This window comes from Paenarthrobacter sp. 4246 (genome assembly GCF_040546855.1).
Classification (GTDB): domain Bacteria; phylum Actinomycetota; class Actinomycetes; order Actinomycetales; family Micrococcaceae; genus Arthrobacter.
Map to the genome: position 1 here is coordinate 57,672 of NZ_JBEPOP010000005.1, position 57,671 is coordinate 115,342.

The 57,671-nt window shown below is 63.1% G+C and carries 46 protein-coding genes and 5 tRNA genes (2 of these 51 cut by a window edge); 21 read left to right on the forward strand and 30 right to left on the reverse strand.

Going from position 1 to position 57,671, the window contains the following annotated elements; genetic code table 11:
• Positions 1 to 534: the 5' portion of a 3-isopropylmalate dehydratase small subunit gene (leuD, locus tag ABIE35_RS10655; protein ID WP_089595454.1), read on the reverse strand. 75 nt of this gene lie to the left of the window's left edge; only the first 534 of its 609 coding nucleotides appear in the window; the start codon lies at positions 532 to 534; its stop codon lies beyond the left edge, outside the window.
• Positions 535 to 544: 10 nt separating this feature from the next.
• Positions 545 to 1,996: a 3-isopropylmalate dehydratase large subunit gene (gene leuC / locus ABIE35_RS10660; RefSeq protein ID WP_354515212.1), complete on the reverse strand. Its 1,452-nt coding sequence runs from the start codon at positions 1,994 to 1,996 to the stop codon at positions 545 to 547.
• 122 nt (positions 1,997 to 2,118) lie between these two features.
• On the opposite strand from leuC, the gene ABIE35_RS10665 reads away from it, so the two are divergent.
• Together ABIE35_RS10665 and ABIE35_RS10670 are read left to right on the forward strand one after the other, a co-directional pair.
• Positions 2,119 to 2,838: an IclR family transcriptional regulator gene (locus ABIE35_RS10665; protein ID WP_014922101.1), complete on the forward strand. Its 720-nt coding sequence runs from the start codon at positions 2,119 to 2,121 to the stop codon at positions 2,836 to 2,838.
• A 7-nt stretch (positions 2,839 to 2,845) separates the two neighbouring features.
• Complete coding sequence (locus ABIE35_RS10670) at positions 2,846 to 3,382, forward strand: DUF1697 domain-containing protein (protein WP_354514772.1); 537 nt, start codon at positions 2,846 to 2,848, stop codon at positions 3,380 to 3,382.
• A gap of 11 nt (positions 3,383 to 3,393) precedes the next feature.
• Here ABIE35_RS10670 and ABIE35_RS10675 read toward each other — a convergent pair whose 3' ends face one another.
• The 10 genes from ABIE35_RS10675 to ABIE35_RS10720 all read right to left on the reverse strand — a co-directional run bounded on the left by ABIE35_RS10675 (position 3,394) and on the right by ABIE35_RS10720 (position 14,126).
• Positions 3,394 to 5,013: a GTPase gene (locus ABIE35_RS10675; RefSeq protein WP_354514774.1), complete on the reverse strand. Its 1,620-nt coding sequence runs from the start codon at positions 5,011 to 5,013 to the stop codon at positions 3,394 to 3,396.
• Entirely contained in the window at positions 5,010 to 6,791 is a 1,782-nt protein-coding gene (locus ABIE35_RS10680; protein ID WP_354514776.1) for a dynamin family protein, read from the reverse strand. Before ABIE35_RS10680 ends, ABIE35_RS10675 begins: the two co-directional genes overlap by 4 nt.
• Positions 6,792 to 6,897: 106 nt before the next feature.
• A tRNA-Glu gene (locus tag ABIE35_RS10685) sits at positions 6,898 to 6,973 on the reverse strand.
• A 127-nt stretch (positions 6,974 to 7,100) separates the two neighbouring features.
• Positions 7,101 to 7,172: transfer RNA gene (locus tag ABIE35_RS10690), tRNA-Gln, on the reverse strand.
• 126 nt (positions 7,173 to 7,298) lie between these two features.
• The gene (locus ABIE35_RS10695; RefSeq protein WP_354514778.1) at positions 7,299 to 8,057 is read right to left on the reverse strand and encodes an HAD family hydrolase; all 759 of its coding nucleotides are present in this window, start codon (positions 8,055 to 8,057) and stop codon (positions 7,299 to 7,301) included.
• A 14-nt stretch (positions 8,058 to 8,071) separates the two neighbouring features.
• Positions 8,072 to 9,592, reverse strand: a complete 1,521-nt coding sequence (gene gltX / locus ABIE35_RS10700; RefSeq protein ID WP_354514780.1) for a glutamate--tRNA ligase — start codon at positions 9,590 to 9,592, stop codon at positions 8,072 to 8,074.
• Positions 9,593 to 9,723: 131 nt separating this feature from the next.
• A complete protein-coding gene (locus tag ABIE35_RS10705; protein ID WP_011775161.1) occupies positions 9,724 to 10,500 on the reverse strand; it encodes a fumarylacetoacetate hydrolase family protein in 777 nt (258 codons plus the stop codon).
• Positions 10,501 to 10,523: 23 nt separating this feature from the next.
• On the reverse strand, positions 10,524 to 11,324 hold the full coding sequence (locus ABIE35_RS10710) for an MBL fold metallo-hydrolase (RefSeq protein WP_354515213.1): 801 nt from the start codon (positions 11,322 to 11,324) through the stop codon (positions 10,524 to 10,526).
• Positions 11,325 to 11,840: 516 nt separating this feature from the next.
• Complete coding sequence (locus ABIE35_RS10715) at positions 11,841 to 12,953, reverse strand: branched-chain amino acid aminotransferase (protein WP_354514782.1); 1,113 nt, start codon at positions 12,951 to 12,953, stop codon at positions 11,841 to 11,843.
• 120 nt (positions 12,954 to 13,073) lie between these two features.
• Positions 13,074 to 14,126, reverse strand: a complete 1,053-nt coding sequence (locus ABIE35_RS10720) for a 3-isopropylmalate dehydrogenase (protein WP_354514783.1) — start codon at positions 14,124 to 14,126, stop codon at positions 13,074 to 13,076.
• Positions 14,127 to 14,251: 125 nt separating this feature from the next.
• Between ABIE35_RS10720 and ABIE35_RS10725 the strand changes: the two genes are divergently transcribed.
• The 4 genes from ABIE35_RS10725 (at position 14,252) to ABIE35_RS10740 (ending at position 19,507) form a co-directional block, all read left to right on the forward strand.
• On the forward strand, positions 14,252 to 15,436 hold the full coding sequence (locus tag ABIE35_RS10725; protein ID WP_354514785.1) for a sensor histidine kinase: 1,185 nt from the start codon (positions 14,252 to 14,254) through the stop codon (positions 15,434 to 15,436).
• 3 nt (positions 15,437 to 15,439) lie between these two features.
• Positions 15,440 to 16,153, forward strand: coding sequence for a response regulator (locus tag ABIE35_RS10730; RefSeq protein WP_354514787.1), 714 nt, complete (start codon positions 15,440 to 15,442; stop codon positions 16,151 to 16,153).
• An 88-nt stretch (positions 16,154 to 16,241) separates the two neighbouring features.
• The gene (locus ABIE35_RS10735) at positions 16,242 to 17,036 is read left to right on the forward strand and encodes an ABC transporter ATP-binding protein (protein WP_354514789.1); all 795 of its coding nucleotides are present in this window, start codon (positions 16,242 to 16,244) and stop codon (positions 17,034 to 17,036) included.
• Between the two features lie 2 nt (positions 17,037 to 17,038).
• On the forward strand, positions 17,039 to 19,507 hold the full coding sequence (locus tag ABIE35_RS10740) for an ABC transporter permease (RefSeq protein WP_354514791.1): 2,469 nt from the start codon (positions 17,039 to 17,041) through the stop codon (positions 19,505 to 19,507).
• Between the two features lie 120 nt (positions 19,508 to 19,627).
• On the opposite strand, the gene metG is transcribed toward ABIE35_RS10740, so the two are convergent.
• From metG to ABIE35_RS10785, 9 genes are all read right to left on the reverse strand, one after another.
• Positions 19,628 to 21,187, reverse strand: coding sequence for a methionine--tRNA ligase (gene metG / locus ABIE35_RS10745; RefSeq protein WP_354514793.1), 1,560 nt, complete (start codon positions 21,185 to 21,187; stop codon positions 19,628 to 19,630).
• A gap of 34 nt (positions 21,188 to 21,221) precedes the next feature.
• Positions 21,222 to 21,977 carry an ABC transporter ATP-binding protein gene (locus ABIE35_RS10750; protein ID WP_089595468.1) on the reverse strand — a complete coding sequence of 252 codons (756 nt, stop codon included), beginning with the start codon at positions 21,975 to 21,977 and terminating at the stop codon, positions 21,222 to 21,224.
• A complete protein-coding gene (locus ABIE35_RS10755; protein ID WP_354514795.1) occupies positions 21,974 to 24,784 on the reverse strand; it encodes an FtsX-like permease family protein in 2,811 nt (936 codons plus the stop codon). The genes ABIE35_RS10750 and ABIE35_RS10755 overlap by 4 nt, the downstream gene beginning before the upstream one ends.
• 215 nt (positions 24,785 to 24,999) lie before the next feature.
• Positions 25,000 to 26,595, reverse strand: coding sequence for a phosphoglycerate dehydrogenase (serA, locus tag ABIE35_RS10760; RefSeq protein WP_089595470.1), 1,596 nt, complete (start codon positions 26,593 to 26,595; stop codon positions 25,000 to 25,002).
• A gap of 287 nt (positions 26,596 to 26,882) precedes the next feature.
• Positions 26,883 to 27,908, reverse strand: coding sequence for a ketol-acid reductoisomerase (ilvC, locus tag ABIE35_RS10765; protein WP_354514797.1), 1,026 nt, complete (start codon positions 27,906 to 27,908; stop codon positions 26,883 to 26,885).
• A gap of 76 nt (positions 27,909 to 27,984) precedes the next feature.
• The gene (gene ilvN, locus ABIE35_RS10770) at positions 27,985 to 28,497 is read right to left on the reverse strand and encodes an acetolactate synthase small subunit (protein WP_021470923.1); all 513 of its coding nucleotides are present in this window, start codon (positions 28,495 to 28,497) and stop codon (positions 27,985 to 27,987) included.
• Positions 28,498 to 28,499: 2 nt separating this feature from the next.
• Positions 28,500 to 30,404: an acetolactate synthase large subunit gene (locus ABIE35_RS10775; RefSeq protein ID WP_354514799.1), complete on the reverse strand. Its 1,905-nt coding sequence runs from the start codon at positions 30,402 to 30,404 to the stop codon at positions 28,500 to 28,502.
• A 292-nt stretch (positions 30,405 to 30,696) separates the two neighbouring features.
• Positions 30,697 to 32,415 carry a dihydroxy-acid dehydratase gene (gene ilvD, locus ABIE35_RS10780; RefSeq protein WP_207593838.1) on the reverse strand — a complete coding sequence of 573 codons (1,719 nt, stop codon included), beginning with the start codon at positions 32,413 to 32,415 and terminating at the stop codon, positions 30,697 to 30,699.
• Positions 32,416 to 32,535: 120 nt separating this feature from the next.
• On the reverse strand, positions 32,536 to 33,468 hold the full coding sequence (locus ABIE35_RS10785) for a LysR family transcriptional regulator (RefSeq protein ID WP_354514801.1): 933 nt from the start codon (positions 33,466 to 33,468) through the stop codon (positions 32,536 to 32,538).
• A 188-nt stretch (positions 33,469 to 33,656) separates the two neighbouring features.
• On the opposite strand from ABIE35_RS10785, the gene ABIE35_RS10790 reads away from it, so the two are divergent.
• The 4 genes from ABIE35_RS10790 (at position 33,657) to ABIE35_RS10805 (ending at position 36,341) form a co-directional block, all read left to right on the forward strand.
• Entirely contained in the window at positions 33,657 to 34,658 is a 1,002-nt protein-coding gene (locus tag ABIE35_RS10790) for a sunset domain-containing protein (protein WP_354514803.1), read from the forward strand.
• 54 nt (positions 34,659 to 34,712) lie between these two features.
• Positions 34,713 to 35,879 carry a PQQ-dependent sugar dehydrogenase gene (locus ABIE35_RS10795; protein WP_354514805.1) on the forward strand — a complete coding sequence of 389 codons (1,167 nt, stop codon included), beginning with the start codon at positions 34,713 to 34,715 and terminating at the stop codon, positions 35,877 to 35,879.
• Between the two features lie 117 nt (positions 35,880 to 35,996).
• Positions 35,997 to 36,072 (forward strand) — tRNA-Lys (locus ABIE35_RS10800).
• Positions 36,073 to 36,265: 193 nt separating this feature from the next.
• Positions 36,266 to 36,341 (forward strand) — tRNA-Lys (locus ABIE35_RS10805).
• Between the two features lie 100 nt (positions 36,342 to 36,441).
• On the opposite strand, the gene ABIE35_RS10810 is transcribed toward ABIE35_RS10805, so the two are convergent.
• Positions 36,442 to 36,909: a MarR family winged helix-turn-helix transcriptional regulator gene (locus ABIE35_RS10810; RefSeq protein ID WP_354514806.1), complete on the reverse strand. Its 468-nt coding sequence runs from the start codon at positions 36,907 to 36,909 to the stop codon at positions 36,442 to 36,444.
• 86 nt (positions 36,910 to 36,995) lie between these two features.
• On the opposite strand from ABIE35_RS10810, the gene bcp reads away from it, so the two are divergent.
• The 7 genes from bcp to ABIE35_RS10845 all read left to right on the forward strand — a co-directional run bounded on the left by bcp (position 36,996) and on the right by ABIE35_RS10845 (position 46,108).
• Positions 36,996 to 37,469 (forward strand): thioredoxin-dependent thiol peroxidase, encoded by a 474-nt coding sequence (gene bcp, locus ABIE35_RS10815; protein WP_354514808.1) that lies wholly within the window; start codon positions 36,996 to 36,998, stop codon positions 37,467 to 37,469.
• A gap of 55 nt (positions 37,470 to 37,524) precedes the next feature.
• Positions 37,525 to 37,606, forward strand: a tRNA-Leu gene (locus ABIE35_RS10820).
• Positions 37,607 to 37,809: 203 nt separating this feature from the next.
• Entirely contained in the window at positions 37,810 to 39,477 is a 1,668-nt protein-coding gene (locus ABIE35_RS10825) for an ABC transporter substrate-binding protein (protein ID WP_242703329.1), read from the forward strand.
• A gap of 79 nt (positions 39,478 to 39,556) precedes the next feature.
• Complete coding sequence (locus tag ABIE35_RS10830; protein WP_354514811.1) at positions 39,557 to 41,062, forward strand: malate:quinone oxidoreductase; 1,506 nt, start codon at positions 39,557 to 39,559, stop codon at positions 41,060 to 41,062.
• Positions 41,063 to 41,129: 67 nt separating this feature from the next.
• The gene (locus ABIE35_RS10835) at positions 41,130 to 44,366 is read left to right on the forward strand and encodes an efflux RND transporter permease subunit (RefSeq protein ID WP_354514813.1); all 3,237 of its coding nucleotides are present in this window, start codon (positions 41,130 to 41,132) and stop codon (positions 44,364 to 44,366) included.
• Positions 44,367 to 44,516: 150 nt separating this feature from the next.
• Positions 44,517 to 45,641 carry an LLM class flavin-dependent oxidoreductase gene (locus tag ABIE35_RS10840; RefSeq protein WP_354514815.1) on the forward strand — a complete coding sequence of 375 codons (1,125 nt, stop codon included), beginning with the start codon at positions 44,517 to 44,519 and terminating at the stop codon, positions 45,639 to 45,641.
• A complete protein-coding gene (locus ABIE35_RS10845; RefSeq protein WP_207593845.1) occupies positions 45,641 to 46,108 on the forward strand; it encodes a MarR family winged helix-turn-helix transcriptional regulator in 468 nt (155 codons plus the stop codon). Before ABIE35_RS10840 ends, ABIE35_RS10845 begins: the two co-directional genes overlap by 1 nt.
• Here the strand turns inward: ABIE35_RS10845 and ABIE35_RS10850 are convergent.
• Together ABIE35_RS10850 and ABIE35_RS10855 are read right to left on the reverse strand one after the other, a co-directional pair.
• Positions 46,105 to 46,911 (reverse strand): transglutaminase-like domain-containing protein, encoded by an 807-nt coding sequence (locus tag ABIE35_RS10850; RefSeq protein ID WP_354514817.1) that lies wholly within the window; start codon positions 46,909 to 46,911, stop codon positions 46,105 to 46,107. The genes ABIE35_RS10845 and ABIE35_RS10850 overlap by 4 nt on opposite strands.
• 69 nt (positions 46,912 to 46,980) lie before the next feature.
• Complete coding sequence (locus ABIE35_RS10855; protein WP_354514818.1) at positions 46,981 to 47,802, reverse strand: hypothetical protein; 822 nt, start codon at positions 47,800 to 47,802, stop codon at positions 46,981 to 46,983.
• Between the two features lie 54 nt (positions 47,803 to 47,856).
• On the opposite strand from ABIE35_RS10855, the gene ABIE35_RS10860 reads away from it, so the two are divergent.
• Positions 47,857 to 48,525, forward strand: coding sequence for a DUF1684 domain-containing protein (locus ABIE35_RS10860; protein WP_354514820.1), 669 nt, complete (start codon positions 47,857 to 47,859; stop codon positions 48,523 to 48,525).
• Here the strand turns inward: ABIE35_RS10860 and ABIE35_RS10865 are convergent.
• Complete coding sequence (locus ABIE35_RS10865) at positions 48,522 to 49,718, reverse strand: SLC13 family permease (protein WP_354514822.1); 1,197 nt, start codon at positions 49,716 to 49,718, stop codon at positions 48,522 to 48,524. The genes ABIE35_RS10860 and ABIE35_RS10865 overlap by 4 nt on opposite strands.
• A gap of 132 nt (positions 49,719 to 49,850) precedes the next feature.
• On the opposite strand from ABIE35_RS10865, the gene ABIE35_RS10870 reads away from it, so the two are divergent.
• From ABIE35_RS10870 to ABIE35_RS10880, 3 genes are all read left to right on the forward strand, one after another.
• Complete coding sequence (locus ABIE35_RS10870) at positions 49,851 to 50,426, forward strand: DM13 domain-containing protein (protein ID WP_354514824.1); 576 nt, start codon at positions 49,851 to 49,853, stop codon at positions 50,424 to 50,426.
• 101 nt (positions 50,427 to 50,527) lie between these two features.
• Entirely contained in the window at positions 50,528 to 51,406 is an 879-nt protein-coding gene (locus tag ABIE35_RS10875; RefSeq protein ID WP_354514826.1) for a fumarylacetoacetate hydrolase family protein, read from the forward strand.
• Between the two features lie 17 nt (positions 51,407 to 51,423).
• Entirely contained in the window at positions 51,424 to 51,912 is a 489-nt protein-coding gene (locus ABIE35_RS10880) for a GtrA family protein (RefSeq protein WP_354514828.1), read from the forward strand.
• A gap of 32 nt (positions 51,913 to 51,944) precedes the next feature.
• Here ABIE35_RS10880 and ABIE35_RS10885 read toward each other — a convergent pair whose 3' ends face one another.
• The 5 genes in view from ABIE35_RS10885 to ABIE35_RS10905 are tightly spaced (at most 42 nt apart) and all read right to left on the reverse strand, a layout consistent with a single transcriptional unit that may run on beyond the window.
• Positions 51,945 to 53,111, reverse strand: a complete 1,167-nt coding sequence (locus tag ABIE35_RS10885) for a cysteine desulfurase family protein (RefSeq protein ID WP_354514830.1) — start codon at positions 53,109 to 53,111, stop codon at positions 51,945 to 51,947.
• A gap of 7 nt (positions 53,112 to 53,118) precedes the next feature.
• Positions 53,119 to 53,991, reverse strand: coding sequence for a carboxylating nicotinate-nucleotide diphosphorylase (nadC, locus tag ABIE35_RS10890; protein ID WP_354514832.1), 873 nt, complete (start codon positions 53,989 to 53,991; stop codon positions 53,119 to 53,121).
• The gene (locus ABIE35_RS10895; protein WP_354514834.1) at positions 53,984 to 55,762 is read right to left on the reverse strand and encodes an L-aspartate oxidase; all 1,779 of its coding nucleotides are present in this window, start codon (positions 55,760 to 55,762) and stop codon (positions 53,984 to 53,986) included. Before ABIE35_RS10895 ends, nadC begins: the two co-directional genes overlap by 8 nt.
• A 42-nt stretch (positions 55,763 to 55,804) precedes the next feature.
• The gene (gene nadA, locus ABIE35_RS10900) at positions 55,805 to 57,112 is read right to left on the reverse strand and encodes a quinolinate synthase NadA (protein ID WP_354514836.1); all 1,308 of its coding nucleotides are present in this window, start codon (positions 57,110 to 57,112) and stop codon (positions 55,805 to 55,807) included.
• On the reverse strand, positions 57,109 to 57,671 hold the 3' portion of the coding sequence (locus ABIE35_RS10905) for an NUDIX hydrolase (RefSeq protein WP_280623057.1). It continues 157 nt past the right edge of the window; 563 of the gene's 720 nt are visible here — the last part of the coding sequence; the start codon falls outside the window, past its right edge; its stop codon occupies positions 57,109 to 57,111. The genes nadA and ABIE35_RS10905 overlap by 4 nt, the downstream gene beginning before the upstream one ends.

Here is a 57,671-nt window from a genome sequence, read left to right on the forward strand (position 1 = left end):
TTCTTCATGCTGAAGTGTCAGGCCGATGTCATCGAGGCCCTCCAGGAGGCGCCAACGGGTGTAGTCGTCAATGTCGAACGGAGCCACGATGTTGCCGCACTCCACGGTCTTGCTGACAAGGTCAACCTTGACTTCGGTACCGGGAGCGTTCTCCAGCACTTTCCAGATGAGCTCAATGTCATCCTGCGCGACCTGCGCGGCGAGCAGACCCTGTTTACCGGAGTTTCCCCGGAAAATATCGGCAAAGCGGGAAGACAATACGGCTTTGAAACCGTAATCTTTCAGCGCCCAGACGGCGTGCTCGCGGGATGAACCCGTGCCGAAGTCCGGTCCGGCCACCAGGACCGAACCGGCGTTGAACGGGGCCTGGTTGAGGATAAAGGAATCATCCTTCCGCCAGGCGGCGAAGAGTGCGTCTTCGAAGCCTGTTCGCGTGATGCGCTTGAGGTAGACAGCAGGGATGATCTGGTCGGTGTCCACGTTGCTTTGGCGCAGCGGCACGCCGATGCCGGTGTGGGTAGTGAATGCTTCCATGGTGATCCTCCTAGACTGCGGTTCCGGTCAGGCTGCCGGCCGTGACGGACTCCAGGTCCGACGGCGAGCTCAGCGTGCCGCGCACAGCCGTGGCTGCGGCAACGACAGGTGAGACCAGGTGCGTGCGGCCCCCCTTGCCCTGGCGGCCTTCAAAGTTGCGGTTGGACGTTGACGCGCAGCGCTCCCCCGGCTCCAACTGGTCCGGGTTCATGCCCAGGCACATGGAGCAGCCGGCGAAACGCCATTCGGCACCGAATTCCTTGAAAACCTTGTCCAGGCCTTCAGCTTCGGCCTCCAGCCGGACCCGGGCCGATCCGGGGACAACCAGCATACGGACGTTGGGGTCCTTCTCACGGCCGCGGATGATGTCGGCGGCAACGCGGAGGTCCTCAATCCGGGAGTTGGTGCAGGATCCCAGGAAGACGGTATCCACACGGATGTCCTTCATGGGCGTGCCGGCTTCCAGGCCCATGTACTGGAGCGCCCGCTCGGCCGCGGCCTTCGCGTTCTCGTCACCGAAGTCCTCCGGGGAGGGCACCTTCGCCGAGAGGGAAACGCCCTGGCCGGGATTGGTACCCCAGGTCACGAACGGCTCCAGGGTGTCCGCGTCCAGGTCAACCTCAACATCAAAGGTGGCGTCGGCGTCGGTGTTGAGCGTATTCCAGTACTCGACGGCCGCATCCCAGTCGGCACCTTCCGGTGCGTGGGGGCGGCCCTGCATGTAGTCATAGGTGGTCTGGTCCGGAGCCACCATGCCCGCCCGGGCGCCTGCCTCGATGGACATGTTGCAGATGGTCATGCGGGCGTCCATGGACAGGGCCCGAATAGCCGAACCGCGGTATTCCAGGACATATCCCTGGCCGCCGCCTGTGCCGATCTTGGCAATGACCGCGAGGATGATGTCCTTGGCCGTCACGCCCGGACGCAAGGTGCCTTCGACGTTGATGGCCATGGTCTTGAACGGCTTCAGGGACAGCGTCTGCGTTGCCATGACGTGCTCAACCTCGGACGTACCAATACCCATGGCCAAGGCGCCGAAGGCCCCGTGGGTTGAAGTGTGGGAATCGCCGCAGACGACGGTCATGCCCGGCTGGGTCAGGCCCAGCTGCGGGCCGACCACGTGCACGATCCCCTGCTCCTTGTCACCCAGGGAGTGCAGGCGGACGCCGAATTCCTTGCAGTTGGCACGCAGGGTTTCAATCTGGGTGCGGCTGGTGAGGTCGGCAATTGGCTTGTCGATGTCCAGCGTGGGGGTGTTGTGGTCCTCCGTGGCAATGGTGAGGTCAACGCGGCGCAGCTGCCGGCCAGCCAAACGCAGGCCCTCAAAGGCTTGCGGTGAGGTCACTTCGTGAACCAGGTGAAGATCGATGAAGAGAAGATCGGGCTGGGCGTTGGCTCCTTCGCCTTCACCTTTGCGCACTACGTGCGCGTCCCAGACTTTCTCGGCCAGTGTCTTTCCCACGGCCTTACTCCCTTCACTGCGTTGGCTTGTTGCGTTGTTCTTGGTCCACTGAAGCAGCATCGCTGCGAAATAGGCCAGCGAAAGAACTTGCATCTCAGATATTGAGACGGCAATATCATTACATGGACAATTCTAGTGGAGTCGGTGTCATTGATAAAGCGGCCCAAGTACTTGATGCACTCGAAGCCGGGCCCACGACACTCGCGCAACTTGTAGCCGCTACGGGCCTTGCCCGGCCTACGGTTCACCGCCTCGCGCTGGCGCTGGTCCACCACCGGCTGGTGAGCCGCGACATCCAAGGACGCTTCGTCCTGGGAAGCAGGCTCGTGGAGTTGGCCTCGGCTGCAGGCGAAGACCGGCTGATCGCTTCCGCGGGACCGGTCCTGATCCAGTTACGCGACGCCACAGGTGAGAGTGCCCAGATTTTCCGCAGGCAGGGCGATTGGCGCGTCTGCGTCGCATCAGCCGAACGTCCCATCGGCCTGCGCGACACCATCCCGGTGGGCACGCAACTGTCCATGAAGGCCGGCTCCGCCGCCCAGGTCCTGCTGGCGTGGGAGGACCACGACCGCCTTCTTGAAGGGCTGCAAAACGCCCGCTTTACGCCCACCGTACTGGCAGGAGTACGACGTCGGGGCTGGGGTCAGAGCCTCGGGGAACGCGAGCCTGGGGTCGCCTCGGTCTCTGCCCCCGTTCGTGGACCGTCCGGCCGGGTTATTGCGGCTGTGTCGATTTCGGGTCCCATTGAGCGGCTTACCCGCCAGCCGGGCCGCCTGCACGCCGAAGTAGTCTGCAACGCCGCCCGGGTGCTGACGGAAGCCCTGCGAAAGAACAACGACTAGGTACGGTATGGACAACTACGCCGTCTTCCTCCGCGGTATCAATGTTGGTGGCATCAACATCAAGATGGCCGACCTCAAGGCTGCACTCAAGGACTACCCGTTCGGCAAGGTCAAAACCCTCCTGGCCAGTGGAAACGTGGTGCTGCAGAGCGAGCTCAAGGCCCAAGAGGTCAAGGCGCAGTTCGAGCAGTGCCTGCGGAAGACCTTCGGCTACGACGCCTGGGTGGTGGTCCTCACGGCAGCAAGGGTGGCCGAACTCGTGGAGGCTTGCCCCTACCCGGCAGATGACAAATCCACCCACAGCTACATCACTCTTGCCTCCGATACTGCGATGCTAGATGAACTCTTCGAAGCAGGTGCTGCCCTGGGCGGCGTCGAGCAGGCACGCCTGGGCCCCGAAGCGTCCGCGTGGCTGGCACCCGCCGGCGGCACCCTGGACAGCCCGTTCAGCAATCTCTCCGCCAAAGCCCGCTACAAAGCCGGCACCACCACCAGGAACCTGCGCACCCTCATCAAGGTCCGGGACGCCGCAGCGGCCCTCTAAGCTGCACTCCACTACTTGGAGCGCGCCGCCTTCAGTGCCGCATTGAACGCTTTCAAGCGCGTAATTTCCACCTCAACAGGCTCCACGACTCTCTGCTCGGCTACTGATGCCACAGCGGCCTTCAAGCGCTTCGCTGCCCCCGACGCCCTGACTCGCGCAGCCCAGCCTCCAAGAATCCTGCCTGTGATGGCAAGGACGATCCCCAGCCCCACTCCCCCAGCGACCATGAGGGTTGGCCACGGCCACCCTTCCGTTCGGGGAACCTCCGGCACCGGCATTTGGAAGTATCCGAGAACGGCCAACACCCCCAGCCACCCCAGGCCTCCCACGGCAAGGACGAATGCCAGCCATTGGAGCGTGTTGAACAACGACCACCACAGTGGCCGCTGCGCGGCCTTCAGGTCAGTGCCGGCGATGGCTTGATCCAAAGCGTCGGGCAACTGCTCCCGGCCGTCCCGAGCCACGGCGCGAATGGCTGCCCGCCACGGTCCCGGAGCGCCGGCGGATGCTTCGTCCGCAAAGTCCCGTACAGCAGCATCGGTCCGTGCGCGCTCCGGTGCACCGGCGGGCGGCAACGATGTCCGGCTGAGTTCGGGCCTGGTGTCCTCCCGCCGCAGGTTCAGCCTCCGCAAGGGGTCCGGACGGAAGCGCAACAGCCAGCGCGTCACAGGCCATCCAGTCCTTCGAGCCGATTCCCTCTTGAAGGACCGCTGGACGGCGTCCACCACCACCGGCACGTTGGCCGCCGTCGCCAGTTCTGATGCAAGCCGCGATTTGGCGCCTGCAGTAATGCCATGGGCTTCACCTTCGCCGGACGCGTGGGCGAGTTCGGCGCCGGCCTTGACGACGTCGGCCGCCAGCCTCCGCGTTGTTGCCTCGCGTTGGACCACGACGTTCCTGATGGCAGCACGGACGGCGGGGACGCCGTCGCCGGTTATTGCTGACGCACCCACTACGCGGACTGCCCCCAGTCCGTCACGCTCCAGGATGCCCTCCAGCGATTGCATCACCGCAGAAGCATCTGTTGCGTTGAGCTTGTCCATTTGGTTCAGAACCACCAGGGTGACGGCGCCATGGGAGGCCATGGGCCGAAGGAAGTCATTATGCACGGCGGCATCAGCGTACTTTTGCGGGTCCAGTACCCAGACGAGGACATCCACCATGCCCACCATGCGCTGGGCGACCTCCCGGTTTTCCACCCTGGTGGAGTCGAAGTCCGGCAGGTCAAGGAGCACCAGGCCTGTGTCTGCATCGGCCAGTCCCGGGACAGGGGGCAGCGGATGCCGTTCCTTGACGTCCAGCCAGTCGAGCAACGGGCCGCTGCCGTCCTCACCCCAAATTCCCGCCAACGGGGCTGAGGTGGTGGGGCGTCGCGCCGTCGCGGTGGCGAGCCCGCTGCCGGAAACGGCATTGAAAAGTGAAGACTTACCGCTGCCCGTCGCCCCAAAGAAACCCACCACGGTGTGCCCGGCCGACAATGAGCGCCTGGAGGTGGCACGCTCCAGGACGTCATAGACCGATTGCAGGTTTTCGTCCGGAAGCACGCCTTCAGCGAGTTCGCGGGCCGTGTTCAGCGCCTCGAGCCGGCGCTGCAGTTGGGATGCCTCGCGGACCTGGCCGTGGCGGCTCATACGGCCCCCGCCAGGCGGCGAAGGGTCTTGGCATGCCGGGCCAACTGGGTCCCTGAGCTTGGGTGCGCCGCTTCAAGGCGGTCGAGGAAACGCAGCCGTTCATCGTCCAACAGCCGTTGGCACTGCGTATGCAGGTCATCCCGCGCCTGCTGCGCCAGGCGACGCACGGCGTCCTCACCGAACACGGCTTCCAAAAGCTTCTGGCCGACTACTGCCGTGCCGCCGGCGATGCCGATCTCCAGCCCACTTAAGCCTGCGGTCATGGAAAACACCACCACCATGAGCGCTGCACCCAGGCCGTTGACGCCAAAGGACAGCCAGCGGGCCTGGGTCCGTTTCCCTTGCCCCTGGGTGCGGATCATCTCCATCAGGCCTTCCTGCCAGGTCCGGATGGCAGCGGCGGATTTCGCATCGAAGCCCTCGCTTGTCCCCGACAGATCATCGGCGCCAAGGAGGTGGCGGCCCGCAGAGTCAGCACGCCAGCGCCGGTCCACGTTTTCTGCTGCGGTGGCGGCCTCGTCCAGGATTACTGCCTGCAGCCCGGTCTCGATGGCGGTCTCCACCTTCACCGCGGGAGCCGGCTCCCCGCGGAAGAAAGCGCCCACCCGGTCCCGCATCCGCCCAATGTTTTGCTCCAATGCCCGGAAGAATTCTCCAGTGCCCACAAAGTCCTGCCACCGCGCCAGTACCTCTCCGCGGAGCAGTGCACCGTCCTTGGTGGCCTCAAGAATGCGGGAGAGGGCCAGCTCATACTCCTGAACGCAGGTGGTCTGGAGTTCGTGCGCAGCGGCATCCTGGGCTGAAGCCGCATCAGCGATGCCCTCCAATCGGACGCTGACGGCTTTGACAGCTCCATTAAGAGTTCGCCGTGCGACGTCCGCTCTTCCGGCCGCATTCGCTGCCAAGGCTCCCAGCCATTGACGCAGCGCTGACACCGATTCCGCCGGCAGCATTCCCAGCCCGTCCAAGGCACTTTCAGGAACGACGAAAAGCTCCGCCCCACTGAGCCCTTGCCGGTCCAGCATGGCTTTAAGGTCAGTCCTGACTTCTTCTTCCGCGGCCGGGGGCACGCGGTCCAGCACCACGGCTACGGTGATGTCACGAGACGCCGCGTCCAGGAGCAGCCGCCAGGGGACGGCGTCGGCGTAGCGGTTAGCCGTGGTGACAAACACCCAAAGGTCCGCGGCCGCGAGCAGCTGTCCAGCGAGCCTGCGATTGTCATCTGAGATCGAGTCGACGTCCGGCGCGTCCAGGAGCGCTATGCCCTGCGGCACAGCGTCATGCCCCACCAACACCAAGGATGTGATCGCGTGGGCGTCCGGCGCGGCACCTGTCTGGTTGGCGGGCATCGGATTTGTTGACACGGTGCCTCGGATGCGGTCCAAACTGGGAAGTATCCTGTGGCCTTCAAACCATCCGGCGTCGTTGGGGTGATGCAGGAGGATGGGTTGGCGAGTGGTGGGCCTGATGGCTCCGGCCCTGGTCACCGGATAGCCCACCAGCGCGTTGACCAGCGTTGACTTCCCCGCACCTGTGGAACCCCCAACGACGGCGAGCAGCGGCGCGTCCAGGCTGCGGTAGCGGGGGATGACGTAGTCGTCGAGTTGCGCAAGAGAATCGCGAATCCATTGACGGGCTTCCGGGGCCTCCGGCACGGCGAGGGGAAGGGTGGTGGCCGCAAGCTCCGCGCGGGCAGCTTCCAAGGCCTCGACGGCGGCGGCCGCACCTTGAGCTACGGGGGTTTGCCGGATAGCTGCCGGGTCTTCGTTTGCGGTCACAGCATCATCATGCCAGCCCGATCCATGTGCCGGGCGCTCGGCAGGCGCTATGGGCACAACGAAGGCAAAAAGAAATCCCCCGGAACCGTAGTTCCGGGGGATTCAGTGGTGACCCCAGCGGGATTCGAACCCGCGTTACCGCCGTGAGAGGGCGGCGTACTAGGCCGCTATACGATGGGGCCTTGCACTTTTTATCACCGTTTCCGGCGATCAAGCTGAATGAGTATTTCATACTTTCAGCTTCGCTCCAAATCGCTTCAGCGACCTGAAGGTTCCAAATTTCCGGCGTATTCACGCGGATTTTCAGAGCTGGGATACCAGGACTCGAACCTAGAATGACGGTACCAGAAACCGTAGTGTTGCCAATTACACCATATCCCAAAGTGACTTTCAGGCCGGAGTTCCGCGCTTCGGTTTCCCTCTGCTTTTCCCTCCGTGCCCCTCAGCACGAGTAATGACTCTACCGGAGTCTTGCCACCTGCACAAATCGGGAAGCCGTTACCTGCATCACATGATTCGCAAGGCCGGATGCGTGCCCTCAACGGTGCTTGGGGCTGTGGCCAGCAACTGCGTCAGGGAGTCCACTTGGCGTCCGGTGAACTCCTCCACTACTTCTCCGGTCCTGTTAAGCCACACGCCAATCAACCCGGCCGCCGTGGCGCCATCAGCGTCGAGCAGCCTGTTATCCCCGACATAGAGAGTCTCGCCCGCCGCCGTGCCCAGAAGGCGCACGCCCTCAAGGTAAATGGCAGGATCCGGTTTTGGCACGCCAACAGTATCTGTGCCAACCAAAACCTTGATCCTGGAAAGACCTGCACCGTCCAGCTTGGCGCGCTGGTAATCGTGCACGTTATTGCTCACGGCCCCATAGGGAATGCCGGCGGCGTCGAGCGCATCCAGCACGTCTCCGACGTCGCCGAAGGCCCTCACGTACGCCGTCTGGCGCTGGTGGTACTCAGAGACCCAGGCCTGGGACTCGTCGCCTTCACCAAGTTCCACACCGAAGTGACCCAACGCGGCCCTGCCGCGAAGTAGCCGCTGTTCATTGAACGTCAACTCGCCGGCCAGGTACCGGTCATAGAAATGCGTGGTCTCGTGCGTAAAAATGCGGCCGAACTTCACCCACCCGGCCTGGTCCAGGCCGGGCAGGAGATGTTCGCTGACGTCACGCAAGGCTGTGGTCATGGCGTACTCAAGGTCCACCAGGGTGTCATCGATGTCGAAGAGGACACCGCGGATAGTGCCGAAGGAGCTTGCGATTGCCATGACTGAAGCCGTCCTTAGCCGCGGAAAGCGCGAACGCGGGCCAGGGATGAATCCTTACCAAGGATCACCATGGATTCGAACAGCGGCGGAGAGATGCGGCGGCCGGAGATGGCCGTGCGCACAGGCCCGAAGGCGGCCCGGGGCTTGATGCCCAAGTCCTCCACAAGAGCCTGCTTCAGCGCCGTCTGGATGTTCTCAGCCGTCCACTCCTCGATGGGCTCCAGCGCTGCCAGGGCGGCGTCGAGGACCTCGTCCAGGTCGGCAGGGAGTCCCTTCCGGGCGTCATCTGCTACGTCAATGGCGTCGTCTGCCTTGAAGAGGAACGCCAGCATCTCAGGAGCCTCACCCAGGAGGGTAATGCGTTCCTGAACCAGCGGGGCGGCCTCGGCAAGAATCTCTTCCTGCCGCGGTGTGAGGATCTCCCCTACGAACCCGGCAGCGCGGAGGTAAGGGACCAAACGCTCTTTGAAGTCCTCCGGCGCCAGCAAACGGACATGCGTTCCGTTGATGGCCTCGGCCTTCTTGATATCGAAGCGGGCCGGGTTGCCCAGGACATCGTGGATGTCGAAGTTGGCCACGAGCTGTTCCACGGTGAAGATGTCCTCATCTGCGCTCAGCGACCAGCCCAGCAGGGAGAGGTAGTTCAGCAGGCCTTCGGGAATGAAGCCTCGCTCCCGGTGCAGGAACAAGCTGGACTCGGGATCACGCTTGGAGAGCTTCTTGTTGCCCTGGCCCATGACGTAGGGCAGATGCCCGAACTCCGGCATGTACTCGGCCACACCAATGGCGTAGAGCGCGCGGTACAGTGCAATCTGGCGCGGAGTGGAGCTCAGGAGGTCCTCGCCGCGAAGGACATGGGTGATTCCCATAAGCGCGTCATCCACCGGGTTCACCAGGGTGTACAACGGGGCGCCGTTGGCGCGGACCACTGCGAAGTCGGGCACGGAGCCGGCCTTGAAAGTGATCTCGCCGCGGACGAGGTCGTTGAAGGTCAGGTCCTCGTCCGGCATGCGGAGGCGCAGGACAGCCTCGCGGCCTTCTGCCTTGAACTGGGCCAGCTGTTCCTCTGTCAGGTGACGGTCAAATCCGTCATAGCCAAGCTTCGGGTCGCGGCCTGCGGCTTTGTGGCGGGCCTCGATTTCATCCGGAGTGGAGTAGGACTCATAGACGTGGCCGCCGGCCTTGAGCTTGCCTATGACGTCCTGGTAAATGTCGCCGCGCTGGGACTGGCGGTACGGTTCGTGCGGGCCGCCAACCTCTACGCCTTCATCCCAGTTGATCCCGAGCCACTTGAGGGCATCCAGCAACTGGTGATAGCTCTCCTCGCTGTCACGGGCAGAGTCCGTGTCCTCGATGCGGAAGATCAGCTTGCCGCCGGTGTGGCGCGCATACGCCCAGTTGAACAGGGCGGTGCGGATCAAGCCAACGTGCGGAGTTCCCGTAGGCGACGGGCAAAAGCGGACGCGGACCGGAGTCTCGGCGTTGACGGCAGGGATGGCGCTGGAGGCAGCGTTCGACGCAGAAGCAGTAGTCATAGTAGTTCCAACTTTACCGCTTGGCACCGCCCCGGTTTCCCGGCTGGAAGCGCTCGACGGCGGCACTGACCTTTCGCGCGAAAGGTCAGTGCCGCCGTCGGGCCTTGGCTTTTTGAGGTTTCGCTGGGAGCCTAGCGGCGAACCACTGGGTTGGACAGCCGGCCGATGCCTTCGATCTCCACCTCGAAACGGTCGCCCTCGCTGACCAAGCCGACGCCTGCCGGGGTACCGGTCATGATGACGTCGCCCGGGAGCAGGGTGAACGCGTGCGAAACGATCGAGACGAGTTCGCGGACGCCGCGGATCATCTGGTTGGTGCTGCCGTCCTGGCGGAGTTCACCGTTAAGGCGTCCTTGGATGGACAGGTCTTCGTGGTCGAGCTCGGTTTCGATCCAAGGGCCCAGCGGCGCGGAGGTGTCGAAACCCTTGGCGCGGGCCCACTGGAGGTCCGTCTTCTGGACGTCGCGGGCGGTGAGGTCGTTGCCGCAGGTGTAGCCAAAAATGACGTCGTCCGCCCGGTCCTCCGGGACGTCCTTGCAGATGCGGCCGATGACCACGCACAGCTCCGCTTCGAAGGAGACCTCCTCCGAGAACTCAGGAAGGATGATGGGATCGTTCGGGCCGATGACCGAGGTGTTGGGCTTCAGGAACAACAAGGGCTGCTGGGGAACTTCGTTGCCGAGTTCCGCTGCGTGCTCGGCAAAGTTCCGGCCGACGCCAATGACCTTGCTGCGGGGAATGATGGGCGCCAGGAGCCGCACGTCCTCGAGCTTGTGCTTCACATGGGTACGTTCGACGCCGTTGAAGAAGGGGTCGCCGTTAATGACAGTGATTTCCTCACTGCCGGGCTCACCTTCGACAACACCGTAAAGGGGATCAGAATCAACTACAAACCGGGCGATACGCATGGGCTCAAGCCTACCGTCCGGCCTTAGCTCCGGAGGTAATCCAGCTGCGCTGCCACGGAAGTCTCCGCCGCCCATCTGACGGAAGGGTCGACGTCGGGATACACGGCGTCGGTGACGGCGGGTATCGAAGCGTCCTGTCCGAGGCTTTTCAGCGCTGTCCTGATCTGGTCGAGGCGCTGTTCCCGGTGGTCGCGGTACTCCCGGCACTTCTCGTCCAGGGCCGGCAGCACGGGGCCGTGCGCGGGCAGGAGCGTTGCCGGGCCGAGGGCTTCCAACCGGTCCAGACTCGCAAGGTAGTCCCCCAGCCTGCCATCCGGGTAGTCCAAAACAGTGGTGCCGCGTCCCAGAATGGTGTCCCCTGTGAGGACTGAGCCGTGCGGGCCGTCATCGGGGAGATGGAAGCATACGGAATCGGAGGTGTGGCCCGGCGTCGCAACGACGCGGATTTCAACGCCGCCGGCCGTCAGGGCTTCGCCGTCCGAGAGTGGCTCGCCCCCGTGACAATGCTCAGGGGATGCTGCCCGGACCGGGGCCCCTGTCAGCTGATGGAAACGGGCCGAAGCCTCAGTGTGGTCCGCGTGGCGGTGGGTGATCAGCACCACATCTACCGCGCCCGCCGCCGCGAGTTCGGCCAGATGCCGTTCATCGGCCGGTCCCGGGTCCACCACAGCCACGTGGCCTGAGCCCGGCGCAGCAATGATGTACGAGTTAGTGCCGTCCAGACTCATGGGTCCGGGGTTTGGGGCCAACCGGAAGCGGGTAAGTGCACTGCTTCGCTGCAGGGAAGAGGTTCCATCGCTTGGAGTGTTGCCTGCAGCCGCCATTGATTCTGAAGTCACTCCCCCATCTTGACACCTCCGCCGACCCTCTCTCACATCCCCAGCCCTCCCCGCCGACCCTCTCTCACATCCCCAGCCCTCCCCGCCGATCCTCTCTCACATCCCACGCCCTTCCCGCCGACCCTCTCTCACATCCCCAGCCCTCCCCGCCGACCCCCTCTCTCACATCCCACGCCCTCCCCGCCGACCCTCTCTCACAGAGTCTCAAGAGTGGATCGATTCGAAGAGACAACACAGCAGCAGGCCTCAACCCGTGAGCGAGCGCCACCCCAAACCCTTGGAACCTGAGAGAGCGTCCGCCCCAAACCCTTGGAACCTGAGAGAGCGTCCGCCCCAAACCCGCGGAACCTGAGAGAGCGTCCGCCTCAAACCCTAGGAACCTGATAGAGCGTCCGCCCTAAACCCGAGGGACCTGAGAGAGCGTCCGGGGAGCAGAACGGCGGCCCTTCCGCTTGATAACCAAGGGAAGGGCCGCCGTCGGGCGTTGTGGGTTGTTACCTGCTAGACCAGGCGGGTCAGCCAGCCGTGGGTGTCCTCGACGGTTCCGGTCTGAATGCCCAGAAGCTGCTGGCGGATGGCCATGGTGGTGTCGCCGGCCTTTGCGTCTTCGGAGCCGATGAATTCCGTGGCGTCCTTGAGCACACCGATCGGTGTGATCACGGCTGCGGTGCCGCAGGCGAAGACCTCGGTGATTTCCCCGGAGGCCACGCCGTCGCGCCACTCATCGAGGGTGATCTTGCGTTCGGAGACCTCGCGGCCCATGTCCTTGGCCACCTGGATGACGGACATGCGCGTTACGCCCTCGAGGATCGTGCCGCTGAGGGCGGGAGTCACCAGTGAGCCGTCCTTCATGACGAAGAAGACGTTCATGCCACCGAGTTCTTCCACGGCGTCGTCGTTGAAGTGGTCCAGGAACAGTACCTGCTTGCAACCATTCGCTTCGGCTTCCTGCTGCGCAATCAGGGAGGCAGCGTAGTTGCCTCCGCACTTGGCCGCACCGGTTCCACCGCGGCCCGCACGGGCGTATTCGCGGGAGATCCAAATGGAGACAGGCTTGAGCTCGCCGCCAAAATAGTTGCCGGCAGGAGAAGCGATGACGCGGAAGGACACTTCACGGGCAGCACGAACACCCAGGAAGGCCTCCGTTGCGATCATGAACGGACGCAGGTAGAGGGCCTCGCCGTCGCCGGAGGGAACCCATTCCTTGTCAGCCTGGACGAGTTCACGGATGGCGCCCAGGAAGTACTCCTCGGGCAGTTCCGGCAGCGCGAGGCGGCGGGCCGACTTGTTCAGGCGCGCGGCGTTGGCTTCGGGACGGAACGTCCAGACGGAACCGTCGGCGTGGCGGTAGGCCTTCAGGCCCTCGAAAATCTCCTGGCCGTAGTGCAGCACTGCAGCTGAGGGATCCAGGGAAATCGGTCCGTAAGGTTCGATCCGGGCATTCTGCCAACCGCCATTGCCATCGGCGTCAACTTTGTAGTCGACGACGGCGGTGTGGTCGGTGAAGTAGTCGCCGAAGCCTGGGTTCGCCAGGACGGCTGCACGCTCCTCAGCAGACTTCGGTGTTTCCGAAAGCTGCTGGCTGAATTCGACGCCATGGGCAGTCTGAGTCATGTTTCCTCCACAGTCAGCTACCTGGCAGGGCGAACCGGGTCCCCAAAAAGGGTGTGGTTCAGCGATGGACCAGGGAAGCAGGTAAATAATTCAAGACAAGCTTACGCCTGAGTAATGAGCCTAAAGTGCGGCCGCAATGGCATCGCCGATGGCAGCTGTGCTGCGTGGCTCGCCGGTGCGGCTTTCGACGTCGGCGACGACTGCCGCTTCAATCTTTCGGGCCGCCGTGGTGTAGCCAAGGTGGTCCAGGAGGAGCACTGCGGAGAGGATGGCCGCGGTGGGATCGGCTTTTTGTTGTCCGGCGATATCCGGAGCGGAGCCGTGGACGGGCTCAAACATGGACGGCGCGGTGCGGTCCATGTTGATGTTGCCCGATGCCGCCAGGCCGATGCCGCCGGTCACGGCAGCAGCGAGGTCGGTGAGGATGTCGCCGAAGAGGTTGTCGGTGACGATGACATCGAAGCGGGAAGGTTCGGTCACCATGAAGATGGTGGCGGCGTCGATGTGCAAGTAATCGTGGGTGACGTCAGGGAATTCCTGGGCCACTGCTTCGACGGTGCGCTTCCACAAGTGCCCGGCAAAAACCAGGACGTTGTGCTTGTGGACGAGCGTGACGTGCTTGCGCGGACGATCGTTGGCACGACGGAACGCATCGCGGACAACGCGCTCTACGCCGTGGGCAGTGTTGAGGGAAACTTCGGTGGCTACCTCGTGGGGGGTACCGCCGCGCAGGGTTCCGCCGTTGCCAACGTAAGGGCCCTCGGTCCCTTCGCGCACCACAATGAAATCGATGGCGCCGGGGTTGGCCAAGGGGCTGCCGACCGTTCCGTACAGTCGCGAGGGCCGCAGGTTCACGTAGTGGTCCAGGCTGAAGCGGAGCTTGAGGAGCATTTCGCGCTCGATGATGCCTGACGGAATCCGGGTATCACCCGGTGCAGCGCCGACTGCTCCAAAGAGAATGGCGTCGCGGGTGCGCAGGTCCGACAGGACCCCATCCGGGAGTGTCTCGCCGGTCTCAAGCCAGTGCTGGGCACCGAGCTTGTAATTGGTCAGCTCAAGAGCAACGCCTTCTGCGGCTACAGCCTTTTCGAGGACCTTGACAGCTTCGGCGATGACCTCGGGGCCAATGCCGTCGCCTGGGATGACAGCGAGATTGATGGACGTTGCACTCATGGTTCTATCTAGCCAAGCAATCCACATGCTGGTCAAAATCGTCTCACTCTGCGAACACCCATTCCCGCTCCAGATCAGACCACAGCATGATGCCAGCTCCGGGGACAAACGCATAGAGTCTAAGCGTGGATAGAAGGCACGCAGTTTATGAATGGTTCAGGATCAACCGCTTCATCGTCGACCTGACGGCAACGTGCCTGCTGATCCTCCTCTTCGGGCCGGTCTACCTACTGGCCGACCGGCCATGGCTGTCCCTCTTGTCCTGCAGCCTCCTGATTCCCCTCGCCTGGCGCCGCACCCGCCCGGCCGCGGCGGCCGGCGTCGTCATCCTCGTTTGCCTCATCCAGTGGGCGGTGGGCGCCGAACCAGTGGCCGGCCAAATCGCCGTTCCCTTGGTCATCTACGCTACTGCCGCCTACGGACCCGCGTGGGCCAGCCGGACTGTCCTTATTGCCGGCCTGGTGGGGGGCATCATGCTCACCACCAGGCTGTATTCGACCACTGTCGAATCAGGAATCATGGGACTGACAATTGGCGCCCTGTACACGGTCCTGATCTGGATGCTGGTGCTGGTGAGCTGGACCCTGGGCGATCTGACAAGGGTGCGCAGGCTCCAGCTGCAGGCGCTGGAGGACCGGACCCGGCGGCTTGAAGTCGAACAGCTGCAGGAGCGAAAGCTGGCCGCTGCCGATGAACGCTCCCACATTGCCCGGGAAATGCACGACATTGTGGCGCATTCACTGTCGGTCATCATCACACAGGCCGATGGCGCCCGGTACGCAGCCGCAGCGAAACCGGAACTCGCCACCGAAGCCCTCGCCACGATCGCAGCCACGGGCCGGGACTCGTTGGGTGAGATGAGGAGGCTGCTGGGGGTCCTTCGCTCCGACGACGACTCCCCTACCCGCCCGCAGCCCAGGCTTTCGGACCTTGATGAACTCCTCCTGGGTTTCCGCGCCGCCACACTGCAAGTGGCCTTCGAACAAATCGGCATCCCCCGCCGGGCGCTGCCTGCGGGCGCCGAACTCACGGCGTACCGCATCATCCAGGAGGCCCTCACCAACGTCATGAAACACGCCGGGCCAAAAGCGACGGCGGGCGTCACCCTCACGTGGCAGGCCCGGGGCCTGCAGCTGGACATCGTCGACGACGGCCGGGGAGCCGCTGCCGATCCACCGGCGGCCGGTGGCGGCAACGGATTGCTGGGAATGGGCGAGCGCGTCTCGCTCTACGATGGTTCCTTGACCGCAGGCCCTGAACAGGGCGGCGGTTTCCGCGTGTCCGCTTTCATCCCGTATTCGGAGGCCTAACCAATGGCAGAAGTTCCTGCACCCATCAGGGTTGCGCTTGTTGATGACCAGCACTTGGTCCGTTCGGGTTTTGGCATGCTGATCAATTCGCAGCCGGACCTTGAAGTAGTGGCCGAGGCCGGCAACGGGATCGAGGCTGTCCAGGCTCTGGGTGCAACCGCAGCCGATGTTGTCCTGATGGATGTGCGCATGCCGGGGATGGACGGCATCGAAGCGACCCGCCGCATCCTGGAACAGGCTGCGGCACAGCCCGCCGGTTCCCAACGCGCGGAGATCAAGATCGTGGTCCTGACCACCTTCGATCTGGACGAGTACGCGCTCGCCGCGATTCAGGCCGGCGCCAGCGGGTTCCTCCTGAAGGACGCGCCACCTGAAGAACTTCTGGAAGCCATCCGCACCGTCTACCGTGGGGACGCTGTGATCGCACCCTCCACCACCCGCCGTTTGCTGGATCATGTGGCACCGCTTCTGAGGACGCAAACCCCGCAGCAGACTGAGCACGCTGCCGCTGTCGAACGCCTGACAGCCCGCGAGCGCGAGGTGTTCCAACTCATCGCCCAGGGTCAGTCGAATCCCGAGATCGCGGCAGGATTGTTCCTCTCTGAAGCCACGGTGAAAACGCACGTGGGACACATTCTTGCCAAGCTAGGCGCCAGGGACCGGGTCCAGGTGGTGGTCATCGCCTATGAGACGGGCGTCGTAGCTCCGGGGACCTGACAGCTCAGACCACGGTATGAGCAGGCTTGCCGGACAATGGGCCCCTGGCCCGATCCCGTAGAGGTGCAGCAAAACATAGCGTGAAACCATGACAACTTTCACGCCCCTCTCCCACCCGTCAGGCACAGATCGGCCCACGGGGTCCGATGATGCCCACGCCCGACCCGCCGTCGAGGCCCATGAGCTGACCAAGAGCTACGGTCGCGCCGATACCACCGTCACTGCACTGAACAACGTGTCTGTCAGCTTCGACGCCGGAAAGTTCACGGCGATCATGGGGCCATCCGGTTCGGGCAAGTCCACCCTGATGCATTGCCTTGCCGGCCTTGATACGGCGGATTCCGGCCGCATCGTCCTGGGTGGCACGGAGTTGACCGGCCTCAACGACCGCCAGCTCACCGCGCTCCGCCGGGAGCGGATCGGCTTCGTTTTCCAGGCATTCAACCTGGTGCCAACCTTGACGGCCGAACAGAACATGACTCTTCCGCTCGCATTGGCGGGAACCACCGCCGACGCCGAATGGCTGGATACCGTTGTCGGCACCCTTGGGCTGAAGGACCGCCTGAAGCACCGTCCCCATGAGCTTTCCGGTGGCCAGCAGCAGCGCGTGGCAGTAGCCCGGGCACTGTTGACCCGTCCCGACGTCGTGTTTGGCGATGAGCCCACGGGAAACCTCGACTCCAAAGCCGGCGGCGAAGTGCTGGCGTTACTCCGCCGGAGCAGCCAGGAGATGGGCCAGACCATCATCATGGTCACCCATGATCCCGTGGCCGCCAGCTATGCCGACCGCGTTGTCCTGATGAGCGACGGCGGCCTGGTGGGCGAGATCCACGATCCCACCGCGGACTCCGTCCTGGCAGCCCTCGGCAAGCTGGGGGCCTGAGCATGCTGCGTGTTGCCGTTTCCCAACTGACAACGCATTTCCGGCGGTTCGTCGCCATCGGACTCGCGGTCATGTTGTCCGTCATGTTCCTCTCCGCCACGCTGATGGTGGGTGCAAGCACTAATGCCTCCTTGGGGGCCAGCATCGGTGAGGCGTACCGAAACGCTGACCTTGTTGCCACGTCCAGGAACGGCGAAGCATTCACCCAGGCAGCTGTGGAGGCTGCCGCGTCCGCTCCTTCAGTGGAGGACAGCTACGCCGAGCGGTCCACCTATGTCATGTTCGAGGCCGGCGGCGGCGAGCAGTATGGGCGGTTGCGCAATGCGGCGCCCGCTTCGTTGGAGGGCGCGGTCCTGTCGTCGGGGTCCATGCCGGCAAAGGCTTCGGACGCTGTGATCGACGTCAAAACGGCCGGGCATCTTGGCCTGACCGTGGGGAGCACGCTTGAGCTCCACGGCGCCGGACCGGTCAAGAACGCCAAGGTGAGCATTACGGGCCTCATTCAGGCCACCAATGATCCGTTCTCGTCGTCGGCAGCTCAGTTGATTGCCTCGGAAGCTGTCCTGAACGCGGTCCAGGACGCCGGGGCGGGGTTTACGGGGGTGCAGTTCTCGCTCAAGCCCGGCGAGGACGTGGCCGCCGCCAAGGAGTACATCACCCATCGCATGGAAGCTGCGGGGGCTACTGGGCCTGTGCTGGAAACGGCCCAGGAGAAGGTGACCTCCACTGTTGCCATGCTGAGTGCTGGGCAGGACCAGCTGACCATCGTGCTGCTCGCGTTCGCCGGGGTGGCCATCCTCGTCTCCACTTTGGTGGTGGCCAACACCTTCTCCGTTCTTGTGGCACAGCGCACCAGGGAGTTGGCACTCCTGCGCTGCCTCGGTGCCGGGCGGGCACAAATCCGTGGCTCCGTCATGCTCGAAGCCCTGGTGGTCGGTTTCCTTTCCTCTGTGGTGGGCGTCCTGGCGGCCACGGGCTTGATGACCGGGCTGATCGCCTGGGCCAAGTCCCAGCCTGAGCAAGCCTTCGCGACGCTGGCTGTACCGCCGTCGGCCATTATCGCCGGTCTGGTGGCAGGAACCTTGTTGACCGTGGTGGCGGCGTTGGTTCCCGCCAAGGCGGCTACCGCCGTCGCACCACTTGCCGCCTTGCGGCCCAGCGATGACGCGTCCGTCCGGAACAAGCGCGGCAAGGTACGCCTTGTCCTGGGCTTGGTGTCCCTGCTGGGGGGAGCGGCAGCGCTGGTGTACGGCAGCGTAAACATATCGCTGGGCGTTGCGCTGCTGGGCGGAGCTGCCTCGTTCGTGGGCATTCTCCTCTGCTCCACGCTGTTCATCCCCACGGTGGTTGCCCTGGCCGGCAGGCTCGCCGCGCCCGCGGGAGTGCCAGGCAAGCTCGCGGCCGTGAACGCCACGCGCAACCCTGCCCGCACCTCCGCGACCGCGGCCGCGCTGCTCATCGGCGTCACACTGGTCTCGCTCATGATGACGGGTGCGGCCACATCCCGCCAGGCATTCAACGACACCCTGGCTGAGAACTACCCTGTGGACCTGTCGGCGCAGACCGCAGTGGATGGTTCAGGCGACCACGGGCAGGCACTCGCGAGGATCAAGGCGCTCGACGGCGTCAGTGCTGCGGTCATGCTGCAGCCTGTAGGAACGCTAAGCGATTCCGCTGCACCGGACGGCGGCATGATCATCTACGGCATCTCCGCTGCAGACGCTGCCTCCGTGCTGCGGGACAACAACCTGAAGCCAGCCTCGGGAACGGTCTACCTTCCCGAAGACTCACCCGAAGGAAACGCGACCATCACGACGACGGCGGGAACGGTTGCGCTGGACGCCAAGGTACTGCGGACCCGCCACGTCCCGGCGTTCGTGGAAAGCTCCAGCATCGCCGCTTCCCCGCTGCCGGAAACTGCGTCCATGGTGTGGGTAAAACTGGATGATTCCGTGTCCACGGACCGGGTGCAGGCTCTCCAGAAAGACATCGCGGCAGCATTGGGGGTGCAGGAGCGAACCGTCAGCGGGGCCGCGATCGAGCGGGTGACGTTTAACAGCATCATTGATGTGCTCTTGTTGGTCGTCACCGGTCTGCTTGGTATTGCCGTGGTGATTGCGTTGATCGGCGTGGCCAACACCTTGTCCCTCTCGGTCCTTGAACGGACCAGGGAGAACTCCCTCCTCAGGGCCCTTGGCCTCACCAAGGGCCAGTTGCGCGGCATGCTGGCCATCGAAGCCGTGCTCGTTGCCGGGGTGGCCGCCATCATGGGTGCGGGCATGGGCATCGTCTACGGATGGCTGGGGGCGCAGGCAACACTGGGAGGCGTAGCCAGCGTTGTTCCGGCCGTACCGTGGCTGCAACTGGCCGCGGTCTTTGGTGTGGCTGTGGTGGCAGGGCTCCTGGCGTCGGTGATCCCGGCCCGGCGCGCCGCACGCCTCTCCCCCGTCGAGGGCCTGGCCACCGCTTAAGCCATCAAGGCTCGCTCACATCACGACGTCAAACGAGAATCGCTCTCTCACTTCACGCGGTAAAACTGACGGGAAGTGAGAGAGCGATTCCTCTTTATGGATGTTATGTGAGAGAACGTCCTAAGCTTCGGCGGGCTCTTCGTAGCGGGGGAAGATAGGGGCGGGAGCCGGCAACTCCGTACCTGCAACAATCGGCGTGTCGATAGCGGCGAACTGCCTCGCCTCGCCTTCGGCTTGGCCCAGGACTTCAAGCAGCTTGGCGGACGACGACGGCATGACCGGCTGGGCAAGGATCGCCACGATCCTCACTACCTCCAAAGTGACGTACAAAACCGTGTTCATACGGGCGATGTCGGTCTTCCGCAGCACCCAGGGGGCTTGGTCCGCAAAGTAGGCGTTGGTATCGCCCAGTACGGTCCAGATGGCTTCCAACGCGCGGCTGAACTCCTGCTTGTCGAACGCTGAGCGGGCTGTTTCCAGCAACTCCCCTGCCTGCGTCAGCAAGGCAGTGTCCTCCGCCGTGAAATCTCCGGGCACCGGGACCTTGCCTTCGCAGTTCTTCGCCACCATGGACAGCGAACGCTGGGCAAGGTTTCCGAAGTTGTTGGCGAGGTCTGAGTTCATCCGGCCCACGATCGCTTCGTGGTTGTAGTTGCCGTCCGCACCGAACGGAACTTCGCGGAGGAAGAAGTACCGGCACTGGTCCAGGCCGTACTGCGCTACGAAGTCCTGGGGCGCGACGACGTTGCCCAGCGACTTGGACATTTTCACGCCGTTGTTGGTGAGGAAGCCATGGATCATGACGCGCTGTGGCAGCTCAAGTCCGGCGCTCATGAGGAACGCAGGCCAGTAGATCGCGTGGAAACGCGAAATGTCCTTGCCGATCACGTGGACGTCGGCAGGCCAGAACTTCTTGAAGGACTCCGACTCGATGTCCGGATAGCCAACGCCGGTGAGGTAGTTGGTCAGGGCGTCAACCCAGACGTACATGACGTGCTTCTCATCGCCGGGGACAGGAACACCCCAGTCGAAGGTGGTACGGCTGATGGACAGGTCCTCCAGACCACGCTTGACGAAGCTGATAACTTCATTGAAGCGGGACTGCGGGGCGCCGAACTCAGGCTGCGCCTCGTAGAGGGCAAGGAGCTTTTCCTGGTAGTTGGAAAGCCTGAAGAAATAGCTCTCCTCCGCCGTCCAGGTGACCAGGGTGTCCGTCTCCTTGGAGTAACGCAGACCGTCCTCTTTCACCACGGTGTCGTCCTCGACGTAGTACGCCTCGTCACGGACGGAGTACCAGCCCTCGTACTTGGACAGGTAGATGTCGCCGTTGGCTTCCATCTTCTTCCAAATGGCCTGCGAGGCGGCGTAGTGGTCCTGGTCGGTGGTGCGGATGAAGCGGTCATGGGAGATCCCCAGGTCCTGGCTCATCTGCTGGAACGCAGCCGAGTTCCGGTCGGCGAGCTGCTTGGCAGTGATGCCTTCCTTCTCGGCAGACTGCTGCATCTTGAGTCCGTGCTCGTCCGTTCCGGTCATGAAGAACACTTCATGGCCGTCAAGGCGCTTGAAGCGCGCCATGGCATCAGTTGCAATGACCTCGTAAGCGTGGCCGATGTGCGGTACGCCGTTGGGGTAGCTGATTGCGGTGGTGATGTAGAACGGGGATTTCTCTGGAGACGTCACTCTAAAAAGTTACCTTTTTTTGGGATGAAATAGCTTAGTTAAGTTCGGTCAGCGTATCGCTGAGCCGCACCAGCTCGTGGTCGTGGGAGGCCACGAGGACGGCGATGCCATCGCTGGTGGTGTCCTTCAGGATCCCGATGATGCGGTTGGCTGCTGCCCTGTCCAGGCTGGCCGTGGGTTCATCCACTACCAGCACACGGGTGCCCAGGATCAGCGCGCGGGCGATAGCGACGCGCTGGCGCTCACCGCCGGAGAGCTGTGCAGGACGGTGCCTCATGCGGCGACCCAGGCCCACCAGGTCCAGGAGGTCCTTGGCCATTTCCGTCCGCTGTTCCACTTCGCCATCGGGCACCGCGGGAAGCAGGACGTTCTCCAGGGCGCTCATGCCGTCGATCAGGGCGCCGCCCTGGTCCACATAACCGATGAGCGCGCGGCGGCGGTCGGCGATCTCGTCATCGCCCATGGTGTCCAACGGCAGGCCCTCCCAGAAGACCTTGCCCGACGTCGGGAGCGTCAGTCCGGCGCTCACCGTCAAAATGCTGGTCTTGCCGGAGCCGCTTCGGCCGGCGATGCAGTGCATCTCTCCGGCGTGCAGGGTGAGGTTGAAGTCGTCGACGACGTCCACTTCCTCGGCGCCGCCCTTGTCGCCACCGTAGTGGATGGTCACGCGGCTCAATTCCAAGGGAGTTGCGTGGTCGGAGGCCTTCACGATCGTGTTGGCGCGGGTCTGCAGCGACTCTTCCGTGGATTCCGGGGTGGCCGTCAGCTCGGGGTTGAGTTTGTCAGTCATTTGACTACTTTCGTTGCAATCGGAATCCAGCAAATTACGGCCAGCAGACCGGCCAGACCGGCCCACAGGGCCGCGTAGGGAGCCAGCAGCAGTCCCAGCCCCAGGGCGCCAAGGACGCCCAGGGGAAGAGCCACTGTGCCTACAAGGGCGTTCTCGAAGAAGCGGACCTGGCCCAGCATGTCCGGGTTCCAGCCCATGGCCTTCAAGGTACCGAGGTACTCCCGCTTGGCATGGAGTTCAAAGCGCCCGGTCACGAGTGTCAGCAGCAGGCCCACCACTACTCCGAAGACCGCCAGGATGACGCTTGGCAAGGCGATACTTGCAGCTGCCAGGCCACTCAAAGCACTGGCACCGGCTGCCCGCGGGATGTCAATCAGCAGGGCGATCAAGGCACCCACTGCAGCACCAAACACGCCTACTGCCACGGCAAGGGAGATGGAGTTGAACCGGTTGGTGGTGAGCTGCCGGTTGGCAAACGTCAACGGGGAATCTACCGTTACCAGGCGATCATCGTGCTGCGGTTCCTGATCGATCACTACACGGTGACGCAGCTGCTGGGCTGCCAGCAGCGCGGCCCCACTGTAGATGATGAGCATGGTCACGGAAACAATGACGGTGGCAATGTTCCAGCTGAGCAAGCTCAGGACGAGACCGGCCGCGGCTAGGGCCGCAGCACCCACCGCAAACTCTTCAAGGACCCAGGACCGGATGCGTTTCTGCGTCCAGCCCATCGCCCTGAGAATGCCTGCTTCGCTCCGGCGTTGGCGGATATAGCTGACCGTCGAGGCGCCGGTCAGGAGGGTTGCGCCCAACAGCGTCAGGAAGAGCAAGGTGATGTTGGTACCGGTCAGCGAACCGGAGACGGCGTCGGCCGCGTCCTGGCGGACCCAGGACTGCTGGACGGTGCCCAACGGTGATTCCTTGCCGGCGTCGTCCTTGCTGTAGCCGGGGACAAAGATATTGGCATCTTCGCGTGCGGAACCTGCAACGACTGTGGCTTCCAGGCCGAGCTCGCGAATCTGCGTGGCCAGCTTTTCCACCTCGGGCTGGGCCGTCTTCCAGTTGCCGGCAGCGGAGGCCTTGACCCGGACGGCGTCAATGACGTCGGCGTTGGTGTCATAGCCACGGGCTGCGGCTAGACCATAGTAATCGGTGATGGCACCGGCGGACTGGCTGACCAGACCTGTAGCGCTCAACGAAGGCTTCAGTTCGGTACCCTCGACGTCCTTGCCCTCAGCGTCCTTGGTGAGCGTCATCGGCGTGGGATCGTAGCCGCCCAGGGGCAGCTTGTTGACGTCCCCGGCTGCTGACTGGACGTCGGCCGGGTCAAAGGTGCCGTACACCATGGGCAGCGGCGCGGCCGGCTTCTTACCCGTTTCCAGGTCTTCGCGGTAGGAGCGCTCATCGACTGGTTTGCGCTGCGTCTGGTCCACGGCTGCACCGAAGGAGGACTTCTCAGGCAGGCGATTGACCGTCACCCAGTCCCCCGGCGTCGCGCTCTTGTCCGAAGCACCGTTGGAAGCTTCGTCGCCGTCCTTGTACTTGGGGGCTGCGGCAAACGCCGCGCTCCAGGTGGCAGGGTTGTACAGGCCCTGGCTGAAGGAGGCCGTGCTTCCCAGCAACTTGCTGTGATCTGTTGAACCCGGCCATTCGAGGGCGAACGGGGACTTGGAAACGAAGGGGAGGTAGTCCTTGTCCAGGCTCCGCGTTACGGTGCCTACCTCATTGACCACCTTGCCGCTGGCATCCAGTTCCTCGATTTTCACCGAGTACTGCAGGTCAAGGGATGTGCCGGAGCGGACAATCAGCGGGATCGCCTGGGAATCGTCGGTCAGCAAACCGTCACGCTTGGCCTGCTGGTACTGGGTCATCAGCGGCGCCCAGTACTTGAGCTTGACGCCCAGGAAGTCAGGACCCTCTTCCAGCTGGTCCATGCTGAGGCCTGTGGTGAAAAGGCTTTCGAAGTGGCGTCCGATTGCTCCTGCGTCACGCGCATCGGCGGGCGGAGCCTTCTCAAGGGGTGCCAGGAAGTCGCCTGCGGATCCCAACAGCGCCCTTTCGGCGGCGGGGTCCACCGCGACGACGGACTCGGTCACCTCAGGGGCCAGGGGCAGCGCCACGGAGAGGTTGAAGAGGTTGTGCTCGGAGCCAAGTGCGGGAGCCGGGAACTTGATGCCGGTCTCGCCTTCGGGTCCGGCGATCCTGACGTTGGAGCCTCCCGCGGCCTGCTCCTGGATCAAGCGGCCCTTGCCCAAGGTGCCTTCAGCGCTGGTCTTGAAAAGCGTCTGCTGGTTCACACCATCAGAACTCGTGGCAGAAGCGGTCAACCGGTACTTCTTGGGGGTATCGGACAACACCGATTCCGCGGCGGGCCATTTGCTGGAATCCATGGCCGAAGGGTCCCCCGCGGTCACAGCTCCGGCCAGGCCGGCGTTGTACCCGAGGTAGTCCATGGCATTGAGGCGGGGAGCCTCCAGGTTCTGCGAAACGCGCGAAACCAGGCTGATGGGTGCGGCCACAGCCGTTTGGCCCATGGTGCGGATCTTCTCCAGCTGCTCAAAGCTGATGCCGCCTTGGCCGTTGGCTATCTCCGGCTGGATCAATGCACCGCCGTCGCCATCTTTGGCCTGGTCAGGCTTGGCCTGGACCAGGATGTCGTAGAGTCCCCGCGAGTTTTCATCCACTGTCCGGTTCAAAGCAGCCTGGGACTGGCTTTGGACGAGGACGGACAAGCACATTGCGACGATCAAAATGGCCGCGGTCAGCAGCAGCACACGGCTTCTGATGAACCTTTGGACGGCGTTCATTGGGCTCCCTGAGACCTTGATTGCGGGCGCGCACACAGAGACCGGAATTCCTCAAGAGACACAAGGGAATACCGGGCTTTAGGTGCAAAAGTTGTGGCCGGCCTGCTGCCGGGTCCGAATCCCGGACCCAGCCATTGTAAGCAGACCGGCCACGCCTGCGTGCCAAAGGTGTGTCGCCGGCACGCGAACTCAACTGATGGAAATCAGTTGCAGCCCTAGTCCTCCAGATCCACTTCCCGGACCATGTCGGCTCCGATACCAGCCTTGATGGCCTCCAGGACCTGCTGCGGAACAGAGCTGTCGATGGTCAGGAGCGCAAGAACCTGGCCGCCTTCAGTCTGGCGCGCCACCTGCATGCCACCGATGTTGATGTTGTTCATGCCCAGGATGTGTCCGATGGTGCCGATGACGCCGGGACGGTCTGCATAGGCCACCACAACCAGGTGCTCGCTGATGGGGATTTCGACGTCATACCCGTTGACACCCACGAGCTTCTCCACCTGCTTGGGCCCCGTGAGGGTACCGGCTACGGAGATCTGGGAACCATCGCTGAGGGCACCACGGATGGTCAGGACGTTGCGGTAGTCCTCAGCGTCGGGGGTGGTGATGAGGCGGGTATTGATGCCGCGCTGTTCGGCGATCACGGGAGCATTGACGTAGGAGACCTGCTCCGTCACTACATCGGCAAAAACGCCCTTCAGTGCGGCAAGTTCAAGCACCTTGACGTCCAGTGCGGCAATTTCGCCCGCCACTTCCACGTCGATCTGGGTGAGGGAAGCGTGGGTCAGCGCAGTGAAGATCCGGCCCAGCTTTTCGATCAGCGGGATACCCGGACGGACATCCGGAGCGATGACGCCGCCGGCGACGTTGACAGCGTCGGGCACCAGCTCGCCCGCAAGTGCCAGGCGAACCGACTTGGCGACCGAGACGCCGGCTTTCTCCTGTGCTTCGTCAGTGGAAGCACCCAGGTGCGGGGTCACAATGACGTTGTCGAACTCGAAGAACGGCAGGTCGGTGCTCGGCTCCTTGACGAAGACGTCCACGCCGGCGCCGGCGATCTGGCCTTCCTTCAGGGCAACATGGAGTGCTTCCTCGTCCACCAGGCCGCCACGGGCTACGTTGACCACGTAGGCCGTTTCCTTCATCTTGCGGAAGGCGTCAGCTCCCAGCATTCCCACCGTTTCCGGCGTCTTGGGCATGTGGATGGTGATGAAGTCGGAATTCTCCAGAAGTTCATCCAAGGTGACCAGCTTGACGCCCAGCTGGGCGGCGCGGGCTGCAGTGATGTAGGGGTCGTACGCAAGGATCTGGGTATCGAAACCCTGGAGGCGTGCTGCCACCAAAGCACCGATGCGGCCCAGGCCGATGATGCCGATTTTCTTCTCGAAGAGTTCAATTCCCGTGTACTTGGAGCGCTTCCACTCACCGTTCTTCAGCGCAGAGCTGGCCTGCGGAATGTGGCGGGCCAAGCTGAGGATGTGCCCTACCGTGAGCTCGGCAGCGGAGACAATGTTGGACGTCGGGGCGTTGACCACCATGACGCCTGCCTGAGTGGCGGCCTTGATGTCTACGTTGTCCAGCCCAACACCAGCGCGGGCGATGACCTTCAGGTTCTTCGCGGCGGCGATGGCTTCGGCATCCACCTGCGTAGCCGAGCGGACCAAGATGGCGTCAACGTCAACGATTGCGGACAGCAGCTGGGAACGGTCTGCGCCGTCGGTCTGGCGGATTTCAAAGTCCGGGCCCAGAGCCTCGACTGTGGCGGGCGAAAGTTCCTCGGCGAGGAGGACGACGGGTTTGCTGGCTGACACGGGGAGGCACCTTACTTTGGACAACTTTGGGACAGGACTGGACAAGGAGCGGATGCGTGGCCCGGGGCACGGCGCCGGGACCAGCCCAGAATATCGAATCCGGGCAGGGATTCCGGTGCCGGCGGGGGATGTTACGGCCGGGCCGGTAGCCGTTGTGAAGAAGTTCACAGCCAAGGAAGCTGATGAAAGAGGGAGCGAAATGCCGGTGATACGGCAACGCCCGCCCGGCTTTGTCCACCGGGCGGGCGCGTCGTTGTGGCGGAGGCCGTCAGGCCAGCGCCGAAGGATCAGCGGGCTGCAGAACCTTCAACGTAGTCAGCGTCCTGCTGCTGCCAGGAGAAGAGGGAGCGCAGTTCGCGGCCGACCTCTTCGATGGGGTGCTGCTCTGCCTTGGCACGCAGTTCCTTGAACTCGGTGCCACCGTTGTCCTGGTCATCGATAAAGCGCTTGGCGAAAGCACCGCTCTGGATGTCCGCGAGGACAGCCTTCATGTTTTCCTTCACCTCGGGGGTGATGACGCGGGGGCCGGAGACATAGTCGCCGTACTCTGCGGTATCGGAAACGCTCCAGCGCTGCTTTGCGATGCCGCCCTCCCACATGAGGTCAACAATGAGCTTGAGCTCGTGGAGAACCTCAAAGTAGGCGATCTGCGGCTGGTAGCCAGCTTCAGTGAGGGTTTCGAAGCCGTACTGGACCAGCTGCGAGACACCGCCGCAAAGGACGGACTGCTCGCCGAAGAGATCGGTTTCGGTCTCTTCGGTGAAGGTGGTCTTGATAACGCCGGCGCGGGTTCCGCCGATGGCCTTGGCGTAGGACTTCGCCAGGTCCCAGGCAGAACCGGATGCGTCCTGTTCAACGGCGATGATGTCCGGGATACCGCGGCCGGCTTCGAATTCGCGGCGAACAGTGTGGCCCGGAGCCTTGGGGGCGATCAGGATGACGTCAACGCCGGCCGGAGCTTCGATGTAACCAAAGCGGATGTTGAAGCCGTGGGCGAAGGCCAGGGCCTTGCCTTCGGTCAGCTTGTCCTTGATGGAGTCGTTGTAGATGGCGCGCTGGTGCTGGTCCGGAGCCAGGATCATGATGACATCTGCCCATTCGGCGGCGTCGGCAACGTTCTTGACCGTGAAGCCTGCGTCTTCTGCCTTGGCGGCCGACTTGGAGCCCTCCTTCAGCGCGATGACAACCTCGACGCCGGAATCGCGGAGGTTCAGTGCGTGGGCGTGGCCCTGCGAGCCGTAGCCAACGATGGCTACTTTGCGGCCCTGGATGATCGACAGGTCTGCGTCGTCGTCGTAGAACATTTCAGTCACTTGCGTAACTCCTCTTGAGTGGTTTTCTTAGATATTGATTGTGGTGCTGCGGTACTGGGCTCAACCAACCGGCGATTCACGCCGAGCGGAGCGCCCTGTCACTCATGGAGCGGGATCCCCGTCCAACGGCCAAGGTGCCGGACTGCACGATTTCACGGATGCCGAACGGCTCGAGCACTGAAAGCAGAGCAGCGAGCTTCTCGGGGGTACCGGTTGCCTCGATCACCAACGAGTCTGTGGACACGTCGACGACGGCGGCACGGAACAAGTCTGCAGCTTGGGTAACCTGCAGGCGTGTCGCGGCATCCGCACGTACCTTGACCAGGATGTGGTCGCGTTGTACGGAAGATTCGGAAGTCAGCTCCACAATCTTGATCACGTTGACCAATTTGTTGAGCTGCTTGGTGACCTGCTCAATGAGGTCGCCGTCGGCGTCGACGACAACCGTCATGCGGGACATGCCGGGAACCTCGGTGGGTCCCACAGCCAGGGAATTGATGTTGAATGCGCGCCGGGCAAAGAGGCTGGCCACGCGGGTCAGCACGCCGGGCTTGTCTTCTACCAGAACGGACAGTGTGTGGCGGGTCATGCCTAGTCCTCCTCTTCCCATTCCGGGGTCATGTTGCGGGCAACCTGGATCTGGTCATTGCTGACGCCCGAAGGCACCATGGGCCACACCATCGAGTTGGGGCTGACGACGAAGTCGATGACCACTGGGCGGTCATTGATCTCGAGTGCCTTCTGGATGGTGGCGTCGATGTCTTCGTCACGCTCACACCGCAGTGCTGCACAACCGTAGGCATCAGCCAGTTTCACGAAGTCCGGGATCCGGACGGTGTCGTGGCCTGTGTTCAGGTCCGTATTGGAGTAGCGGCCCTCGTAGAACAGCGTCTGCCATTGGCGGACCATGCCCAGCGAGGAGTTGTTGATGATGGCCACCTTGATGGGGATGTTGTTGATGGCGCAGGTAGCCAGTTCCTGATTGGTCATCTGGAAGCAGCCGTCACCGTCGATGGCCCAGACCACGCGGTCCGGCTCACCAACCTTGGCACCCATTGCTGCCGGAACCGAGTATCCCATGGTTCCTGCTCCACCGGAGTTCAGCCAGGCGTGCGGCCGTTCGTACTTGATGAACTGGGCGGCCCACATCTGGTGCTGGCCCACGCCTGCAACGTAGATGCCTTCGGGACCGGTGAGCTCTCCAATGCGCTTGATCACGCGCTGGGGTGCAGTGAGCCCGTCTTCCGGCTCGGTCCAGCCCAGCGGATAGGTATCGCGCAGGTTGCCGAGGAAAGCCCACCAGGAATCCAGATCCGGAGTGCCACTCAGTTCGAACTGCGTCTTCACGGCTTCGGTGAGTTCGGGAATGATCTCCTTGACCGAGCCAACGATCGGGACGTCCGCGGTGCGGTTCTTGGAGATTTCCGCGGGGTCGATGTCAGCGTGGATGACCTTGGCAAACGGGGCGAAGGTCTTCAGCACGCCAGTAACGCGGTCATCGAACCGGGCTCCAAGAGTGATCAGGAGGTCGGCCTGCTGGAGGGCAGTCACGGCGGAGACTGAACCGTGCATGCCGGGCATGCCAACATGCTGGGGATGCGAATCAGGGAAGGCACCGCGAGCCATCAGTGTGGTGACCACCGGAGCGCCGGTAGCCAGCGCGAGTTCCATGAGCTCGGCCGAGGCGTGGCCCTTGACTACGCCGCCGCCCACGTAAAGGACCGGCTTGCTGGCAGCAGCGATCAGCTTGGCAGCTTCGCGGACCTGCTTATTGTGTCCTCGCACCACGGGGCGGTATCCCGGCAGGTCCACCTTGGGCGGCCAGGAGAAGGTCATCTGGCCCACCTGGGCGTCCTTGGCAATGTCAACCAGGACGGGTCCCGGCCGGCCCGTGGACGCGAGGTGGAATGCCTCTGCCATGACGTGCGGGATGTCATTGGGGTCGGTCACCAGGAATGAGTGCTTGGTGATGGGCATCGTGATACCCACGATGTCTGCTTCCTGGAAGGCATCGGTGCCGATGACTCCACTGGACACCTGGCCGGTGATGGCCACCATCGGCACGGAGTCCATGTGGGCGTCCATGATGGCGGTAACGAGGTTGGTGGCACCGGGGCCCGAGGTGGCGATGCAAACGCCAACCCGTCCGGTAACCATGGCGTAGCCTTGCGCGGCGTGGCCGGCTCCCTGTTCGTGACGGACCAGGATGTGATTCATGCTGGAGGCCATCAAGGGGTCGTAGGTGGGCAGGATCGCGCCACCGGGCAAACCGAAAATATCGTCCACGCCGAGTTCTTCGAGCGAACGGACGATTGCTTGCGAGCCGGACATCACCGTTGGGGGTACAACGGTGTTCGGCCCAAGTACAGGAGAGAGAGGTGCAGCAGCGTCGACGACGACGGCCTCAGCCGTACGGTCGACCTTTTCCGGAGCTTTGTAGGCTCCAGCGGACTTTGCAGCCATCAGCGAGGGGCTGATCGGCGATCCTTTGCTCATCGGACTCTTCCTTAGTGGATCTTCAATAGATGGGGTCGTGCTTGGGGAATAAAAAAACCCCTCAGCCTTCCGGCTCTTCGAGGGGTTTGCGCGTGACGGTTCGTTACCAGTCGGGCTAAGCCACGCGCTTGGTAAGGACGACGACGCCGACGGTAACGAATGTGATCATGCGTTCAGTGTTCCCTCTAAGTGAGATACGTGTCAATTGACCACAATCGTATCTCACTATTTGGACAGCAGTGTCCGCCTGCCGGACTCCGCCCGTCAGGACGGGCGGAGTCGAAAGCAGGAACTACCCGCAGTACGCCCCCGTGGAGGCGCTGTGGACAAGCTTGGCGTATTTGGCCAGGACGCCCTTAGTGAACTTGGCCGGCAGCGGCTCCCAGCCCTCCTTGCGGGCTTCGAGCTCGGCTTCATCCACCAAGAGGTCGAACGAGCGGGCGGCGATGTCCACACGGATGCGGTCCCCGTCCTTCACGAAGGCGATGGGCCCGCCGTCGACCGCTTCCGGCGCAACGTGGCCAATGCACAACCCGGTGGTACCGCCCGAGAAACGGCCATCGGTGAGCAGGAGCACATCCTTGCCCAGTCCCGCGCCCTTGATGGCTCCGGTAATGGCCAGCATCTCGCGCATGCCCGGGCCGCCCTTAGGGCCTTCGTAGCGGATCACCACGACGTCGCCCTTATTGATTTCGCCGTTGTCCAACGCGCTGAGGGCCCCCTGCTCACGCTCGAAGACACGGGCAGTTCCTTCAAAGACGTCCGCATCGAAGCCAGCGCTCTTCACCACGGCGCCTTCTGGAGCCATGGAGCCGTGGAGGATGGTGATGCCGCCGGTCTTGTGGATCGGATTGTCCAAGGCACGGAGGATCTTGCCATCAAGATCCGGCGGGTTGATCGAGGCGAGGTTTTCGGCAAGTGTCTTGCCTGTCACGGTGAGGCAGTCACCGTGCAGCAGCCCGGCGTCGAGCAGTGCCTTCATGATGACGGGCACGCCGCCGATCTTGTCCACGTCCGTCATGACGTAGCGACCGAATGGCTTGAGGTCGCCGAGGTGCGGAATCTTGTCACCGATGCGGTTGAAGTCATCGAGCGTCAGCTCAACTTCTGCCTCACGGGCAATGGCCAGCAAGTGCAGGACGGCATTGGTGGAACCGCCGAAAGCCATGGTGACGGCAATGGCGTTTTCAAAGGCCTTCTTGGTCATGATGTCGCGGGCCGTGATCCCCAGGCGCAGCAGGTTGACCACCGCTTCGCCGGATTTGCGGGCGAAGTCATCACGACGACGGTCTGCCGACGGCGGGGCGGCTGAGCCCGGCAGGGACATTCCCAGCGCTTCGCCGATGCAGGCCATGGTATTGGCCGTATACATGCCGCCACAAGCGCCTTCGCCGGGGCAGATGGCTTTTTCGATGCGGGTCAGGTCTTCCATGCTCATCTTGCCTGCAGCGCAGGCACCCACGGCTTCGAAGGCGTCAATGAGGGTGACTTCCTTCTCCGAGCCGTCCTCGAGCTTGACCCATCCGGGCATGATGGAGCCGGCGTAAAGGAAGACGGAGGCGAGGTCCAGGCGGGCAGCAGCCATGAGCATCCCGGGAAGGGATTTGTCGCAACCAGCCAGCAGGACCGAACCGTCAATACGCTCGGCCTGCATCACGGTCTCCACGGAGTCGGCTATGACCTCGCGGGAAACGAGCGAGAAGTGCATGCCTTCGTGCCCCATGGAGATGCCGTCCGAAACGGAAATCGTGCCGAACTGCATGGGAAAGCCACCGCCGGCGTGGACGCCTTCTTTGGCGCCTTGTGCCAGGCGGTTGAGGGAAAGGTTGCAGGGCGTGATTTCGTTCCATGAACTGGCGACACCAATTTGCGGCTTGGCGAAGTCGTCGTCTCCCATGCCAACCGCGCGGAACATCCCACGGGCGGGTGCCGCGTGGATGCCATCGGTGACCACCCGGCTGCGGGGCTTGATGTCCGGCGTAATGTCTGTCGCAATCTCGGTGTCACTCATGACCAAAGTCTATGGGTACCTCGCTGCCGCCGCCGCTGTTCCATGCCGGGTTAAGCAGGATCAACCAAATATTGCAGGGAAATCAAGGTTTCCCGGCATGTCGATACCGCGGTCCCGGGGTTACGTACCAGGAGGGGACTCCTGGAGTTCCTTGGCGATTTCCGCGGCCTCGCTCCTGAGCATGTCAAGGACGATCGCGATGGTTCCCCGGGCGGCAACTTCCTGGCGGGAAAGTGCCACGATGCTCCTGCTGGCCTTCACCTCCGTGAGTGGCCGAAGCACCAGGCCCCGCCTGGCACTGGCCCGGGCCGTGTACCGCGGGAGGAGGCAGATCCCATGGCCCGCACCTACCAGCGCCTCCAGCACCCGCAGGTCCGGATACCGCTGGCCACGGTTGGCTTGACGGCCCGCATGGAGCTCGATTTGGCGAAGGACAGTGTCAAAGGGAAACCCCTCCGGCACACCGATCCAGGGGTAGTCAACAACATCGCTGGGACTCAACCTCGCCTTGGCAGCCAGCGGGTGGCCCGCAGGCACGGCGACATCGAGGGCTTCTTCGAGCAGCGGAACCACCGTCAATCCCTGCCGGGCGAATACTTCCGGGCCGTCCACGCTGTGGGCCAGGACAATGTCATAGTCGGCCACCAATGGCGCAAAGTGCGCGGTTCCCGGGTCCTCGAAATGCGCGTCGAAAGTCAGCCCCTCTACAGAGGACACCCGGTGCAGCATTCCGGGCAGCAGCATTTCTGCCGCGCTGGGGAAGAACGCCGCGGACACGCGGGTCTGCCACCCCTTCCTGTAGGTATCGATGGTGGACTCAGCCCGCGCCATGGCGGTGGCGATGTCGGCAGCCGCGGCGGCCAGGGCATATCCTGCTTCGGTCAGCCGCACGCTCCTGCCGACCTTTTCCACCAGCACAACACCAATTTCCGCCTGCAACGTCTTCAGTTGCTGCGAGACTGCCGACGCCGTGACATTCATCGCCTCAGCCGTGGCACCCACACTTTGACGGTCTGCCAACTCGCGCAGAATCTGCAGCCTTTTCACGTCCATTCAGCCAGACTAGGCGACCGGAAGGAATTCTTTTCCACGGATTTACCACCCCGGAGTTTACTCAGCAAACTGACCAATTCCGTTGGGAAGTCCATGCAACAGCAGGTCAAACGCTGGACAGCCCATTAGCAGGCACGTAACGTCAGGAACACCACGAACTGCACCGCTGTGAGCAGAAGGGCATCCACATGGACTGGATAATTTGGGTCATTGTCGTTGTGTTGGTCATTGCCATTGTTTGGTGGCTTATGAACCGCAACAAAGCACGTAATTCCTCCTCAACCCCCGCTCCCGCCGCAATGGAGCCCGCCAACACCACGTCCCTGCCGGATGCGGCCGCAGCAACAGCAGGGGTGGCGGGCCTGGCCGGCGTGACCAACCTGGGTAAGGCGGCCGCCGAGGGCAGTGGTCCCACCGGGGATGAATCCCCTCGGGATCCCGCAAGGGAACCAGCCCGGGAATCAGTGGACGAGTCCATCGCTGATGAACCGGCTGAGCTCAAAGCCCGCAGGGACCAGGAGGCTGACGACGAGTGGTTGGCCAGGGACACAGAAGCCGAGCCGGCAGTCCCTCTGGGTGACGAATCACCTCGGGAACCCGCTCGGGAACCAGCGGCTACCCCGTCGCCCGAACCCGCGCCGTCTCCCACCCCCGGCCTCACAGTTGAAGAGCCAGTTGTTGCCGTTCCAGTGGTGGAGGAACCTGTGGTGGAGGAGCCCGTGGTGGCCCAGCCGACAGTAGACACCGACGCCACTGTGTACTCGGCTGACACGGGTCGCTCAGCCGGTGCCGGCGACGTTGACGACTGGGATGGGGGTTCTTCGGAGCCCGCAGGCAAGGATGACGCCGCAGACAAGGCCGAGTGGGAATCGTCGTGGACCGACTCGTCCGGGGCGCCTGTCCACCACCACGAATACACGGACACGCACTCCCCCACCCTTCCGGGCGCCGAGTCCGCAGCGGCGGAGGATCCCACAACCTCCGGGCACCTTGCCGCCGAGCACCCATACGGAACCGGCTCCTCCAGCGTTGCGGGAGACGCCTACCCCGTCAAAGCCAACGCGACGGCCATGACGTACCACGACGAAGACACTGTGGACTATGACGACGTTGCCGCTGACGTGTGGTTCGAATCGGCCGCGCATGCAGAGGCTGCGGGGTTCAGGCCACCCAGGCGCACCAGGCACTGACCCGGTAAGCCACCACTGGACCAGCAACTACGGACCTCTGTAACGGACACTGGCATGGGCACGCACTCACCGGAACGGCGAAGGCGGCTGATGCTTGCCTCCGCGTTCGCGACAATCCTGGTGATGACGGGCTGCACAGGCAGCCCATCATCACCGGGAACGGCAGTAACGCCGAACCCCACCACCACGGCCCCAACGCCTTCCAGCCCCGGCAGCATCCAGGGGTCAGCAGGCGGCCAAGGGACGGCCAGCGGCCAGCAGGCTCCAGAGATCACTGAAAGGCTCGACGTCGGGTTGCAGCTGCCGTGGTCGGTGGTGTTCCTGCCGGATGGAACCGCAGTGGTATCTGAGCGCGATTCCGCCATGGTCAAAGCCATCAGTGATGGCCGGTCCACCACCGTAGGCGAGGTTGCCGGCGTCGCCCCTGGAGGCGAAGGCGGCCTCCTGGGCCTCGCAGTGTCGCCGACGTTCCAGAACGACCGCTGGCTGTACGCCTATTTCACGTCCGCCAGCGACAACCGTATTGCGAGGATGAAGCTGGGCGAAGATTCCGGGGGGACGTTGTCGCTCGGCGAACCCGATGTAATTTTTTCAGGAATTTCAAAGGCCTCAACCCACAACGGTGGGCGAATCCGCTTTGGCCCCGACGGCTACCTTTATGTGGGCACTGGAGACTCGCAACGCCGGGAACAGCCGCAGGACACCAACGCCTTGGGTGGCAAGATCCTGCGCCTCACCCCCGAGGGACGGCCAGCACCCGGAAATCCCTTCGGTGACAATCCCGTCTTCAGCTACGGGCACCGCAACGTCCAGGGTTTGGCATGGGACAGCGAGGGAAGGTTGTGGGCCAGCGAGTTCGGCCCGGACGTGGATGACGAGTTGAACCTGATCACGCCGGGCGGCAACTACGGGTGGCCCACAGTCACCGGCGCACCGGGAAGGAACGGCCTGATCGATGCAAAGGTCGTGTGGCCTTCGACATCCGAAGCTTCTCCGAGCGGCCTGGAGATCGTCGGCGACGTGGCGTACACAGGCGCCCTTCGCGGTCAACGGCTGTGGACGGTACCACTCGACGGCGAGTCAGCTGGAGAACCTGTGGCCTATTTCACAGGACAGCACGGGCGGCTGAGGGATGTCGCCCGGGCCCCGGACGGCACTTTATGGCTGGTCAGCAACAACAGAAACCCCGACTTTGCGCTGATTCTGCGGGTCGCGTCGTAGGTTCAGCGATGGGGCACGGGTCGATTTCACAGTTGGGCGAATGTCGTGTAGAGTTACATGTCGTTGCGGAGATCGCCGGGGAAAGAAAAGCTTCCGGTTTGGTCGAATTCAACAGCTGCACCTCTAGCTCAACTGGCAGAGCAATTGACTCTTAATCAATGGGTTCCGGGTTCGAGTCCCGGGGGGTGCACCAAGGAAGGCCTTGGAGTGAATTTCACTCCAAGGCCTTTTTTCATTTCCGCAGGGCTTTGGAATCACCCCTACATGGCATGCATCACCCCGAGGACTTGGTGGTTTTGAGGATTCAAAATCTGGTGTAGAGTTATTTGTCGTTGCGGAGCTCAACGAGGAATGTAAATTCCCCGGACAGGCTCGAAACAACAGCTGCACCTCTAGCTCAACTGGCAGAGCAATTGACTCTTAATCAATGGGTTCCGGGTTCGAGTCCCGGGGGGTGCACCAATAACAAAGGCTCCGGATCGTGAAAACGATCCGGAGCCTTTTGTGTTTCCGCTCCAAGGCGTTCCGGGACGGAACACCTTGGAGCGGGCAGTGGGGTTGGTCAGCTCTTCGCGACGTCGGTGGCTTCGTCGCGGGGTTCCGACTCAGGAGCCGGCAAACCAGCCAGCCCCCGGACGACAATCCTGAGTTCCTCCCGCAACCGTGCGGTATCAACGGCAACGGGCGACAAGACGTCCTGCTCAAGCTTCACTGCTTCTGCGAGAGCTGCACTGCCGGCCTCTGTCAGGGTCACCACATGGCTCCTGCGGTCGGAGTCGCTGCGTTGGCGCGCGATGTGCCCGTGCAGCTCCAACCGCGCAAGAGTAGTGCCCATTGTCTGGGCCTTGACGCGTGCAACTTCGGCCAATGCCGCCTGCGTAATTGCGCCTTTGGCGGCAAGCACTTGCATGGCAATGACCCCGGCATGGGTAAGGCCGATGGACTTCAATTTTTCGTTCCACGAGATTTCCACCAGGCGCGCAGCTGTCGAAAGCAATCGGGTGGTGGGCCATCTCTCCATATCTGGCATGCCGACAGTATATGCGCGGACGGGGAGCCAGCGCGGCTCCTCCCCCACTAAACTGGGAAATCGCGATCCCCAGCAAGGAGCATATTGTGGCAGAACGACTTATCCCGGGCGACGTTGCCCCCAACTTCACACTTCCTGACGAAACCGGCAAGAGCGTCAGCTTGTCGGACTTCCAAGGGCGCAAAACCATCGTGTATTTCTACCCTGCAGCTTCCACCCCGGGGTGCACCAAGGAAGCTTGTGACTTCCGTGACACCCTGGCGTCGCTCCAGGCTGCCGGCTACGACGTCGTTGGCGTCTCCCCCGATCCCGTCAAGGCACTGGCAAAGTTTGCAGCTGAAGAACAACTGACGTTCCCGCTGCTCTCGGACGAGGACCATGCAGTGGCTGAGGCTTACGCGGCCTGGGGCGAGAAGAAGAACTACGGCAAGACCTACATGGGACTGATCCGGTCCACCATTGTGGTGGACCCCGAGGGGAAAGTGTCCCTGGCGCAGTACAACGTCCGCGCAACCGGGCATGTTGCCAAGCTTCGCCGGGACCTCAAGCTGGACAAGTAGCGGGTACACTGGAGGCCGATAGCGGGCTGCCCCCAGGGGCACCAGCCATCAGCCAGCGCGAGTGGTGAAATTGGCAGACACGCAGGATTTAGGTTCCTGTGCCTTCGGGCGTGGGGGTTCAAGTCCCCCCTTGCGCACTGCATGAAACACACAGTGGCCAAGGGCCACACGGAATACCCCCGGTTGCAGAGCTTTGCAGCACGGGGGTGTTTTTTCCTCAAGCAGCGGGGATGGCTTCCTGAAAATGTGCTGGGAGGTGCACTCAGGACGTTCAACTAGACTGGAATGCGGTCTGGCCGAAGCCGGCCACAGCACTTCCAACCGGCTTGAGGGGACAAGAGTGGCAAGCAGCAAAATGCGGCGCCTGACCGTACAGTTCGGAGCTGCCGTAGCGGTTTTGGGGCTGGCAGCGTGCACGGGAACACCGGGCCCGGCACCGTCTTCGTCCTCCAGCAGCACCGCTCCGGTGGAGCCCACCGCCACCTTCAACTTCGGCACAGCATCCATGCCGCTGGGACTCGATCCCGCCATGACCGCCGATTCCGAGTCCTACCGTGTCACTCGGCAGGTCCTCGAAGGCCTGGTCGGCGTGGATGGCGCCACCGGTGAGACAACTCCACTTCTGGCTACGGAGTGGAAAGACAGCAACAACGGGCTCAGCTACGATTTCACGCTCCGCTCCGAGGTAACCTTCCACGACGGCACTCCACTGGACGCTGCCGCTGTCTGCGCAAACTTCAATCGCTGGTTCACCTTTCCCTCTGAACTCCGGAAACAAGCACCCGGCATTTCGTTCCAAGGGGTGTTCAAGGCTTATTCCGATGAGCCGGTGTTCTCCATCTTCAAGGACTGCAAAGTGGTCTCGGCCAACGACGTCCAGATCAACCTGACGCGGCCCTTCACCGGTTTCCTGCAGGCGCTGACCCTCCCTGCTTTTGCCATCTCCTCGCCCACCGCCCTTGAAGCGCAAAAAGCGAATGTGCTGAACCAGACCTTGAACGGCCAGGCCGTGTCCGCCTATGCAAGCCACCCCGTAGGCACGGGCCCCTATGAATTCAGCGCTTGGGATGAGAACAGACTCACGCTCTCCACGTACAAGGGCTACTGGGGCAACAGGGGCCAGATAGCCACCATCAATTTCATCCCCTTCGATCGCGCCGAAACGCGGCAGCAGGCCCTCCTGGACGGGAAGATCGACGCTTACGACCTCGTAACACCCGGAACCTTTGACCAACTGGTCAAGAAGGGTGTCCAGATCATCCAGCGCGACCCGTTCTCCGTGATGTACCTCGGGATCAACCAAGCCGTCGCGCCCCTGGAGAAGCTCGAAGTCCGCCAGGCCATCGAAATGGCCGTAGACAAGGAAACGCTGATCCGGCGGTTCTTCATCGACAACACGGCACAGGCCTCGCAGTTCGTGCCGCCCAAGCTCAGTGGCTTCAACAACAATGCCCCGTCCCTCGGGTACAACCCCGAGAAGGCCAAGGAACTTCTGGAGAAGGCGGGCTACAAGGGTGAGGAAATCAAGTTCTACTACCCGCTGAACGCCACCCGCGCCTACATGCCCACGCCCGAGAAGATCTACGCCGAAATCAGCCGCCAGCTGGTTGCCGTGGGCTTCAACATCAAGCCAGTGCCCGTGGACTGGGAGGGTGGCTACCTGCAACGGGTTCAGTCGGCGGGAGATCGCGGACTGCACCTGCTGGGCTGGAACGGCTCTTACGCCGACGCCGATAACTTCCTGGGGCCGCTGTTCGGCGAAACCCGGCCAGAGTTCGGCTATGCGGATTCGGAAGTCTTCCACAAGATCGAGCGGGCACGCGCCATGCCCGACGGAGACGACCGCAACGCCCAGTACCAGGCCATCAACGCAGAGATCGCGGCCTCGGTACCGGCAGTGCCGATCGCCTTCCCCATCTCCGCTTTGGCGTTGTCCAACAAGGTGGAAAGCTACCCGGCTTCACCGGTCCTCAACGAAGTTTTCACGAACGTCCGCTTAAAGCCTTGACGTTCGTCCGCAATTTCAGTATTGGGTCTGCGCGGGGATATTCTGTGACAGCCAGTGCCGCCGCTAACGGAGATTGATCGTGACCTTCATTTCCAAGACTCAACATGCCGACGTCGTCCTTATTGGCGGCGGAATCATGAGTGCCACCCTTGGTGCGTTCATCAAGCAACTCGAACCCACCTGGACCATCTCCCTGTTCGAACGACTCGACGAAGCGGGGCTTGAAAGCTCCGGACCGTGGAACAACGCCGGCACCGGGCATGCCGCGCTGTGTGAGCTTAACTACTCCCCCGCAGCCAAAGACGGCTCCGTGGACCCGTCCAAGGCCCTCCACATCAACGAGCAGTTCCAACTGTCACGTCAGTTCTGGTCCCATCTGGTGGACACCAAGGTCATTGGCTCCCCCAAGGGCTTCATCAACACCGTTCCGCACATGAGCTTCGTCATTGGCGACGACCACGCGAACTTCCTCAAGACCCGGTACGAGGCACTCAAGCCCAATACCCTGTTCCGCAGCATGGAATACACCGAGGACCAGGATCAGATTGCCAAATGGGCCCCCCTGATCGTCAAGGGACGGGACCGCAAGCAGCGCGTGGCCGCTACCCGCGCAGCTGAAGGCACCGACGTCGACTTTGGCGCCCTGACGCGTGAGCTCACAACCTACCTGCAGGACAGCGGCGCCGAGGTCAACTACGGACACGACGTCACCAACATCAGCCGCGCAGCCGGTGGTGGATGGGACTTGTCCATCAAGCACCCCAAGTCCGGCGAGCACGGCCGCATCCACGCGAAGTTTGTCTTCGTGGGAGCCGGCGGCGGCGCCCTCCACCTGCTTCAGGCCTCCGGCATTCCTGAGAGCAAGGGCTACGGCGGATTCCCCGTCTCCGGCCAGTTTTTCCGCTGCACCGACGACGCCATCACGTCACAGCACAGCGCCAAGGTTTACGGCCAGGCATCCGTGGGCGCGCCGCCCATGTCCGTCCCGCACTTGGATACCCGCTACGTGGACGGCAAGCGTTCCCTCCTGTTTGGCCCGTACGCCGGATTTTCCACCAACTTCCTGAAGACCTCCAGCTACTTGGATCTTCCGCTGTCCATCCGACCCGGAAACATCATTCCCATGCTGGCTGTGGCCAAGGACAACATGGACCTCACCGCGTACCTCATCAAAGAGGTTGCCAAGCGGCACGAGGCCAAGGTTGAGGCTCTGCGTGAGTACTACCCCGAGGCATCCGGCGGCAACTGGGAACTGATTACCGCTGGCCAGCGTGTACAAATCATCAAGAAGCACCCTCAGAAGGGTGGCGTCCTGCAGTTCGGCACCGAGGTCATTGCCTCCCGCGATGGTTCCATTGGCGCCCTGCTGGGTGCCTCGCCGGGTGCTTCCACGGCTGTACCGATCATGATCGAATTGCTGCAGAAGTCCTTCCCCAAGAACTTCAAGGGCTGGCAGTCCAGGCTCAAGGACATGATGCCGGGCTACGGCGTCAAGCTCAACGAGAACCCTGAGCTGGCTGCCGAACTGGAAGCAAGCACCGCGCGGTCACTGCAGCTTGACGTGGCCAACGCCGTCCAAAGCTAGGCCATACCCGGGGCTGCGGCCGGTTCCCGTCAGACGAATCGTTACGTAGACCCTGGGAGTCAATGCAATGTTCCGCCTGGCCAAGCTTTCTCTGGGAAACCGGGCCCTGATCGCGCTGATCACCGTCTTTGCGGCGGTGTTCGGCGTGATCACCATGGGGTCCCTGAAGCAGGAACTCATTCCGTCCATCGAGTTCCCGCAGATCACTGTGGTGACCTCAATGCCAGGCGCCTCCCCGGAGGTCGTGGACAAGCAACTGAGCCAGCCCCTGGAAACAGCACTGAACAGCGTTGAGGGGCTCGAGTCCACCACATCGACCTCCCGCAATGGTGTATCGCAGATCACCATGGTGTTCACGTATGGGTCCAACCTTGACCGGGCACGGAACCAGATCGACCGGGCCATCTCGAACGCCAAGCGGGTGCTGCCCGCCGACGTCGAGCCCCAGTCCATTGCCGGGAACATCAGCGATTTCCCGATCGTCTACTTGGCCGTATCCTCGGACAAACCCCTCAGTGAACTCAATGCCGACCTCCTGCGGCTGAGCGTTCCCCGGCTCCAGAAAATCGACGGAGTCCGCGGCGCCGAAGTGACAGGCGGGGCCAGCCAGCACATCCTGATCCAGCCCCGTCCGGCAGATCTGGCCAGCAGCGGTGGGTCCGTTCAGGCCATCAGCAACGCACTGAAGAACAACGGAACGTTGGTCCCCGTGGGGACCATCGAGGACCAAGGCAAGACGTTGTCCCTCCAGCTCGGCAGTCCCGTGGATTCCTTGGACATCATTAAGGGACTTCCCCTGACAGGTGCAAAGAACGCTGCCACCATCGGGGCAGTGGCCGACGTCAGCATCGAGGACGATGCCGCTACCTCCATCACGCGCACCAACGGCAAGCCGACACTGGCGCTGTCCGTCACCAAAAAGCCCGGGGGCGATACTGTGGCGATCTCGCATGCCGTGCGCGACGCGATCGGCCCCATGCAGGACGAACTGGGCAACAACGCCACTTTCACACCGGTCTTCGACCAAGCCCCGTTCATCGAGAAGTCCATCAAGGACCTCACCACCGAAGGCCTTCTTGGACTGGGCTTCGCTGTGGCCGTCATCCTGGTGTTCCTGATGTCCGTGCGATCCACCCTGGTGACCGCCGTTTCCATACCGCTGTCCCTTCTGATCACCTTCATTGGCATCTCCGCAACCGGCTATTCACTGAACATCCTCACTTTGGGTGCACTGACCATTGCGATCGGGCGTGTGGTGGATGACTCCATCGTGGTGATCGAGAACATCAAGCGACACCTCAGCTACGGCGAACACAAGCTCACGGCCATCCTGACCTCCATCCGCGAAGTCGCCGCAGCCATCACGGCCTCCACTCTGACCACCGTGGCCGTCTTCCTGCCCATCGCCTTCGTGGGCGACCTCGCTGGAGAGCTGTTCCGGCCTTTCGCCCTCACAGTAACCATCGCTCTGTTGTCGTCATTGTTGGTCTCACTCACGATCGTTCCTGTGCTGGCCTACTGGTTCCTCGCGTCCCCGGCAAAGGGAGCTGAAGCCGCGGCCTCCACCCAGGAAGCAGCGAAGAAGGCCCGGGATGCCGAGCAAAAGAGCAGGCTCCAGCGCGGTTACCTTCCGATCCTCGCGAAAACCCAAAAGCACCCGGTCATCACGCTGTCGGCGGCGGCCTTGGTGCTCGTGGCTACCGTTGCCGTTTCACCGCTTCTGGCCACGGACCTGCTGGGCCGTTCCGGTGAGAACAGCATGACCGTACGCCAGGTCCTTCCCGCCGGGACCAGCCTGCAGGCCACCAGCGATGAGGCCGCCAAAATCGAAGACGCCCTGAAGGGCATCAACGGCATCAAGGACGTCCAGGTCACCTCCGGAAATGCGCAGACAGGATTCGCTGCCCTGACATCAACCGGTACGTCCAACTCGACGTTCACCATTGTCACCGACGAGAAAGTGAACCAGACCAAGCTCCAGGATGAGGTTAGATCAAAACTTGAAGGTGCCGCGGGGAAGGTTACCGTCGGGTCCCAGCAAGGCGGTTTCGGTACGTCCTCCACAGTGGACATCACCATCCGGGCTGCCAACTCCGCCGACCTCCAAACTGCCAGCGACGCCATGGTGAAGGCCATGGACGGAGTGCCGGGGAGTTCCGAGGTAGCTACCAACCTCGCGTCCAAGCAATCGGTGGTCCAAGTCCGCGTTGACCGCGCCAAAGCCGTTGCAGCCGGCCTGACGGAGGAGCAGGTAGGCGCCTTCCTGGCCTCCACTGTCAGCCCCATTCCTGCCGGCACCATCCGGATCGATACCAACGACTACCCGGTGCAGATCGGTGAGGGCACTCGCTTCACCAGCATCGCTTCGGTCCGGGCACTTCAGCTCCCCACAGCACGGGGTGGAGTGGCGTTGGAGTCCATTGCCGCCGTCGAGCAGGTTGATACTCCCGTCTCCATCACCAGCAGCAACGGACAACGCACGGCGCGGGTGACCGTGACGCCATCGGGTTCCAACCTGGGCAGCGTGAGCACCGCCGTCCAGGAGCGCCTGGCATCGGTGGAACTTCCGGCCGGAGTCACGGCCACCATTGGAGGCGCCACAACCCAGCAGGCGGAGTCCTTCCGGCAGTTGGGCCTGGCACTGCTGGCGGCTATCGCAATCGTTTACGTCATCATGGTGGCGGCGTTCAAGTCACTCATCCAACCGTTGATCCTGCTGGTGTCGGTTCCCTTCGCCGCCACGGGCGCGGTCGGTTTGCTGTTGGTAACCGGCGTTCCACTGGGCCTGCCCTCGCTGATCGGCATGCTGATGCTGGTGGGCATCGTGGTGACCAACGCAATCGTCCTGATCGACCTCATCAACCAGTACCGCAAGCCCCACAACGGCAGCCCTGGCATGAACGTGGCGGACGCCATTACACACGGTGCGCGCCAGCGCCTCCGCCCCATCCTGATGACGGCGTTGGCCACGGTGTTCGCACTGACGCCCATGGCATTGGGCCTCACGGGCGGCGGCGGGTTCATTTCGCAGCCCCTGGCCATTGTGGTGATCGGCGGACTGGTTTCCTCCACGGCCTTGACGCTGGTGCTGGTCCCCGTCCTTTACAAGCTGGTGGAAGGACGCAGGGAGAAGAAAGACCTGCTGAACGCCCTGCAGGACAAGCCAACGCCGTCCGGAAACGGCACGTCCGGCAGCGCGGCAGGCGGCACAGCCAACGGCTCATCGGACGAGTTCCAAGACTGGACCACTGGCATGATTCCCAGGGTCAAGGGCCGCCGCGCAGCCCATCATCCCGGCGAATAGCGCCCACCTACAACAGACTCACCTTGCAGGGCAGGGCCGGGAACAATTCCCGGCCCTGCCCTGTTACAGGTATCGATACATGCAAATGCATCTAGTTTGAGATACACTGTTGAAAGACCCCGGGACCACGGGCAGGGAGAAAGGCACATCATGCAGATCGGCGTATTCAGCGTCAGCGACATCACCACTGACCCCACCACGGGCCGCACGCCTACGGAAAACGAACGCATCAAGGCGTCCGTTGCCATCGCAAAAAAGGTCGAAGAAATCGGCATGGATGTCTACGCCCTGGGCGAGCACCACAACCGGCCATTCTTCTCCTCCTCCCCCACCACCACCCTGGCTTACATTGCCGCGCAGACCGAACGCATCACGCTCTCCACTGCAACCACGCTCATCACCACCAATGATCCGGTGAAGATTGCCGAAGACTTCGCCATGCTTCAGCACCTCTCCGACGGCCGCGTGGACCTGGTCCTTGGCCGCGGCAATACGGCGCCGGTCTACCCCTGGTTCGGCAAGAACATCCAGGACGGCGTAGAACTCGCGATCGAAAACTACAGCCTGCTCCGCAAGCTGTGGGATGAGGACACCGTCAACTGGTCCGGCAAGTTCCGCACGCCGCTGCAGAACTTCACCTCCACCCCTCGACCACTCGACGGCGTCGCTCCGTTCGTGTGGCACGGTTCGATCCGTACGCCGCAGATCGCAGAAGTTGCTGCGTACTTTGGCGATGGCTTCTTTGCCAACAACATCTTCTGGCCCAAGGAGCACTACCAGCAGCTGATCGGCCTCTACCGCGAGCGTTACGAGCACTATGGACACGGCAAGGCAGACCAGGCGATTGTGGGCCTCGGCGGGCAATTCTTCATGAGGAAGAACTCCCAGGACGCTGTCAAGGAATTCCGCCCCTACTTTGACAATGCGCCGGTCTACGGTCACGGACCGTCGCTGGAGGACTTCACTTCCCAGACGCCATTGACCGTAGGCAGCCCCCAGGAAGTCATTGAAAAGACCCTGACCTTCCGCGAGGCCTTTGGGGACTACCAGCGCCAGCTGTTCCTGATCGACCACGCCGGCCTTCCCCTGAAGACTGTCCTGGAGCAGTTGGACCTCTTCGGCGAGGAAGTCCTTCCCGTCCTGCGCAAGGAATATGCTGCCATGAAGCCGGCACACGTGCCGGATGCTCCGACGCACGCATCCCGCGTTGCCGCAGCACTGGAGGAAAAAGTCAGCGAATCCGCAATTGCCGGTGCCGCGGGGCAGGACGCCTGATGTCCGGTCCAACGGGCGCTGCGTCCTCCGCCGTTCGCCTCGCCGCCGAAACCTGGGAGTCGTTGTTCCGCTCCCAGGTGGCGGTGATGCGGAAGCTTCAGTCAGGACCGGCATTCAAAACGCTTCCCGTGAAGGAATACGACGTTCTGTTTACGCTCTCCAAGTGCCCGTCAGGGCAGCTCCGGCTCAATGAAATCAACGACAAAGTGCTGTTGAGCCAGTCGAGCCTGAGCCGCTTGGTGGACCGTCTCGAGAAGCGCGGTTTGGTGGAGCGGACGGCAGCCCCCGACGACGGCCGCGGAGTGTTGCTCTCACTCACCGAAGCAGGAAGCGAACTTCAAAAAACGATCGGGCGGGAACACGTGCGGGACATCGCCCACTTGGTGGGACCGGCCCTCACCCCCGAAGAACAGCGCGAACTCCTTCGTCTAACGGAAAAACTCCGTGCGTCCGTGGCGGGACACTAACGAAGGCTGACGGGCTCCCGGAGATCCTCTACCGGGAGCTCGCCATTGACCGAGGCACTGACTTTGAGGGTCTTCAGTGTCAGGCTGCCACCCACAGTGGAGAGGAACGCCGTATCCGAGGAATCCCGGCCGGCCGTGATCCTCAGCATGGATTCACGGGGTGCCAGGCCCGTGGGATCGATGATGTACCAAGCGCCGTCAATGTACGCTTCGGCCACGGCATGGAAATCCATGGGACTCAACCCGGGGGCGTACACAGCAGCGAGCCGTGCAGGTACATCCTTGGCCCTCAATAACGCGATGGCCAGGTGGGCGAAATCGCGGCACACTCCTTTGCGGTGCAGCAACGTTTCCACGGCACCATCGGTACCCCGGGACGACCCGCTGACGTAGCGGAGTTCCGCGTTGACCCAGTTGCGGACCGCTTGGAGCAGTTCAGCTCCTTGCAGCGAGCCGAACTCGGCATAGGACGTAGGCAGCAACCTGTCAGACTCCGCGTACCGGCTGGGCCTGACGTAGCGGATCAACTCCATGGGAGTGGACGTTTCAGGGATGCCAAAGCCGTGAACGGTGGCGCGGTACTCCACGGTCACTTCACTTGGCTCGGTGAACTCAAGGTAGTGGAAGCGGCCACCGTGGTGGTCGCTGAGTTCGGCGACGGGAAGCTCGTCACCGGCGGAGGTGATGGACAGGGACTCCGTCACTGAGTCGTAACCGGAATTCCGGGCCACGGCTATTGCCATGGCTACTTTGGTGTTGGCTGCGGTCTTGAAAACGAGCGTGGCAGCAACGTTGCGTTCCATTAATCTCCGGGATGTGTTGCGGCGGCAGTCCCCAACGGCGCCGTATGTGTGAAGCAGCCAATCGCGGGACTATTGATTGACCTTCAGAGACAGTAGCATCCGCTGGACATTGGCGAATTCAGAACCGTGGACCGCGTACTTCGCGGCCAGGTCCAGAGTGTCGAAGGATTTGGCCGGCGCCACCTTCTCATCGGCGGCAAACGCGTGAAGGGCGGGGACGTCCCCAAACGAATAGTCGCCCTTCCCCGCCGGTCCCAACACCCGGTTCCGGAGTTCGCACGACTGCCCATCGGCGCCTGCCACCATGTTGGTGATGCCGTAGGAACCGAAGAACTTGTAGCCCTGGATTACCCGGAAAACGACGCGCGGATCAATGGTGTCCGGACCCTCCGAGTGGGGGACGTCCAAGGGCACGCTGCTGATCACCACGTAAGGCCGCCCCTGTCCGGCAGGGCAATCCACCGGAGCGGATGGAGGCAGGCCTGTCTGGAGGGTGGCAACATAGCTACCCCCACCGTCCTTGACTTCCACCTTCACTGCTCCCGCCAGAGAACCCGCATCCGGAGTTACCGACTGGGCAATCCAATCCCTGGGCAGTTCGAAGCTGACAGTCTTTGCCGAATCCGAATAGGTCTTCCATGACAGCGCTGTTGCTGCACCACTGGGACTGGGGCTGGCGCTTGCCGGATCAGATGGGGCTGCTGTCCCTGCCGAACCAGGCGTCGCGGAAGGTGAGCTGCCCGCTGTGCCAGGTTCCGGCGTCGGCGTAGAAGTGACCTGGGGTCCCTTGTTTTCAGCTGAACAGGCGGACGCTGCGGCGAGCACCGACCCTGCCAGCACCAAGGCAGCGAGCTTCACCGGAACGCACTTCAGGTTCATGATGCCCTTCATGACCACAGCCTATAGGCGGCGATACCGCGACACGCACAGGACTAGGCTGAGGGTATGGCTCCCGATCAACAGGACTATTTCGAGGACGACGTCCCCACCATGTCAGCGGTTGATATAGCCGACTGGCGCTTACGGACGTTCGCCCTGTACGACAAAGTGCGTCAACTAGCAGCCACCAACCCGTTCGACGCCCACGTTTTCTGGCGCCAGGAGCGGGACCTGATGTTCGCCACCCATCCAGCATCAGCGCTGACTGCAGAGATGAAGGCCTCATTCTCAGGACTCCGCACAGCCGGCTACGATCCCGCCTTCCGCAAATACGCGGTGCTCTCTCCCGACGGTTCCGGGCAGGAAATGAATGTTGAGACGGGCACCGATGGCGTGGTGCCGTTCGTCCGCATCGGTACTTTCGAGCTGCCCGGCCTGGGCTCGTTGGCGGCGTGGCGGCTCCGGAGCTACGGAGGAGGGATCTTTGTCCCGTTCCGCGACGCAACAGCCGGGAAGGACGGCGGAAGCTACGGGGCGGGTCGCTACCTGCTGGACACGGTCAAGGGCTCCTTCCACGGGACAAGAAATTCGTCCGGAGAACAGGAGTTCATCCTCGATTTCAATTTCGCCTACAACCCCTCCTGCGCCTACAACGAAGCTTGGGCGTGCCCCTTGGCCGGGCCGGACAACCGCCTGGCCACGGAAGTTCCCGTGGGCGAACTGTACGTGGGCTAACCAAACGTTCCTCCCGCGCCAGCAGCTGCGAGCGCCGCGACGGCCGCCAGTATGGTCAGCGGCGCCACGATCAGGCCGGACACGGCGTAGCCCTTCCATGTGATCAGCACATTCATCCGCATCAGCCGGTCATGCCACAGCAGGGTGGCCAGCGAAGCCCACGGTGTGATCAAGGGACCTGCGTTCACACCCACCAGCAGCGCGGCCATCCGCTCCGGACTTCCCGCCAGGGGCTCAGCCACAAGGTAGGCCGGCAGGTTGTTGACCACGTTGGAGCCCAAGGCGCCCGTCATGGCCAGCCTGAGCAGTTCAACAAACCCGGTTCCCTGGCCTGCCACCTGTCCAAGCAGGACTGAGGCACCAAGGTATTGGGTAGCCTCCACCGCCAGGAACAGGCCACAGGTGAACAGCAACAACGACCACGGAATCAGCGTCACTGTGAGGACCCTGGGTCGTCGGAAGGCAAACATGCCGACAAGGATCACGGCTGCCGTTGTGGCCGGAATCCAGATGGCAACACCGGACACCAATGCGGGCAAAAGCAATACCAGGACTGCGGCGCTGACCACCAGCAGGGGTGTGTCCGTGACTTGAGTCGCCGGTGGCACTTGGGCTGGAAGTGCAGAATCGAGGGCGTACGTCTTGCGAAGGTCGCGCCGGAACACCACCGCGATGAAGGCCAGGGGAACCAGAATTGCCGCCAATGACGGCGCCCACATCAGCTGGGCAAACTGGGCTGGACTGATGTTGCCAAGATTGTGCTGAGCCAACAAGTTGGTCAGGTTGGAAATCGGGAGCAGGAGACTTGCCGTATTCGCCAGCCACACCGTTGTCAGGGCGGAGGGTAGAACTGGGAGACCCGCTTGGCGGGCCACCGTGACCACCACGGGGGTCAAGAGCACCGCCGTCGTATCCAGCGACAGGAAAACGGTGCTCAAGACGGCCAACAAAGCCATAAGCAGCCATAGGAGGACACCGCTGCCCCGACCCCAACGACGCAGCCGCCGCGCGATCCATTGAAAGGTGCCGGCTTCGCTGACGAGCTCTGTCACCACAGTCATTGCCACGACGAATCCCAGGATAGGCGCCACCCGGTCCACCAGGACCGCTACTTCCTGCCATGGCAGGACTCCCGTGGCCACGGTGACACCGCCTGCCACGAGGAGAACCAGTCCGATGATCGCCAGCCGCATGAGTCGGATTCTAAGCCCGGTGGCTGGGTATCCCGCCCAGGTTCTTCCGGGCCACGACCCAGGGAACAGCACGTCACCGTACCGTAAGCAATGGAGCCCCTACTCCGGGGTCGTGAAGCCTAGCCTTGAGCTATGAACCGTTTGCGGAGTTTCATCCGGGGCCACAGGACCCTTACTGCAATAGTCGGGGTGCTGGTCCTGTCAGTGGTGGTGGGGGCTGCGCTCTTCCAGCCGTGGAGGCTGTTCACCAGCAGCAGCGTCAATGAGGCCTTGCCGGTGCTGGGGGTGTCCACGGGTCAACCGTCGGCTGACGGGACGGAGAGCGCGCCGCCCAGCCAGGCCGTGCCCAGCCAAGCGCCGGCCAGCGGCCCGGCATTGGTGGGCGGCGGCACTTTCCAATCCCAGGAACATGCAACCACCGGCACGGCGCAGCTGTTGATGCTCCCGGACGGCAGCCACCTGCTCCGCCTGGAGAATTTGGCAAGCAGTGACGGACCTGACGTCAAGGTTTGGCTCAGCAGCCAGGAGGCCGGCGGCGACTGGTTCAAATACCGTTCGGGACGCTATGTGGACCTTGGCGCCATCAAGGCCACCCACGGCAACCAAAACTATGTTGTTCCGGCCGGCACTGACATCGCAGGGCTCACGTCCGTGGTGCTTTGGTGCGATCGTTTCAGTGTTGCTTTCGGCTCGGCCCCGCTCACCTGACGTGTTGCGGGGCCCGCCCTGCGCGCCAAAACTCTGCCACGGGACGTAAAGCGGGCCCCGCAACGCAGGGGCATCACGCAGAGAGGACGTAGGATGTCATCATGACCATGCCTGCTCCCCGCCGCATCGCCCGTGTCCGGCCCGCCCCTGTTCCGACCGCCGCCGGCCAAACCTTGGCTCACCAGTTTCCGGACGAGCACTTCTTTGTGGCCAACGACGCCCTGGATTTCACTTCGGTGGAAGGCAACCGGTGGACCGTGATGGAGTCCCCTTTCCCGGCATCGAGGGCTAATGCCAACAGCCCTGCCAGGGAAGGATGGGAGCTGGGCGCCGTGGTGAGCCAGGATGCCTTCACTTTCCTTGCGCCTTCAGTACCCGTGAACGTCTTTGGCATGGCACACAACACCGGGCAAGCGGGCCGTGACCTGCCGCCCCAGGCTTTCCACAAGGCGGCCTCGAGCGTAATCGGCCCGGGTGAGGCCATCCAACTGGACTCCACCGTGGGCTACGTCGACCCGGAAGCGGAACTGACGGTCGTCGTCGGGCGCCCTGCGCGAGGCTTGACGCTGGAAACGGCTCGGTCAGCGATTCTCGGCTACACCATCGGCAATGACGTATCGGCGCGGGACCTGCAAAAGACCGACGAGCTCTGGATCAGTGCCAAGAGCCAGGACACTTTCACTCCGGCGGGGCCTTGGATGGTCACGGATCTTGACGATTCGAACCTGGAGATCGGGATCGTGCACAACGGCAATGAACTCAAGTCCGCCAGTTCTGCTGACCTGGGCTGGAAGGTGGACGAGATCCTGGTCTACCTGAGCTCGTTCATGACCCTCCAGCCCGGCGATCTGGTGCTGACAGGGTTCCCCGCAGAGTGCGCCCGCATCCAACCCGGTGACACCGTAGTGTGCCGGGTTGAAGGAATCGGCGAGCTCCGGAACCCCATCACCAGCGCATCCTGGGAGGACCAACCCGCTTAATGTGTCAGGCTTAAGCCATGGAGACAACTGCGGACGCAACTGAGCTGCGCCCGTCTCCTCCCTCACAGAAACCACCCCGTACACGGCACCGCGGAGTCTTTAGATACCCCGCCGTGCGGCAGCTGGCCCGTTTCACCGGAGTCGGGGTGGTGTGCACGGCAAGCTCGCTGGCCATCTACGCGTTGTTGCGTCCATGGATTGATCCCCAACTGGCCAACGCCGTGGCACTGATTGTGACGTCCCTGATGAATACTGCGCTGAACCGCCGGCTCACGTTCAAGATCACGGGAAAGAACAACCGCACCCGGGACCACCTCAGCGGCGTCATGGTGATCGCCGTTGCCTTGGTCATCACGGGCGGCAGCCTGGGCGTCCTGCACCTCATCCGGCCGGAAGCCACAGTCACCGAAGAATTGTGGACTACTACGTTGTCCGGCTTCGTGGCCACAGCGGTCCGGTTTACCCTGCTGAGGCATTGGATTTTCCGGCGCGCACGCCACGTGTAACCCTCCGTGCTGCCGCAACCGCCACAGTGCAGCTATCCGGCTTGCGGGGATGCCAGGTTCCGGACGCGTCCGACGGCGGTTTCCACGGCGTCGGCGGCCTGCTCCAGTTCTGTGTCGGTAACAGTCGAGGTGAAGCTGAAGCGTACGGCCGTCTGTGCCGTTTCAGGCGCGATGCCCAGGGCCACCAAGACGGGTGACGGAGCATCAGATCCCGCAGCGCAGGCCGAGCCACTGGAACACACTACGCCCAGGCGCTCAAGCTCCAGCAACACTGACTCTCCACTGGTGCCCGGGAAACAGAAGGACGCCACCGATGGCAACCGCTGCAGCCGGTGGCCAGTGACCACAGCGCCTGGGACACCAGCCCGGATCCGTTCGATGAACCGATCCCTCAAGCCTGAGACTCGAACCGCCTGCTCCGGTTGCTCCGCGCTGGCCAACGACAAAGCAGTGGACAACGCCACGGCGCCAGCTACGTTCTCCGTCCCCGAGCGCCTACCCCGTTCCTGGCCCCCACCGTGAACCAAGGGCTCCACCCGGAGCCGCCCTTTGGTGAAGAGCACACCGGATCCCTTGGGTGCACCCAGTTTGTGTCCGGACATGCTCAGGGCATCCACCCCGAGCGCTTTGACGTCCAGGGGCAACCACCCGGCAGCCTGGACAGCGTCGGTGTGGAAGGGTACACCGTGTTCCCGCGCCACTGCTGCCAGGGCTGATATTGGCTGGACCGTTCCGATCTCGTTGTTCGCGTACATGATGCTGACCAACGCAGTTTCCGGCCGTAACACAGCCCCCAGTCCCTCAACGGAGACCAGGCCCTCACCGTCCACCGGCAGCACGTCCACAATGAACCCGTGCACCCGCTCCAAGTACCTCGCCGATTCCTCCACTGCGGGATGTTCGATCGCGCTGATGACCACCCTGTTCAGTGCCGGATCAGCCGACCGCCGGGCCAGCGCGATGCCTTTGACGGCCAGGTTGTCTGCCTCAGTGCCTCCGGAGGTGAAAGTGACCTCACCCGCACGGCAATTGAGGATCTTCGCGACGCCGGCACGCGCTCCGGCGAGCGCTGCTGCAGCCGATTCACCCAGGGTGTGGTGGCTGGAGGGGTTGCCGAAGTCACCGCTCAGGTACGGCCACATGGCCTCAAGTGCCTCGCGGCGTACGGGGGTGGTGGCTGCGGCGTCGAGGAAGATCATGGGAGCGTCAGGCTGTCTCTAGAACAACGTCGAGGCCGAGGTCGAGCGCGCTCACGCTGTGGGTCAGGCCCCCAATGGAGATCACGTCCACGCCGGCAGCGGCAATTTCGGTGACGGTGGTGACGTTGACGTTGCCGCTGGCTTCCACAATGGCCCTGCCGTCCACCTGCTTGACCCCGGCACGGAGCTCCTCGATGGAGAAGTTGTCCAGCATGATGGTGTCCACGCCGGCCGCCAGCACGGGCTCGATCTGCTCTGCACGGTCCACTTCAACTTCAAAGTGTGTGGTGTGGCCCAACTGGGCTTTGGCAGCAACCAGCAACCCGGTCAGCTTGGTGGAGTCGCCGCCGGTCATGACGGCCAGGTGGTTGTCCTTGGCCAGCACGGCATCGGACAGACTGTAGCGGTGGTTCGCTCCCCCACCGCAGCGCACAGCGTAGCGTTCCAGCACCCGCAAGCCTGGCGTGGTCTTGCGGGTGTCCGTGATCCTGGCGCGTGTGCCTTCCACAAGCCGGACGAATTCGGCGGTCTTCGTAGCAATGGCACTCATCCGCTGCACCAGGTTGAGCCCAACGCGTTCAGCGAGGAGCACGGAGCGGGCGCTGCCGCTGACCCGCGCAAGGTGCGTGCCGGCGTCGAACGCTTCACCATCGGCGAGCAGCAGTTCCACCTCGGTGTCCGGGTCCACAAGCTGCATGGCATCGCGGAATACGGTGCCGCCGCTGAACACGCCAGGAACCCGCGCGTTCAGCACGGCGGTTGCCCGGGCATTGGCGGGGATCAGCAACTGGGAGGTGATGTCCCCGCTGGGCGCGTCCTCAGCGAATGCCCGTTCCAGGATGTCCCGGACAGGGGCTGCGGGGAGGGTCAGGTTAGTCATGGACGAGGCTCACTTTCCGGCTCATGGTGTAACGCTTGTCAATATCGTCGACGGCGGCTGTTTCGCTCACGCTGTCACTGCGGTAATGCGCCCCCAAGGACTCCCGCCGTTCCCGCGCCGCATGGACGAGCAACTGCGCCGCCAACAAAAGATTGGAATCCTCATGTTCCCGGACATCGAAGGAATCAGGAACATTCAAGGGCAGAACCTCACCCTCCCAAGACCCAAGAACCTCCGCGGCCTCAGCCAACAACTGACCATCACGCAACACGCCCGCTTTGGCTGTCATGAGGAGCCGCAGCGTGTGGCGTGAGAACCCACTGGAGGAGGCAGGGTGGGCGAGCGGATGACCCTCCAACAATTCCAGCGGCGCCGGAGGCCTCGACAGCGCCGTTGTCGCGTGAGCGCCCGAACCGGCCGCCGAGCTTGCGAGGCGATCGCCGGTTCGAGGCGCGAGCGCAGGCGCCAAGGGGCCTGCGGTGCCGTCAGGCGACTCACCAGAGAGAAAAACGTCAACAGCCCGCCGCCCAAACACCAGCCCCTCAAGCAGGGAGTTACTTGCCAAGCGATTGGCCCCTTGCACGCCGGTACAAGCCACTTCGCCTGCAGCCAGGAGCCCAGGAACAGAGGTGCGGCCGTAGAGGTCGGTCACCACGCCACCCATCCAGTAGTGGGCCGCCGGCGCCACCGGGACCAGTTCCCGGGTCCAGTCGACGCCTGCCTGGCGGGTCCTCTTGCTGAGGGTGGGAAAACGCTTGACCAGGTAACCGCTGCCCTGCTGCTCTTCGATCACGGTGGCGTCGAGGAAAACGTGGCCGTTGGGGTCGCCGAGTTTTGCCAAGTGCAGGGCGATGCTGCGGGAGACGACGTCCCGGGGTGCGAGTTCGGCATCCGGGTGGTAGTCGGACATGAACCGGTGACCCCGGCCGTCCACGAGGACGGCGCCTTCCCCACGGACGGCCTCGGAGATCAGCAAGGGGTCGTTGTTGCCTTCCATCTCCCGGGCTCCGGCCGGAAGCACCATGCAGGTGGGGTGGAACTGAAAGAACTCAAGATCGGCTACGGCCGCGCCGACGCGCCATGCCAGCGCCAGGCCATCCGCCGTGGCGACGGAGGGGTTGGTGGTTTGGGCGAAGAGCTGTCCGGCGCCCCCGGTGGCCAGCAGCACGGAGTCCCCGTGGACGCCAAGGTGGCGCCCGTCGTGAAGGAAATTGGCCCCCACCACACGGCCCCCCTGCTGTCCGCCCAGCGAGAGCGACGTGACGTGGGCGTGCCCGATGACCTGGATTTTGCCGGCTGCCTGAAAGTCCAGGACTGCGCGAATCAGCGCAGCCGCCACCCCGGCGCCGGTGGCGTCGCCGCCGGCGTGCAGAATCCGCGGAGCTGAGTGGGCGGCTTCAAGACCCAAGGCGGGGTCGCCGTCGTCGTCAAGGTCGAACTCGACGCCGAACCGCCCCAGCCCGGCGATGTCCAGCCGCGCCTCGGTGCACAACACCCGCACTGCCTCTTCATTGCAGTGCCCCGCACCGGCTGCGAGGGTGTCGCTAATGTGGGCCGCAACAGTGTCTCCGGGAGCAGGCTCGTCCAGCACAGCCGAGATGCCACCCTGGGCGTAGTAGGTGTTGCTGTCTGCAAGGGCTCCCTTGGTCAGCAACACCACTTCCGCCCCGGCTTCCGCGGCAAGCAGGGCTGAGTACAGTCCTGCGATGCCGCTTCCGACGACGATCAGCCGCTGGGGCCCGGGGCCGCGAGCAAGGCTCTCTGTAGTCATATGGGGCTCGATTCGGCTAGTCCAATGAGGTGTGCCCCGCCGTTAGGCGGGCTTGGCTGCCAACATGCGCTCCAGCGCAATCTTGGCGTTGTCCTGCACGGAGTCGTCCACGGTAATGCGGTTGACAACCCGTCCTTCCACCAGCTCCTCAAGGACCCAGGCGAGGTAGCCCGGGTGGATGCGGTACATGGTGGAGCACGGGCAGATAACCGGATCCAGGCAGAAGATGGTGTGTTGCGGGTTTTCTGCAGCGAGCCGGTTCACCATGTTGATCTCGGTGCCGATGGCGAACGTAGTGGGTTCCGCGGCAGCTGCGATGGCCTTCTTGATGAAGTCCGTGGAGCCGGCGGAGTCGGCTGCATCCACTACCTCCATGGGGCATTCGGGGTGGACAATCACGTTGACGCCCGGGAAGTCCTGGCGGGCCTTCTCGATCTGGCCCACGTTGAAGCGCTTGTGGACCGAGCAGAAGCCGTGCCACAGGATCACCCTGGAGTCGAGCAGTTGCTGTTCATCGTTGCCGCCACGTTCCTTGCGCGGGTTCCACATGGGCATCTGCTCCAGCGGGACCCCGAGCGCCTTGGCGGTGTTGCGGCCCAGGTGCTGGTCGGGGAAGAACAGGACGCGCTGCCCACGTTCGAAGGCCCATTCAAGGACCACCTTGGCATTGGAGGAAGTGCAGACGATGCCACCGTTGCGGCCACAGAAAGCCTTCAGCGCAGCAGAAGAGTTCATGTAAGTGACGGGGATGACCGGCACGCGGCCTGATGCGTCCGGCTCGGTGCCGAAGATCTCCTCCAGTTGCTCCCAGCATTCCTCCACGGAGTCCTCGTCCGCCATGTCGGCCATGGAGCAACCCGCTGCGAGGTTGGGCAGGATGACGGCTTGCTCAGGCGTGGACAGGATGTCGGCAGTTTCCGCCATGAAGTGGACGCCGCAGAAGATGATGGCTTCGGCATCCGGCTTGGTGAGGGCCGCGTTGGCAAGCTGGAAGGAATCGCCGACGAAGTCGGCATACTGAATGACCTCATCGCGCTGGTAGAAGTGCCCCAGGATGACGGCGCGGTCCCCGAGTGTTGCCTTGGCGGCCCGAATCCGGGCGTCCAGTTCGGCGTCGGAGGCTTTTTTGTACTCCTCCGGCAACTGGCCCTGGCGTGGCGTGGCCTTGGGAGCGACGTCGCTGCTGGAGGCACCGGGCCCATACGCGGGCTCGCCGGCGAGGGCTTCGGCAAGGTCGTATTCCCATGGGCCCCTGGCCAAGGCCGGGCTGCACGTGGACCCTGCGCGGGAAAGTCCCTTCTCGGCTTCCTCGCGAGTGATCAGCTGGACGGCAGTGTTGACGCTGCTCATGGTGTACTCCTGTTATCTGGCCCGAGGCCGGGCGTGCCGGTGAAGCGGTAGAGGCGGGGTGGGCGGTGCTTGCCGCCTTGAAGGTATTCACCGGTTTCTTCGATTTCCGGTGTTGCCTTGACGTGTCGGCGGAAGTTTGCGGGATCGAGCTGACGGTCCAGAACGGCCTCATAGACTTCGCGGACCTGGGCGAGGGTGAAGAATTCGCCCAGCAGGTGGTAGGCGATGGACCCATAGGCCATCTTGTTGCGGAGCCGCCATAAGGCGTAGTCCACGATTGCGTTGTGATCGAAGGCGAGTTCACCGAGCCGGTCGGCCCGGAACCACCGCACATTCTCTGACTCGTCGGCCAAGGCAGCTTCGGTGGGTTGCACCAAAGCCCAGTACACGATGGAGACAACACGCTGGGTGGGCGACCTGTGAAGACCACCGAAAGCGTAAAGCTGCTCAAGGTATTGCGGGGTCAGCCCGGTGGTCTCACGGAGGTTTCGCGACGCCGCGTCCTGGAGGGACTCGTCGTGGGCCAACGGCCCACCCGGGAGGGCCCACATGTCTTTGT

Excerpts from the sequence above, each read along its gene's own strand:
- ABIE35_RS10665 (WP_014922101.1), top strand. The coding sequence starts at position 2,119 with ATGGACAATTCTAGTGGAGTCGGTGTCATTGATAAAGCGGCCCAAGTA.
- ABIE35_RS10670 (WP_354514772.1), top strand. The coding sequence starts at position 2,846 with ATGGACAACTACGCCGTCTTCCTCCGCGGTATCAATGTTGGTGGCATC.
- ABIE35_RS10675 (WP_354514774.1), bottom strand. The coding sequence starts at position 5,013 with ATGAGCCGCCACGGCCAGGTCCGCGAGGCATCCCAACTGCAGCGCCGG.
- ABIE35_RS10695 (WP_354514778.1), bottom strand. The coding sequence starts at position 8,057 with ATGGCAATCGCAAGCTCCTTCGGCACTATCCGCGGTGTCCTCTTCGAC.
- gltX (WP_354514780.1), bottom strand. The coding sequence starts at position 9,592 with ATGACTACTGCTTCTGCGTCGAACGCTGCCTCCAGCGCCATCCCTGCC.
- ABIE35_RS10705 (WP_011775161.1), bottom strand. The coding sequence starts at position 10,500 with ATGCGTATCGCCCGGTTTGTAGTTGATTCTGATCCCCTTTACGGTGTT.
- ABIE35_RS10710 (WP_354515213.1), bottom strand. The coding sequence starts at position 11,324 with ATGGCGGCTGCAGGCAACACTCCAAGCGATGGAACCTCTTCCCTGCAG.
- ABIE35_RS10715 (WP_354514782.1), bottom strand. The coding sequence starts at position 12,953 with ATGACTCAGACTGCCCATGGCGTCGAATTCAGCCAGCAGCTTTCGGAA.
- ABIE35_RS10720 (WP_354514783.1), bottom strand. The coding sequence starts at position 14,126 with ATGAGTGCAACGTCCATCAATCTCGCTGTCATCCCAGGCGACGGCATT.
- ABIE35_RS10730 (WP_354514787.1), top strand. The coding sequence starts at position 15,440 with ATGGCAGAAGTTCCTGCACCCATCAGGGTTGCGCTTGTTGATGACCAG.
- ABIE35_RS10735 (WP_354514789.1), top strand. The coding sequence starts at position 16,242 with ATGACAACTTTCACGCCCCTCTCCCACCCGTCAGGCACAGATCGGCCC.
- ABIE35_RS10740 (WP_354514791.1), top strand. The coding sequence starts at position 17,039 with ATGCTGCGTGTTGCCGTTTCCCAACTGACAACGCATTTCCGGCGGTTC.
- ABIE35_RS10750 (WP_089595468.1), bottom strand. The coding sequence starts at position 21,977 with ATGACTGACAAACTCAACCCCGAGCTGACGGCCACCCCGGAATCCACG.
- ABIE35_RS10755 (WP_354514795.1), bottom strand. The coding sequence starts at position 24,784 with ATGAACGCCGTCCAAAGGTTCATCAGAAGCCGTGTGCTGCTGCTGACC.
- ilvN (WP_021470923.1), bottom strand. The coding sequence starts at position 28,497 with ATGACCCGCCACACACTGTCCGTTCTGGTAGAAGACAAGCCCGGCGTG.
- ABIE35_RS10775 (WP_354514799.1), bottom strand. The coding sequence starts at position 30,404 with ATGAGCAAAGGATCGCCGATCAGCCCCTCGCTGATGGCTGCAAAGTCC.
- ilvD (WP_207593838.1), bottom strand. The coding sequence starts at position 32,415 with ATGAGTGACACCGAGATTGCGACAGACATTACGCCGGACATCAAGCCC.
- ABIE35_RS10785 (WP_354514801.1), bottom strand. The coding sequence starts at position 33,468 with ATGGACGTGAAAAGGCTGCAGATTCTGCGCGAGTTGGCAGACCGTCAA.
- ABIE35_RS10790 (WP_354514803.1), top strand. The coding sequence starts at position 33,657 with ATGGACTGGATAATTTGGGTCATTGTCGTTGTGTTGGTCATTGCCATT.
- ABIE35_RS10795 (WP_354514805.1), top strand. The coding sequence starts at position 34,713 with ATGGGCACGCACTCACCGGAACGGCGAAGGCGGCTGATGCTTGCCTCC.
- ABIE35_RS10810 (WP_354514806.1), bottom strand. The coding sequence starts at position 36,909 with ATGCCAGATATGGAGAGATGGCCCACCACCCGATTGCTTTCGACAGCT.
- ABIE35_RS10835 (WP_354514813.1), top strand. The coding sequence starts at position 41,130 with ATGTTCCGCCTGGCCAAGCTTTCTCTGGGAAACCGGGCCCTGATCGCG.
- ABIE35_RS10840 (WP_354514815.1), top strand. The coding sequence starts at position 44,517 with ATGCAGATCGGCGTATTCAGCGTCAGCGACATCACCACTGACCCCACC.
- ABIE35_RS10845 (WP_207593845.1), top strand. The coding sequence starts at position 45,641 with ATGTCCGGTCCAACGGGCGCTGCGTCCTCCGCCGTTCGCCTCGCCGCC.
- ABIE35_RS10850 (WP_354514817.1), bottom strand. The coding sequence starts at position 46,911 with ATGGAACGCAACGTTGCTGCCACGCTCGTTTTCAAGACCGCAGCCAAC.
- ABIE35_RS10855 (WP_354514818.1), bottom strand. The coding sequence starts at position 47,802 with ATGAAGGGCATCATGAACCTGAAGTGCGTTCCGGTGAAGCTCGCTGCC.
- ABIE35_RS10860 (WP_354514820.1), top strand. The coding sequence starts at position 47,857 with ATGGCTCCCGATCAACAGGACTATTTCGAGGACGACGTCCCCACCATG.
- ABIE35_RS10865 (WP_354514822.1), bottom strand. The coding sequence starts at position 49,718 with ATGCGGCTGGCGATCATCGGACTGGTTCTCCTCGTGGCAGGCGGTGTC.
- ABIE35_RS10870 (WP_354514824.1), top strand. The coding sequence starts at position 49,851 with ATGAACCGTTTGCGGAGTTTCATCCGGGGCCACAGGACCCTTACTGCA.
- ABIE35_RS10875 (WP_354514826.1), top strand. The coding sequence starts at position 50,528 with ATGACCATGCCTGCTCCCCGCCGCATCGCCCGTGTCCGGCCCGCCCCT.
- ABIE35_RS10880 (WP_354514828.1), top strand. The coding sequence starts at position 51,424 with ATGGAGACAACTGCGGACGCAACTGAGCTGCGCCCGTCTCCTCCCTCA.
- ABIE35_RS10885 (WP_354514830.1), bottom strand. The coding sequence starts at position 53,111 with ATGATCTTCCTCGACGCCGCAGCCACCACCCCCGTACGCCGCGAGGCA.
- nadC (WP_354514832.1), bottom strand. The coding sequence starts at position 53,991 with ATGACTAACCTGACCCTCCCCGCAGCCCCTGTCCGGGACATCCTGGAA.
- ABIE35_RS10895 (WP_354514834.1), bottom strand. The coding sequence starts at position 55,762 with ATGACTACAGAGAGCCTTGCTCGCGGCCCCGGGCCCCAGCGGCTGATC.
- nadA (WP_354514836.1), bottom strand. The coding sequence starts at position 57,112 with ATGAGCAGCGTCAACACTGCCGTCCAGCTGATCACTCGCGAGGAAGCC.